This is a genomic window from Pseudomonas batumici (genome assembly GCF_000820515.1).
Classification (GTDB): Bacteria; Pseudomonadota; Gammaproteobacteria; order Pseudomonadales; family Pseudomonadaceae; genus Aquipseudomonas; species Aquipseudomonas batumici.
In genome coordinates this window covers 57672-115342 of record NZ_JXDG01000011.1, presented here as the reverse complement: position 1 = coordinate 115342, position 57671 = coordinate 57672, and the positions used below count along the sequence as shown (strand labels likewise).

Below are 57671 nucleotides of genomic sequence, written 5' to 3'. Positions count from 1 at the left end.
GCACCCTGGGCCGGGACGAGGCCCTGAACGTCCAGAGGAACAGCATGAAACCGACAATGCTTCGCGCCTTTGCCATGATGACCTTTTCCCTCGCTGGATGAACCTGTCCCGCCTGGACGAACCGCTTCAGACGTCCCCTAAGCGTAGGAACAGTCCGAAGCAGGCTAAGAACATTTCGAAATTTCCAGCAAGATAATTCAAATTATCCGAGCAAGCCCCGTCAACGGGGGCCTGCTGCTCTGTTATTCATAGCGAACCACCTCAAACCCTTCCTCCACAGCCGGCGCTTCGAAATAACGGGAAATCACTTCGAACTCGGCCTCGCTGGTCTTGAACGGGTGATCCCCCGCTTCGTTGCGGACCTTCAGGCGGGCCTTGCACAGGTCATCGCCCACATCGAGGAAATGCAGCCGATGGGCCACCCCTGCGTTTTCGAAGACCGACCGGGCCCAACGCCGGCTGGCCACGGTATTGGACGGGAAATCGAGAACCACCGAGATCCCCGCTTTCAATAGCGCCACGACATGCTCGGCCAAGGCCGCCCGCAAGCGACCGGCACAACGCACGTAGTCCGCTATCTCGGTGATCTCGCCCGGATACAGGTGGGCGAGCCAAACGTCCTCGCTGATCAGCACCGTCGAGGGTGTCGTCGCCAGGCGTTGCGCCAGCGTCGATTTGCCTGAGCCGATCTTTCCACAGACCAGGTGCAGGGTCGGAACGTATTGGCCAGTACCACAGGTTTCAGGTTGCGACATTTCAATCTCCTTTTGATGTCCAGTCCCCACGAAGCGGCCAGAAAAAACCCGCCTCGGTGGGCGGGTTTCGGGTGTTTTCAGAACACGCGTCAGCCCACCCTCGTATAGAGGGTGGGAATAATCGAGGCGTTCAAGTGTGAGTTCATGAGTCCGACCTTATTCTCTCAAGCGTCTTGCAGCAAGAGTTAGCCCTTCACTCACGCAAATCCGACTCGTGAATCGGCTGCTCGCGATGGGTCGCGCGCTGATACTGCGCCGGCCAGATGGCCTTGCGTCCACCCAGGTCATCGTCCGCGTGCAACGGCCAGTAAGGGTCGCGCAACAACTCGCGGGCCAGCAGGATCACATCCGCCTGACCGGTGCGCAGGATGTGCTCGGCCTGGGCCGGCTCGGTAATCAGGCCGACAGTACCGGTGGCGATGTCGGACTCCTTGCGCACGCGCTCGGCGAAACGGGTCTGATAACCGGGGCCAGTAGGAATTTCCGCATTGGCGGCGGTGCCACCCGAGGACACATCGATCAGGTCGACGCCCAAGGCTCTCAGACGTCGTGCCAACTCCACCGTCTCATCAGGGTTCCAGCCATCCTCCACCCAGTCGGTGGCCGAAACACGGACAAACAGCGGTAACGCTTCGGGCCAGACCGCACGCACCGCCTCGGTCACCTGCAACACCAGGCGGATGCGATTTTCGAAGGAGCCACCGTATTGGTCGCGGCGCTGGTTGCTCAATGGCGACAGGAACTGGTGCAACAGATAACCATGGGCCGCATGTACTTCGACCACTTTGAAACCGGCCTCCAGCGCCCGTTTGGCCGAGGCGACAAAAGCTGCGATCACCTCGGCGATCTGACTTTCACTCAGTGGTACCGGCGACGTGTGCTGCGGATCGAAGGCAATCGGCGACGGACCGACCGGTGTCCAGCCGCCCTCCTCCGGCTTGACACTGCCATGCTTGCCCAGCCAGGGCCGATGGGTGCTGGCCTTGCGTCCGGCATGGGCCAGCTGGATCCCCGCCACCGCGCCCTGGGCGGTGATGAAGCGGGTGATGCGTCGCAGCGGTTCGATCTGTTCGTCGTTCCACAGGCCCAGGTCCTGGGCGGTGATCCGGCCCTCGGCGGTGACGGCGGTGGCTTCGGTGAAAACCAGCCCGGCCCCGCCCACCGCCCGGCTGCCCAGGTGGACGAGGTGCCAATCATTGGCCAGGCCGTCGACGCTGGAGTATTGGCACATGGGCGAGACCGCGATGCGGTTGAGCAGGGTCAATTGACGAAGGGTATAGGGTTCAAGCAGCAGACTCATGGGGCACCTCTCAAATCAAGTGGGCTGGCTCCAGGGTTCTGTTAGAACGTCGGCAAGTGACAAGAGTGGTGGATAACCCGCCCCCCGGCGGGTAAAAAACAGGACGACGTCACAAGACCATTCAGACAGTGCTTACAGCCTAGTCGACAACGGCGCCGCCGGGAGGATTTAGCGCGGCTCGATATGGGCAATCATCAGCTGCACGCTTTCCTTGCCGCGAAACTCGTTGAGGTCGAGCTTGTAGGCCAGTTCCACCCAGTCGACCCGCGCATTGGTCCACAGCTCCGGGTCGATGCCGAAGGCAATGCCATCGAGCTTCAGCGAACCGCACTCGCTTTTCAACACCACCTTCAGGTGTCGTTCGCCGACGATGCGTTTTTCCACCAGTTGGAACACGCCATGGAACAGCGGCTCGGGGAAATGCTGGCCCCAGGGGCCGGCATTGCGCAGCGCCCGGGCCAGTTCCAGGTTGAACTCCTCCAGGGCCAGCGAACCATCGGTCTGCAAGCGTCCGGTCAGGTCGTCTTCCGACAGTTGACGACGCACTTCAGCATCGAAGGCTTCGGCGAACAGCGGGAGGTTTTCCTGCGCCAGGCTCAGGCCCGCCGCCATGGCATGACCACCGTACTTGCCCATCAGGTCCGGGTGCTGCGCCGCCACCACGCTCAAGGCATCGCGAATATGGAAACCCGCGACCGAACGACCGGAGCCCTTGAGCATGCCGTCGCCGGCATCGGCAAAGGCGATGGTCGGACGGTGGTAACGGTCCTTCATGCGTGAAGCGAGGATACCGATCACCCCCTGGTGCCAGTCCGGCTCGAACAGGCACAGGCCGAACGGCATCGACTCCAGCGGCAGATCCTTGAGCTGGGCCAGCGCTTCGCGCTGCATGCCCAGTTCGATGGACTTGCGGTCCTTGTTCAGGTCATCGAGCTGGGTCGCCATTTCCAGGGCCAGGGCCGGGTCTTCGCAGAGCAGGCATTCGATCCCCAGGCTCATGTCGTCCAGGCGCCCCGCCGCATTCAGCCGCGGGCCGAGGATAAAGCCCAGGTCGGTGGAAGTCAGGCGCGAATGATCACGCTTGGCCACTTCCAGGATCGCCTTGAGCCCCGGCCGGGCACGCCCCGCGCGAATCCTCTCCAGGCCCTGGTGCACCAGGATGCGGTTGTTGGCATCCAGCGGCACCACGTCGGCGACGCTGCCCAGTGCCACCAGGTCGAGCAGTTCGCCGATGTTCGGCTGCGGCCTGCTGGCGTAATGGCCCAGGCTGCGCAGGCGCGCGCGCAAGGCCATCAACACGTAGAAAATCACCCCGACGCCGGCCAGGGCCTTGCTCGGAAACTCGCAGCCCGGCTGGTTCGGGTTGACGATGGCATCGGCCGCCGGCAATTCGCTGCCGGGCAAGTGGTGGTCGGTGACCAGCACCTTGAGCCCCGCCGCCTTCGCCGCCAGCACCCCGTCGATGCTGGAAATGCCGTTGTCCACGGTGATCAGCAACTGCGGCTCGCGCTGCAGGGCCACGGCGACGATTTCCGGGGTCAGGCCATAGCCGTATTCAAAGCGGTTCGGCACCAGGTAGTCGACATGCGCCGCGCCCAGCAGGCGCAGGCCCAACACCCCGACGGTGCTGGCGGTGGCACCGTCGGCATCGAAGTCGCCGACGATCAGGATCCGCTGACGCTGCTCCAACGCCGTCACCAGCAAGTCCACCGCCGCGTCGATGCCCTTGAGTTGCTGGAAGGGAATCAGCCGCGCCAGGCTCTTGTCCAGCTCGTCCTGGGAAACCACGCCGCGAGCGGCGTAGAGGCGGGTCAACAACGGCGGCAGGTCACCGAGAAACGGCAGTGTGGCGGGCAGCGGGCGGGGTTCGATACGCATGGGAATAATTAACCGCGCTCGCCCATCAGCCATTCCAGCTGGACTTCATGCTGGCCACGATCGTCGGTGACGAAGAGCGTACCTTCGCTGATCATCACGTCCCACTTGATCACCCGCGGCATGTCCTTGGCCAGGGTTTCCAGCACTTCTTGCGGCACCGCGGCGATGTTGACGTTCTTCAGGTTCTTGACCGCGTCGACCACCTTGGTCTGCCAGACCCGCAGGCTGCCGTAGGCCAGCAGACTGGTGCGCTCGGTGCGACGGGAACACCAGGTCAGGCGGTCGGCGTCCGGTTGACCGACTTCGATCCAGTGCAGGACGCGATCGTCCAGACTCTTTTCCCACAGCGCCGGCTCATCCACTTCCGACAGGCCCCGACCAAAAGCCAGCAGTTCGTTGTACCAGAAGGCGTAGGCCAGCAGGCGCACGGTCATGCGCTCCTCGGTCTCCGACGGGTGGCGGGCGATGGTCTGGTTGACGCTCTCGTAAACCCCGCGATCCAGGTCGGTGAGGTTCAGGTTGAATTTGTAGGTGGTGGACGGCTGGGCCATGAACAGGGCTTCTAAGGACAAGGAAAGGCGGCCAGTCTAACCGATACGCAGGACAAGCAACGACTGCTCGCGGTTATGCTGATGCGTCCAGCCATGATAAAAGGCTCCATTACCTCCGTCTTGTTCTACAGGATTTGCCATGCCGCTCACCGCCAAACCCCTTTCCGGCCTGAAGGTCATTGAGCTCGGTACCCTGATCGCCGGTCCTTTCGCCTCACGGATCTGTGCCGAATTCGGCGCGCAGGTGATCAAGGTGGAATCGCCGGACGGCGGCGACCCGCTGCGCAAATGGCGCAAGCTGTACGAAGGCACGTCGCTGTGGTGGTTTGTCCAGGCGCGCAACAAGCAATCGCTGACCCTGAACCTGAAACACCCCGAGGGCCTGGCCATCCTCAAGCAGTTGCTCGGCGAAGCAGACATCCTGATCGAGAATTTCCGTCCCGGCGTGCTGGAAAAACTCGGCCTGGGCTGGGAGACCCTGCACGCCCTGAACCCCAGGCTGGTGATGGTGCGCCTGTCGGGCTTCGGCCAGACCGGGCCGATGAAGGATCAGCCCGGCTTCGGCGCGGTCGGCGAGTCCATGGGCGGCTTGCGTTACATCACCGGTTTCGAGGATCGCCCACCGGTGCGCACCGGCATTTCCATCGGCGACTCGATTGCCGCGCTCTGGGGGGTGATCGGCGCGCTCATGGCCCTGCGTCATCGCGAAGTCAACGGCGGCAGCGGCCAGGTGGTGGACGTGGCCTTGTATGAGGCGATCTTCGCCATGATGGAAAGCATGGTGCCGGAGTTCGACGTATTCGGCTTTATCCGCGAGCGGACCGGCAACATCATGCCGGGCATCACCCCCTCCTCGATCCACACCAGCGCCGACGGCAGGCATGTGCAGATCGGTGCCAATGGCGATGCGATCTTCAAACGCTTCATGCAGGCCATCGGCCGCGACGACCTGGCGAACGACCCGGCACTGGCCAGCAATGATGGCCGCGACAGCCGGCGCGACGAACTCTATGGCGTGATCGATCGCTGGGTAAACAGCCTGCCACTGGACTCGGTGCTCGCCACCCTGAACCAGGCCGAGGTGCCCGCCAGCCGGATCTACAGCGCCGAGGACATGTTCAACGACCCGCAGTTTCTCGCCCGGGAAATGTTCATCCAGGCCAAGCTGCCCGATGGCAAGGCCTTCAAGATGCCGGGGATTGTGCCGAAATTATCGGAGACGCCCGGCTCCAGCGAATGGGTCGGGCCTGAACTGGGCGAGCATAACCACGAGGTGCTGGGGAACCTTGGCTATGACGCCGCACAGATTGCCCGCTTGCATGAAAGTGGCGCTATCTAGCGTGCGATGGTGGCAAGACCCTGGCCTGACTGCACGAAAGGTATGGACCTCATGAGTCCTCGTTTTTTCTGGCAACACCGTCGCTGTCGACGACCGACCCTCGCCCTGCTGGCCGCGCTGGCCTGTGCCCTGCCGAACGCTGCCCAGGCCAAGGACACGCTGATCTGGCTGCTGCGGGACCTGCCACCGCTGACCATCTTCGATGGTCCGCAAAAAGGCCAGGGGGTCGTCGATCAGCTACGGCCGCTGTTGGTGGCCGCCATGCCCGAGTACGAGCATACGGCCCTGCGGGTCAACCGGGCGCGGGCCATGCAGATGCTCGCCGAGCCTTCGTTTACCTGCGATCCGATGCTGCTCTGGACAGCCGAGCGGACGAAAAAGATGGTCTTCTCGATTCCCAGCTTCGGCCAGGCCAGCAACGGGCTGGTGGTGCGCCAGGCGGACCGCCAACTGATCGAGCCGTTTGTGCGCAATGGCCAGGTCGACCTCGCCGCCCTGCTGGCCAGCGATCGCCTCAAACTGGGTATTGTCGCCGAACGCAGCTACGGCCCGCTGGTCGACGATCTGTTACGGCAGACGCCCGCGGCGCGCCTGGCACCGCATTATGGCAACGATGCCCTGGGCAGCCTGTTGCAGATGCAGCGGCTGGGACGCCTGACCGCGCTGCTGGGCTACTGGCCGGAAACCCGCTACCTGGCCCAACAACAAGGCATCGCCCCCCAGGACCTGGCGTTCTATCCGATCAAGGGCCTCGCCAAATACCAGTTCATCCGCGTCGGTTGCTCCGACACGGAACAAGGGCGCGCGGCCATCGCCCATATCAACCGGATCCTGCGCACGGTGCGCCAGCACCAGTTGCTCGACTTCTATGTGCAATGGCTCGACCCGCAGCAGCGGGATGCCTATCTGGAGGACGCCAGGCAGTTTTTCCTGGCCCCCGAGGATCAGTGATAAACACCAGGCAAAAGAAACCCCGAGAAGTGGGGAGACAACTCGGGGTTAAACGAGGCCTACAAAGACCAGTCAAACAAGCTACAAGCACCGGAGCACAATGCTTGCTCCTGCCGATATAAGTCCGACAACCTTTTCGAAAAAAAGGTTCCCGAAAACCGCTACACCCCCGCCGAACGGAACATTTTGTCCTGCGCGGCGTGACGCAGGGCCGCGATGACACAGGGCTCCAGGCGCCCTTCGGCAATGCGCAGATCGCGGTGCAGCCCGTCGACCACATCGGTCAACAAGCGCTTGTCGTTCAGTTGCGCGTGGCTGACCTCACGGGCCAGCAGGGTCAGGCCCGCGCTATTCTTCACCGTCAGCAGGCATTCACCCTGATGCCCCGATGGCGTCAGAATGACGGGATAAGGACTCAATGCTTCATTCAGCAACAGACTGATACTTTCCATCTCGATCACCACTCAATAGTCAGAACCCGACAGGCCAAAGACAAAGGGACTGTGCCAATGACCGCCAGTCAGAGAAGAAAGTTCGTCAAGCCAGCTAACCTGATACCGGTAGGCGCCGAGCATCAGGCGGCTGCGCCTAGCGTTCCATTGCGAGCATGAACCAGAAAGATGACAGAGAGAAAACAGCGAAATCCGTCGCCCCACCCGCCCTTGCGAATCGTCCTCGCGGACGATCATCCGATTTTTCTCATCGGCCTGCGCGCCGTCCTCGAACGTGCCCCCGGGCTGAGCGTCGTCGGCGAGGCCAGCACCCCACAGGAACTGCTCGAGCTTCTGCAAAAGGGTGCCTGCGACGTACTGGTCACGGACTTCATGATGCCGGTCGAACAGCAGAACGACGGTCTGCGCATGCTGGAAAGCGTGACGCGGCAACACCCGCACCTGCCGATCGTGGTGGTCACCATGCTCAACAACGCCGGGCTGTTCCGGTCGATCCTCGATCTCGGCGTCATGGGGCTCCTGAGCAAGGCCAGCCTGGCCGCCGAGCTGCCGGCGGCCATCGCCCAGGTACAACGCCGACGGTCCTACGTGGCCAACTCCGTTCGGCAGATCCTGGCGCTGGCCGGCGAGGTCGGGGAACACCGCCTGGGCGACCAGGAACAGCTTTCACCCCGGGAGCTGGAGGTGACACGCCTGCTGGCGGCCGGGCGTACCGTCGGTGAAATCGCCACTCTATTGTGCCGGAGCAAGCAAACGGTGAGTGCCCAGAAGGTCAGCGCCATGCGCAAGCTCGGCCTGTCCAACGACGCGGCGTTGTTTCTCTACCTTCAGGAACATGGCCTGGCCTGAAACAACCCCGCTGAGCACCACTTGCAAGTTCATGCCCCGCACCATGCGCAAGGCGCCGGCGACCGTCGTTGATAGGTCGCCAGTAAGCCCGCCAGGCGCGCGACCGACGCCGGCTTGCGCAGGCAGCCCAGGACGTGCAACCCCTGCTGGCGGGCCATATGGGCCGCGCCCTCGAGCACCTCCGGCTCGGCACTGCTGAGGATGATCAGGGCCTGTGCCTCCCGCCCTTCGGCCAGGGAACGAATCAGTTCCAGGCCATCGCCCTCCTCCAGGTGCAGATCGCAGATGGCCACGTCGATCGGCCCACGGTTGGCCAGGGATTGCCGGGCGCTCTCGACAGTTTCCGCCGTCAGCACATCAAAGACCCCGGTGGCATTGAGCATCTGGTGCAGGGCCATCAGCTGAAAGGCGTTGTCTTCAAGAATCAGGACTTTGAGTGCGCGCATCGAGGGTCTCCGCAAAATGAGGCGGCCGTGGTCCGCAATGACCCTCGACTTTAATCAACCCCACCCCCGATATCCCATAGGACAAGTCCTAAAGTGCCGGAACCTGCGCCTGCAGGTGCGGCTCGATATCGTCCAGCACACGCTCGATGGCCTGCTTGAGGGCCTGCCAGTACGCAGCCATCCGCTCGTCGGACTTGAGCCGCACACAGACGTCCAGGTCGGCACAGGCCCGCGCCAGGGCGACGGCATCGATCAGGCAGGCGATCCCCTTGAGCCGATGGACCGCCACCGCCAGGCCGTCCCAGTTCCCCGAGCCGACCGCAACCTCCAACGCCCCGCGCTCCTGTTCGAGGTTCTTGCGCAGCTCCAGCAGCATGCGCCGCATGACCTCGGCGTTGGCACAGGTCATGGCGTTCAGGGCCTGAATATCAAAGGAACGTTCGGGTACGATGCTCACCAGCAGCTGGGTCAGATCGTCCAGGGAAACCGGCTTGACCAGCAGTTCGGTCATCCCCGCCTGCAGGCAACGCTGGCGTTCGTCACTCATGGCATTGGCCGTGCAACCGACTACCGGGCATGGCGGACGCTGCTCCCGGGCCTCGAACCGACGGATCGCCTCGGCCAGGGCATAGCCGCTCATGCCAGGCATGTTGCAATCGCTGATCACCAGGTCGAACGGTTCCTGCTGCAAGGCTTGCAGCGCCGCCTCGCCACTCTGGCAGGCAACGACCTGCTGGCCGAGAAAGCGCAGCTGCTGGTCGAGCACCAGGCAGTTGGCGGACAGGTCGTCGACAATCAGCACCTTGAGGGAGGCCAGCCGAGGCCTCGCCGCCTCCACCGCGGGAGGCAAGGCCGGAGCCGGTTCCACGTGCCTGAGCGTCAGTTCGATACGCACCCGCGTCCCGGCCCCCGGTTGGCTGAGCAAGACGATGGTGCCGCCCATCAACTCCACCAATTGCTTGCAGATGCTCAAGCCCAGGCCGGTTCCGCCATATTCTTCATCGGCTTGACCCCGGGCCTGGACAAAGGGTGCGAAGAGCGTCTTCTGCTGCTCCAGCCCGATCCCCCTGCCGCTGTCTTCGATCAGGATGCACAAGGTTTCCAGGTCCGCCGTGGACGACACACCGCGCACACGGATGCGCACATAGCCCTCGGCGGTGAATTTCAGCGCATTGCCGATCAGGTTGTTCAACACCTGGCGCAAACGCAGCGGATCGAACCAGTGGTAGCCCGCAAGCCCCGGGTCAACCTCCAGGCTCAGTTCGACGCCCTTTTCCCGTGCGACGGCCTCGAACAGTTGCCGCACGCTTTCCAGCACCGCGACCAGGGAACCGGCGCGCAAGGCCAGGTGCATGCCGCCGGCCTCGATCTTGGCCAGGTCCAGGCTATCGCCGATCAAGCCCGTCAGCTCCTGCGCCGACTGATACGCCACCTGCAGCGCCCGGGAGAAGCCCTGGCCCTTGGCACGGGCCTGCTCGCGCTCGAGTTCGAGCAGGCCGATGATGGCCACCATGGGGGTGCGAATTTCATGGCTCATGGTGGCCAGGAACGCACTCTTGGCCTGGTTGGCCTGCTCCGCCTGCTGGCGCGCCTCCATCAGTTGGGCTTCGAGCTGCTTGCGTTCGGTAATGTCGATCCAGCCCCCCAACAGCCCCTGCAACTGCGCCTCCGCCGAATAGAACGGCACCATCCACTGGTAGATGTCGATCCTGCCGCTGGCGAAGTCGAGTTGCCGGTCCTGGAACAGCGGCTGCTGGGTCTCGAACAGCCGGATGAACTCGGCATGCAGTTGCTCCGCGGTGGCCTGGGGCAGAATGTCCACTTCGGTGATCCGTCGGCCCTGGACTTGTTCCAGCGTGGTGGCAAAGCGCTCCTCGTAACTGCGGTTGCAGGTCATCAAGCGGCCGTCCAGGTCACGGACGAAGATCGGATTGGGGATACCGTCCAGCAGGGCGCGCTGGAAAGCCAGTTGATCGCTGAGTTCCTGTTCGGCCCGGCGGCGTTGGCGAATCTGGATGTTCAGGCGACGGTTCCAGGCCAGGGAGACACCGCCCAGCAGGATCATCACCGCCGTCAAGCCGTAGACCCAGCGCGGCACGCGCTCCCAGACCGGGCGCATCGGCGCCAGGCCGATCGCGCCATGCCATTTGATCCGCAACGCGCGCAGTTCGGCCACCGGGAATGCCTCCAGGGCCTTGTTCAGGATGCTGAGCAGCTCCGGCTCGGTCTTGACCACCGAGAAACTGTCGGCCGACCAGAGCCCTTCGACGCTGCGCCCGACCTTCAAGCGTCCGGGCGGATACAGGTAGGCCCGGGTATCGCTCTGGATCGTCGCGGTCGCCTCGCCGCGCTCGACCATCGCCCTGGCCTCCTCGGGGGTCTTGACCGTGCGCAGGTCGATGTCCGGATAATCCCTGCGGATCATCGGCTCCAAGGCGTGTTTCTCCGGCAGCACCAGCACCCGACCGGACAGTTGCGAGAGCGAGCCGAGGGGCGAATCGTGCACCCGCACCACGAACACCCAGGCGCTGCCGCCAAAGGCATAGGTGAAATTCAGGAAAGTCTTGCGCTCGACACTCTCGGCCAGCGTCGTGCTCATGAGCGCCTTGCCGTCGTGGAGCAGGTCGACGCTCTCGGCGGTGGAGCCGGTCTCGCGGAAATCGAACTGCAGGCCGGTCATGCGGGAGATGCGTGACAGCAGGTCCGGGTTGAGACCGACCCAGCGGTTGTGACCATCCTTGTAGATATGCGGCGGGTACGGCTGGGCCACCACCGTGACCCGCGGATTGCGCTCGATCCACGCCAGCTCGGCGGCGGTGAGGCTGATGCGCTGCTGGGCGATATCCGAGCCGAAGCCGGTGGTCCAGCGGGCGAGGATCTCCCGCCGCGTGGCGTTGTCGGTGTTGTCCAGCACGCGCTCCACCAGGGCACTGAGCACGTGATCGGACTGGCGCGTGGCAAAGGCGAAACCGATCGGCGGCAAGTCGCTCTTGTCCTTGATGTGCACGCCCATGTAGGGCCGCAGGCTCTTGTAGGCGCGGACAATCACCTCGTTGCCGATAAAGGCCTCGACCTCGCCCTGGGACAGCGCTTCCAGGGCACTGTAGAGGGTCGGGGCAAGGATGATCTCGCTCTGCGGGTAGGTGGCGTGTACCACCTGGGCATCGGCGTAGCCATCGAGCAGCACCACCTTCTTGCCCTTGAGATCGTGAAAGCCGTGGCCGCCGGCGCGGCCGACGATCACCGAGCGGTCCGGCATGTAGTCGCTGGAGAAGCTCAGCCCGGGCACGCCGCGCTCATAGCCGTTGGCGCTGGTGAGAATATCGATCTGCCCGCTGCGCAGGGCCTCGACAGCCTGGTCGCGCTCGCCGAACCCGAGCACCTGGACCTGCACCCCCAGGCGATCGCGGATCAGCCCCACGTAGTCGGCGCTGATGCCCTGGTAGCGGTTGCGGTCATTGGTGATATCCACGGGTTCATAGTCGGCGACCGAAATCCCCACCCGCAAGGTCCGCTCCGGCCCCAGCCATTGCTCCTCCTCCGGGCTCAGGGGCAGGCGCTCGACCTCGACGAACGAGGGCGGCAGGCTGAACGGCAGGCCCTGGGCCGCCATCGAGCTCGCGGGCAGGCACAGCAGCACCCACCACAACAGCCTGGCCAGAACGGATTGTATGGAACGACCCCAAAACACCATGACGAACTACCTGCCCTCTTCGGTCCATTTCAAGAAATGGCAAAAAACAGGGCAAGTTTGACATGCGAAAACGATAAAGCCCGCCAAGGGGCGGGCTTTAATGTGTGACCTTTCTAGTCTGTCAGAGCGGCTTACCGCGGTTGCCATGCTGGCTGACAAAGGCTTGCACGGCTTTCAAGTCGTTGGCCAATACGGTGCAACGCTCATCTCGCTCAAACAAATCTGAAAGATGTGCAGGTAGTTCAAGGGCTTTTCCTACGCCCGCCTTCTCCACTGCCTCAGGGAACTTGACCGGATGCGCGGTCCCCAGCACCACCATCGGGGTGTCCAGGCTGCGCCGGCACTCGCGGGCCGCCCGCACACCGATGGCGGTATGCGGATCGAGGACTTCACCGCTCTGGGCGAAGACTTCGGCGATGGTCTCGCAGGTCTGCGCATCGTCCACGGCCAGGGAGTCGAACAGCTTGCGCGCTTCGCTCCAGCGGTCCTGGTCGACACTGAAACCGCCACCTTGCTTGAAGGTGTCCATCAGGCCGGCGATGGCCGCGCCGTTGCGCCCGTGCAGGTCGAACAGCAGGCGTTCGAAGTTCGACGACACCATGATGTCCATGGACGGCGACAGGGTCGCGTGCAGGGTTTCCTTGACGTACTGGTTGCCGCTCATGAAGCGGTGCAGGATATCGTTGCGGTTGGTGGCGACGATCAGTTGGCTGATCGGCAGGCCCATGTTGCGTGCCAGGTAGCCGGCGAAGATGTCGCCGAAGTTGCCGGTTGGCACCGAGAAGGCCACCGAACGGGCCGGACCGCCCAACTGCAGGGCCGCGTGGAAGTAGTAGACGATCTGGGCCATGATCCGCGCCCAGTTGATCGAGTTCACCGCCACCAGGCGCGTGCCCTTGAGGAAGCTCTGGTCGGCGAAGCTGTTCTTGACCATTTCCTGGCAGTCGTCGAAGTTGCCTTCGATGGCGATGTTGTGGATGTTGTCGCCGAACAGGGTGGTCATCTGCCGACGCTGCACCTCGGACACCCGGTTGTGCGGGTGGAGGATGAAGATGTCGACGTTCTCGCAGTGCTTGCAGCCTTCGATGGCGGCCGAACCGGTGTCACCGGAGGTGGCGCCGATGATCACCACGCGCTCGCCACGTTTTGCCAGCACGTAGTCGAGCAGGCGACCGAGCAGTTGCAGGGCGAAGTCCTTGAACGCCAGGGTCGGGCCGTGGAACAGCTCCAGCACCCATTCGTTGCCGTTCAGTTGGCGCAGCGGCGCCACGGCGTTATGGGCGAAGGCACCGTAGGTTTCCTCAAGGATCTTTTTGAAGTCGGCGTCCGGAATGCTACCGGTGACGAACGGGCGCATGACCCGGAACGCCAGCTCGTGATACGGCAGGCCGGCCCAGGAAGCGATTTCCTCCTGGGTGAAGCGCGGCAGGTTTTCCGGCACGTACAGGCCGCCGTCGCTGGCCAGGCCGGCCAGCAGTACGTCTTCGAAGTTCAGGGCCGGTGCCTGGCCGCGGGTACTGATGTAACGCATGAAGAATTCCTCCAGATCGGCAGCGCCGGCTTAGTTCAAGTGCTCGACGCGGATCCGCACGACAGGACCGACCACCCCTTGCAGGGCTTCCAGCGCCGCGATGGCCTCGTTGATATGTTGCTCGCGCACGCGGTGGGTCAGCAGGATCATCGGCACCAGGCCGTCGTGTTCCTCGACTTCCTTCTGCATGATCGATTCGATGTTGATGCCGCGTTCCGACAGGATGCTCGCCACCTGGGCCAGCACGCCCGGATGGTCCTTGGCCTGGATCCGCAGGTAGTAGGCACTTTCGCAGGCTTCGATCGGCAGGATCGGGTGGGCCGACAGCGAGTCCGGCTGGAAGGCCAGGTGCGGTACGCGGTTTTCCGGATCGCTGGTCATGGCGCGAACCACGTCCACCAGGTCGGCGACCACCGACGAGGCGGTCGGCTCCATGCCGGCACCGGCACCGTAGAACAGGGTGGAACCGGAAGCATCGCCATTGACCATGACCGCGTTCATCACGCCGTTGACATTGGCGATCAGGCGATCGGCCGGGATCAGCGTCGGGTGCACCCGCAGCTCGATACCGGCGGCGGTGCTGCGTGCCACGCCCAGGTGCTTGATGCGATAGCCCAGCGCCTCGGCGTAGTTGACGTCGGCGGTGGTCAGCTTGGTGATGCCTTCGGTGTAGGCCTTGTCGAATTGCAGCGGGATGCCGAAGGCGATGGAGGCCAGGATCGTCAGCTTGTGCGCGGCATCGATGCCCTCGACGTCGAAGGTCGGGTCGGCTTCGGCGTAGCCCAGGGCCTGGGCCTCGGCCAGCACGTCTTCGAAGGTACGGCCCTTCTCGCGCATTTCGGTGAGGATGAAGTTGCCGGTGCCGTTGATGATGCCCGCGACCCAGTTGATGCGGTTGGCCGAGAGACCTTCGCGAATCGCCTTGATCACCGGGATACCGCCGGCCACGGCGGCTTCGAACGCGACGATCACGCCCTTCTCGCGGGCCTTGGCGAAGATTTCGTTGCCGTGCACGGCGATCAGCGCCTTGTTGGCGGTGACCACGTGCTTGCCGTGCTCGATGGCACTGAGCACCAGCTCACGGGCCACGGTGTAGCCGCCCATCAGCTCGATGACGATATCGATTTCAGGGTTGCTCGCCACTTCGAAGACATCGTGGGTAATAGCAATACCGGCGGTCTGGAACTGAGGCTTTGGCGTACGCATGGCAATTTGAGCCACTTCGATTCCACGCCCGGCACGGCGGGCAATCTCCTCGGCGTTACGCTGAAGTACGTTGAAGGTGCCGCCACCGACGGTACCTAACCCACAGATGCCTACTTTGACCGGTTTCACTCTGAACTCCCCATGAAACGGCCGACACGAGGTCGGCCGTGGAAAACAGCCGCTGGACCGCCAGCGGCTCGCTATTGATGGCCCGGGAACCCGTCCCCTGGGCCATGCTCGTCACAGGTTGAGCGTGACGAGGCTGGATTACTTGGCGGACAGTGCCAGTTTGGCAACTTGTGCCGCCGGCTGGTAGCCCGGAATTACCTGACCATCGGCCAAAATAATCGCCGGCGTGCCGTTGACACCGATCGATTGACCCAGGGCGAACTGCTTGGACACCGGGTTGGCGCACTTGGCGGCCTTGATTTCCTGGCCGTCGACCATCTTGTCCATGGCCGCCTTCTTGTCGGTCGAGCACCAGACCGCCTGCAACTGCTCGTCACCCGGCGAGCCGAGGCCCTGGCGCGGGAACGCGACGTAGCGCACTTCGATGCCCATCTTGTTCAGTGCCGGCACTTCGGCATGCAGCTTGTGGCAGTACGGACAGGTGGTGTCGGTGAACACGGTGATGTGCGACTTGGTCTCGCCGATGGCCGGGTAGACCACGGTCTCGGCCACCGGGATACCGTTGATCAGCTTGGCGACGCCCAGCCGCTCGGTTTTCTCGGTGAGGTTGACCGGCTTGCCGTCCTTGAGCTGGAACAGGTAGCCCTGCATGACGAACTGGCCGTCGGCGCTGGCATAGAGCACGCGACTGCCCTTGAGCTTGACTTCATACAGGCCGGCCAGGGGACTGGCACTGATGCTCTCCACCGGGGTGTCCAGTTGGAGACTGTCGAGGCTCTTGCGAATCGCCTGCTCGGCGGCGTCATCGGCCAGGGCCAGGGTGCTGACCAGAGCGAGGGCAGCGGCGGCGAAAATCTGGGTCAAGCGCATGGGAACTCCTGAAGACGGGCAAAGGGGGTCGAGGCTGATACGACCACGGGGAAACGGATCGGTTTCAAGCGCCCGCTTTGCGAACCGATAGAGCCTATCACATAAGCCCGGCGGGGCCGAACCCTGTGTGGCTCAGCCGCGCGGATGGTGTTTGGCGTGCAGATCCTGCAATCGCGCCCGGGCTACATGAGTGTAGATCTGCGTGGTGGAGAGGTCGCTGTGCCCCAGCAACATCTGCACCACCCGCAGGTCGGCACCGTGGTTGAGCAGGTGCGTGGCGAAGGCATGGCGCAAGGTGTGCGGCGACAGCGATTTACCGATCCCCGCGACCTTGGCCTGGTGCTTGATCCGGTGCCAGAAGGTCTGGCGGGTCATCTGCTCGCCGCGCTGGCTGGGAAACAGCACATCGCTGGGACGCCCGCCGAGCAGGTCGACGCGGGCATCGCGCAGATAACGCTCGACCCAGACGATCGCCTCTTCACCCATGGGCACCAGGCGCTCCTTGCTGCCCTTGCCCATGACCCGCAACACGCCCTGGCGCAGATTGACCTGCTCCAGGGTCAGGCTGATCAGCTCGGTGACCCGCAGCCCGCAGGCGTAGAGCACCTCGAGCATGGCGCGGTCGCGCTGGCCGATGGCTTCGCTCAGGTCCGGGGCAGCCAACAGCGCTTCCACATCCGCCTCGGACAAGGATTTGGGCAACGGCCTGCCCAACTGCGGCATCTCGACCTGCAAGGTCGGGTCGACGGCAATCAGCTTTTCCCGCAGCAGGTAGCGATAGAAACCCCGCACGCCGGAGAGAAAGCGCGCGGTGGAGCGCGGTTTGTAGGCCTGCTCCAGGCGCCAGGCCAGGTGATCGAGGATCAGCTCGCGACCGGCGGCGGCCAATTCCAGGCCTTTTTCCTGCAACCAGCCGTTGAACAGCGCCAGGTCGCTGCGATAAGCGTCCCGGGTGTTGTCGGACAAACCTTTTTCCAACCACAGGGCGTCGAGAAACTGGTCGATAAGCGGGTGATCGATGGCGGGCATAAGGGCTCGAAAAGCAACAGGCGATAAGCGGTCCCACTGTGACAGCGCGCCACGGTTTTTTCAAAACCCGAAATGCAAAAAAGCAGCCCGTAGGCTGCTTTTTTCTGCATCGGAAGCTGGACTTAAGCCAGTTTTTCCTTGATGCGAGCTGCTTTACCCGACAGGTCGCGCAGGTAGTACAGCTTGGCTTTACGTACGTCACCGCGGCGCTTGACAGCCATGCTGTCGATTTGCGGGCTGTAGGTCTGGAAAGTACGCTCTACGCCAACACCGTTGGAGATCTTACGTACGGTGAACGCGCTGTTCACACCGCGGTTACGCTTGGCAATTACCACGCCTTCGAACGCTTGCAGACGCGAACGGTCGCCTTCCTTCACTTTCACCTGAACGACAATGGTGTCGCCCGGGGCAAAGGCAGGGATCTCTTTGGTCATCTGCTCGGCTTCGAGTTGCAGAATGATTTTGTTGGTCATGCTGTGCTCCTAAGGTAAATCGTCTGATCTACCATCGATACGTTGTTAACTATCGTCCCGCTCGCGGATGTATTCCTCGAGCAGCTTCTTCTCTTCTCCAGAAAGCGAGCGGCTTTCCAGAAGATCGGCGCGTCGTTCCGAGGTCCTGCCAAGGGACTGCTTCAGACGCCAACGCCGGATGTGTGCGTGGTTGCCACTGAGCAACACGTCGGGAACACGCTGATCCGCATACACCTCCGGACGGGTGTAGTGCGGGCAATCCAGCAGGCCATCCGTGAAGGAATCTTCCTCCGCGGAGTCCGCATGCCCTAAAGCTCCGGGCAGCAGCCGTGTAACCGCATCTATCAGGACCATCGCCGGCAGCTCGCCACCGGAGAGAACATAGTCCCCAATCGACCACTCTTCATCGACATGAGCGTCTATAAAGCGCTCGTCAATGCCTTCATAACGACCTGCAATGAGGATCAAGGCTTCCTCGTTCGCCAGGTCGCGTACCGCCAACTGATTCAGTTGCCGGCCTTGGGGCGACAGGTAAATCACCTTCGCCGCCTCCCCTGCTGCTGCCTTGGCCTGAACCAGGGCGTCCTCAAGGGGCTTGATCTTCATCACCATGCCCGGACCACCGCCAAATGGGCGATCATCCACAGTGTGATGACGATCGGTCGTGTAGTCCCGCGGGTTCCAACAGGTCAACTGCAAGAGCCCCTGTTTCACCGCACGACTGGTGATGCCGTAGTCGCTGATGGCGGAAAACATCTCGGGAAACAAACTGATCACTTCTACGCGCAGGCTAGCCATCGCTTAGAAGTCCGCGTCCCAATCCACCTTCATCTCGCCAGCGGCAAGGTCGACGGCCAACACGCATTGCTCCGTATAGGGCAACAGGCGTTCGCGATCATCCAGGCTGCCCGGACAAGGCTTGACCACCATGACATCGTTCGAGCCGGTCTCGAGCAGGTGATCGATTTTCCCGAACAGCTGTCCGAGGGTGTCGATGACCTTGAGACCTTCCAGCTGGTACCAGTAGTACTCGCCGTCGGTCAGTTCAGGGAACAGGTTGCGCGGCACGCAGATCTCATAACCGGCCAGAAGACGCGCTTCTTCACGATCATCGAGACCCTTGAGCTTTGCGACCAGGAACTTTTCGTTCCCGCGTCCGCTGACCAGCTCTACCTGTTTCACGCTGCCTTCGCGCTTGAGCGTCCAGGTTTTGTAGTCCAACAGGTTTTTGATCGGATCCGTAAAGGAATAAACCTTCACTTCGCCGCGAACGCCATGAACAGAATAGATCTTGCCGATAACGATCAGATCATCGGTAGAAGCCGGCGTCGCGTTCATATGGCTCAGGCCGCAGCCTTAGCGTTTTCCTTCAGCAACTGAGCAACACGCTCAGAAGGTTGTGCACCCACGCTCAGCCAGTAGGCTACGCGCTCTTGGTTCACGGACAGACGAACTTCCTGACCACGAGCAACCGGGTTGAAGAAACCCACTTGTTCTTTGTGCGAACCGTCACGAGCGTTGCGGCTGTCGGTTACGGTCAGGTGGTAAAACGGGCGCTTTTTGGAGCCGCCAAGGGCAAGACGGATTGTTAGCATGTGAACATCGTTCCTGTAGTCGGTGCTGCAAATCTAAATGCACAGCGGGCATGGGTGCCCGAAAGGCCGCATATTCTAAGGAATATACGGACTTTTGCAAATGACTTTTTCCGGCGCCCGGCGCCGTGCAATCAGGATTTGCCATGGAGCCGTCGTCAAGACGGCAGGTCAGCTCCCGCTGAATGCGGGTTTACTGGCGATCCCCCACATCCCTGCGGGGGCAGCGCCGGCCATCAGGCCGACGCGAATTCCTTACATTTTCGGCATGCCGCCGCCGGGCAACATACCGCCCATGCCGCGCATCATCTTGGCCATGCCGCCTTTGGCAGAGAATTTCTTCATCATCTTCTGCATCTGCTTGTGCTGCTTGATCAAGCGACCGATGTCCTGCACCTGGGTGCCGGAGCCCATGGCGATCCGGCGCTTGCGCGAACCGCTGATCAACTCGGGGTCGCGGCGCTCGGCCGGGGTCATGGAGTTGATGATGGCTTCCATCTGCTTGAACTGCTTCTCGGCCGCGCCCTGGGCATTGCCCATCTGCGCCAGGTTGACCCCGCCGATGTTCGGCAGCTTGTCCATCAGGCCGCCGAGGCCGCCCATGTTCTTCATCTGTTGCAGCTGGTCGCGGAAGTCTTCGAGGTCGAAGCCCTTGCCTTTCTTCAGCTTCTTGGCCAGCTTGTCGGCCTTTTCCTTGTCGAGGGTCTGTTCGGCCTTCTCGATCAGGCTGAGCACGTCGCCCATGCCGAGGATGCGCGAGGCGATCCGCTCCGGATGGAAGGGCTCGAGCGCTTCGCTCTTCTCGCCCATACCGATGAACTTGATCGGCTTGCCGGTGATGGACCGCACCGACAGCGCGGCACCACCACGGGCGTCGCCGTCGACCTTGGTCAGGATCACGCCGGTCAGCGGCAGCGCATCGCCAAACGCCTTGGCGGTATTGGCGGCGTCCTGGCCGGTCATGGCGTCGACCACGAACAGCGTTTCCACCGGCTTGACCGCCGCGTGCAGCTGCTTGATCTCGTCCATCATCTCGTCGTCGATGTGCAGACGACCGGCGGTGTCGACGATGACCACGTCGATGAACTTGAGCTTGGCTTCTTTAATAGCCGCTTCGGCGATGGCCACCGGCTTCTGGCTGAGATCGGACGGGAAGAAGGTCACGCCGATGTCGCCCGCCAGGGTTTCCAGCTGCTTGATGGCTGCCGGACGATAGACGTCGGCCGAGACCACCATCACGCTCTTCTTCTTGCGCTCCTTGAGGAAGCGCGCCAGCTTGCCGGCGGTGGTGGTTTTACCCGCGCCCTGCAGACCGGCCATCAGCACCACCGCAGGCGGCACGGCCGCGAGGTTCAAGTCTTCGTTGGCGGCGCCCATCAGGCTTTCGAGCTCGGCCTGGACGATCTTCACGAACGCCTGGCCCGGGGTCAGGCTGCGCGACACTTCGGTGCCGACCGCGCGCTCCTTGACCGCGTTGACGAAGTCCTTCACCACCGGCAGGGCGACGTCGGCTTCGAGCAACGCCATGCGCACTTCACGCAGGGTGTCTTTGATGTTGTCCTCGGTCAGCTTGGCCTTGCCGGTGACATGGCGCAGCGTCTGCGAGAGACGGTCGGTCAGGTTTTCAAACATGCGCGATCCTTTGAGGCCCTCATGGAGACCGAAGTGATGGCTGCCGGACAAGGAAAAAAAGCGCCTGGCGAGCCTGCGGCGTGGGCAGGTCGCGGATTATAGCGGAGAGTGCATGCGGCGCACTAGCGCCACGGTCTTTCGTGGACCGGGGGTTCTATGCCAAACTCAGCGCTTTTCGGGCTTGCCTAACAGGATTTATGCTCCCCTTGTCACCCAGTTTGCTGACCAGCCTCGTCGCCGCCTGCCTCTATGCCGCTGCGACCCTCTATCAAGGCACCCGCCTGCGCCAGGGCGCCAAGGCGAACAAACGCCTGCTGGTGGGGCTCGGCGTGATCGCCGTGATCGCCCATGCCATCAGCCTGCTCACCCACCTGATGACGCCCATCGGCCTGGGCCTGGATTTTTTCAATGCCGCCAGCCTGATCGCCGTCGCGGTGATCGCCCTGACCCTGGCGGCCTGCTCGCGCATCCCCGTGGAAAACCTGCTGATCCTGCTCTTCCCGCTGGGCCTGCTGACCGTGGTGCTGGCACAGTTCACGCCCGCGGGCACGGTGCAGATCATCGACGAGGAACCGGGCATCCTCGCGCATATCCTGCTGTCGATCCTGGCCTACGGCATGTTCACCATCGCGGTGTTCCAGGCCCTGCTGCTGTTGCTGCAGGACCACCAGCTCAAGCACAAGCACCCCTCCGGGCTGATCCGCAACTTCCCGCCGTTGCAGACCATGGAAAGCCTGCTGTTCGGCTTCCTCTGGGCCGGCTGGAGCCTGCTGTCGCTGTCGCTGATCTCCGGCTGGCTGTTCGTCGAGAACCTGTTCGCCCAGCACCTGGTGCACAAGACCCTGCTGGCCTGCCTGGCCTGGGTGGTGTTCAGCGTGCTGCTGTGGGGGCGCAATCGTCTCGGCTGGCGCGGGCACAAGGCCATCCGCTGGACCCTGGCCGGTTTCTGCCTGCTGATGCTGGCCTATTTCGGCAGCAAGCTGGTCCGCGAATACATCCTGCACATCTGACGGGCCTTCGAAACCATGGACAATTTGCCCGCCGGGCCGATGCTCGCTGTACTGGCCCTGCTGATTCTCTGGTCGGCGCTGTTCACCGCCGTTGAAGTCGCGCAACAACTGCTCGCCGCCCTGCGCCCCGCCTCGCGCTCGGGTGACAAACCGACGCCCAGGCTGAAATTCCCCCGTGACAGCCTGATCCTGTGCAACACCCTGTGCCGGATCGTGGTGGTGGTGATCGGCACCCTGCTGTCGATTCTCCTGTGGGGCAAGCACGGCCCCTGGCTGGCCTGCCTCGGCGCCACTGTCCTGCTGCTGGTGTTCGCCGACTACCTGCCGCGCCTGCTCGCCGCCCGCTATCCCGAATCGATCCTGGCCACCGGCAACGCCTTGCTGGGGATTCCGCTGAAGATCATCTACCCGGTGGCCTGGTTGCTGAGCGGTATCGCCCAGTTGCTGCTGCGCCCGTTCATCAGCAAGGCCAGCGCGGTCAAGCAGAGCGATGAGGACCAACCGCCCCTCGATCCGGAAGACGAACCGGAGCCCCCGGCGCGCAACCCGTCGCTGTCCAGCATCCATGCGCTGCACAACATCACGGTCAACGACATCCTGGTGCCGCGCAGCGAAGTGGAGGGGGTCAACCTCGACGACTCCATCGAGGAAATCATCGCCCAGTTGCTGAAGAACCGACGCACCCGCCTGCCGGTGTTCCACAGCGATATCAACCAGGTCGAGGCGGTGCTCAATACCCGCCAGATTCTTCATCAACTGTTCGATGCCAGCCTGACCAAGGCCGACCTGCTCGCCGCCTGCCGTGAGCCCTACTTCGTCCCGGAAAGCACGCCGCTGCAACTGCAACTGCTGAATTTCCACAAGCAGCAACGGCGCCTGGGCATGGTGGTGGACGAATACGGTGAGGTGCTGGGCATCGTCACCCTGGAAGACATTCTTGAAGAGATCGTCGGCGAATTCGAAAGCGAACACAGCCTCGATAACCCGCATGTCCACCCCCAGCCCGATGGCCGACTGGTGATCGAGGGCGCCGCATCGATTCGCGAACTGAACAAGAGCCTGGGCTGGCACCTGCCCAGCGACGGCCCGAAAACCCTCAATGGCCTGGTGACCGAGGCGCTGGAGACCATCCCGGAAAGCGCCGTGTGCCTGAAGATCGGCCGTTACCGCCTGGAAATCCTCGAGACCGAGGACAATCGGGTCAGCCGGGTGCTGGTCTGGCACACCACGTCGGCTGCCGTTGCACGCTGACACGGCCGCCCCCTTGTTTGATCGATAGACGCATTCCTATAATCGGGCGGGCTTATCCAGCCCCGCCGGAACGCCTGCTTACCCGCACCCAGCCCCCTCCGGCCAGCAACGCCTTGCCATGACCCGTCGCCGACACTCACAACCTGTCGCGTGGGAACCAGCCCTTATCCCTGGGCGCTCCATACTAATAATTCGCACGCGCAAGACTTTCAGGGACGCCCGCAATGACCTCCAGCACCACCTTTGCAGATGCCACGCCGAACAAGCCGCTGAACTCGACCTCACGAGTAGCGACCGCCAGTTTTATCGGTACGGCCATCGAGTTCTACGACTTCTATGTCTATGCCACCGCCGCCGCGCTGGTGATCGGACCGGTGTTTTTCCCACAGACCGACAGCACCGCGCAGATGCTCTCGGCCTTCCTGACCTTCGGCATCGCCTTCCTCGCCCGCCCGCTGGGTTCGATCCTGTTCGGCCATTTCGGCGATCGCATCGGGCGCAAATCGACGCTGGTCGCTTCGTTGCTGATGATGGGGATCTGCACCACGCTGATCGGCGTGCTGCCCGGCTACGCGAGCATTGGCGCCTGGGCTCCGATCCTGCTGTGCCTGTTGCGCTTCGGCCAGGGGCTGGGACTCGGCGGGGAATGGGGCGGGGCCGCGCTGCTGGCGACCGAAAACGCCCCCGAAGGCAAGCGCGCCTGGTTCGGCATGTTCCCGCAACTGGGTCCGTCGATCGGCTTCCTGGCCGCGAACGGCCTGTTCCTGATCCTCGCCATGACCTTGAGCGACGAACAGTTCCGCTCCTGGGGCTGGCGCATTCCGTTCCTGCTCAGCGCCGCGCTGGTGATGGTCGGCCTGTATGTGCGCCTCAAGCTGGAGGAAACGCCGATCTTCGCCAACGCCGTGGCCCGTCAGGAACGGGTGAAGATGCCCCTGGTCGAGCTGTTCAGCCGCTATTGGGCCCCGGTGCTGCTCGGCTCGCTGGCGATGGTGGTGTGTTACGCGCTGTTCTATATCTCGGCGGTGTTTTCGCTGAGCTACGGGGTCGCCAACCTCGGCTACAGTCGCGAGACCTTCCTCGGGCTGTTGTGTTTTGCCGTGCTGTTCATGGCGGCCGCCACGCCACTGGCGGCCTGGGCCAGCGACCGTTTCGGGCGCAAGCCGGTATTGCTGCTCGGCGGCGTGCTGGCGCTGCTGTCCGGCTTCACCATGGAACCGCTGTTGGGCCATGGCTCGACCGCAGGCGTCGCGCTGTTCCTGTGCCTTGAGCTGTTCCTGATGGGCATTACCTTCGCGCCGATGGGCGCCCTGCTGCCGGAGCTGTTTCCCACCCATGTGCGCTATACCGGCGCATCGGCGGCCTATAACCTGGGCGGCATCGTCGGCGCCTCGGCCGCACCGTTCTTTGCGCAGAAACTGGTGGCGATGGGCGGTTTGAGTTGGGTCGGCGGGTATGTATCGGCGGCGGCGGCGTTGAGCCTGATCGCGATCTTCTGCTTGAAGGAGACGCGCCACAACGATCTGAACAAGGTCGCCTGAAGATCAGCGAGTGAATGGCCGCCTGCGGCGGATCGCGAGCAAGCTTGCTCCTACAGAATCGTGCGTACGACACAAAACCTGTGGGAGCCGGCTTGCCGGCGATGGCGTCCGCAAGATCGATGCAAGGCTTTCGGGCCTCATCGCTGCGATGCGGCGTCCCGACAAGCCAGCGCCTACAATAGAGTCGCGAACGCAGATTAATCTGCGTTCGCGATAGCGCTTACAGCTCGACCTTGACCGCCTGGGCGGCACGGGTCGCCTTGGCCCGCGCGGCGTCGATCGACTCGTCCCGCGCCAGGGCCACGCCCATGCGGCGCTGGCCGTTGACTTCCGGCTTGCCGAACAGGCGCAAGGCCGTATCCGGTTCGCTCAACGCCGCACCGAGGTTGGCGAACACGGTCTGGGTCGACTGCCCTTCCACCAGGATCACCGCCGACGCCGACGGACCGAACTGACGGATCAACGGGATCGGCAAGCCGAGAATCGCCCGGGCATGCAGGGCGAACTGCGACAGGTCCTGGGAAATCATGGTCACCATGCCGGTGTCATGGGGACGCGGCGACACTTCGCTGAACCACACCTGGTCGCCCTTGATGAACAGCTCGACACCAAACATGCCGCGCCCACCCAGGGCCTCGGTCACCGCCTTGGCGACCCGCTCCGACTCGGCCAGGGCCAGCGGACTCATGGCCTGGGGCTGCCAGGACTCCTGGTAATCGCCCTTCTCCTGACGGTGGCCGACCGGTGCGCAGAAGGTGGTGCCGCCGACATGACGAACGGTCAGCAAGGTGATTTCGTAGTCGAAGTCGATAAAGCCCTCGATGATCACCCGGCCCTTGCCCGCACGCCCGCCTTCCTGGGCGTAGTCCCAGGCTTTGCGCACATCGTCGGCGCTGCGCAGCAGGCTCTGGCCCTTGCCCGAAGAACTCATCACCGGCTTGACCACGCACGGGAAACCCAGGTCCTCGACCGCCTTGCTATAGGCCTCGAAGGTGTCGGCGAAGTGGTATGGCGAGGTCGGCAGCTTCAGCTCTTCGGCGGCCAGGCGACGGATGCCTTCACGGTTCATGGTCAGTTGCGCGGCACGGGCCGTCGGCACCACGGTGAAGCCTTCGGCTTCCAGTTCCACCAGGGTGGCGGTGGCGATGGCTTCGATTTCCGGCACGATGAAGTGCGGCTTCTCGGCTTCGATCACTGCCCGCAGGGCCGCGCCGTCGAGCATGTTGATCACGTGGCTGCGATGGGCCACCTGCATGGCCGGCGCGTCGGCGTAGCGGTCAACGGCAATCACTTCGACGCCCAGGCGTTGCAGCTCGATCACCACTTCCTTGCCCAGCTCACCACAGCCACAGAGCAATACGCGAGTCGCGGTCGGCGACAGTGGAGTTCCGATACGGGTCATTTCAGGTCCTCGAGGAAGCAGATCATCGACGGCACCTGGACAATCAGGCACCTGCCGGGAAGAAAGGCCGGCATTTTACATGAACCGAGGCCGACATGAACCGAACAGGTGTGACTTCAGGTGGAAAGGACCGTCTTGCGCGAACGCCAGGCCATGGCCAACCAGACACAGGTCACGCCGGCGAATTTCGAGCCCAGGGCGGTGAGGATCACCCCCGGGGTCAGCGCGCCGATCAGGCCGAAGAAGATGAAGGTGTCCAACGGGATGCTCAGCGCCGAACTTATCCACAGGCGGTCGTGCAGCGGGCGCCTGGTGATGCTGAAGACCAGCCAGTCGATGCATTCGGAGATGGCGAAGGCGGTGGCGCTCGCCAGGGCGATGGCCGGTTCGGAGGTGAAGTAGGACAACAGCAACGCCGCGACCATCGCGACAAGCGCACCGTGGCCGAAACGGGTCTGCACCATGTCGCGCAGGATGAACACCAGCCCGCCCCAGGCCGACCAGATGATGTCCAGGTGCGGCGCGGCGGAGAAGGCGAAGTTGATCAGCACGACGCTGGCGATGTAGGCGATGAGAAAGAGCATGGGCGGCAGACTACCTTGTCTATTTAGCCGTACAGGTTACCCCAAAGTAGCGGAGCCGCTGAAGCCTGACGCGCTCCTGTGGCGAGCCGGGCCTGCAGCGGCTTTCATGCCCGGCTGATTGTCAGGTCCTTGCGCCCGACATGAACAGCAGCCCAGCGGACTTGGCCCGCTCATGACAACGTCCGAGCACCTCGCGACGCTCGGCATTATCCATGCGACCCCAGCGGGTGATCTCCTCGACCGTGCGCTGGCAACCGATGCAGATGTCCTGCTCATCCAGCGCGCAGATGCTCACGCAAGGCGACGCCAGCGGACGTTCGGGCGTATTCATGCTTCGTCGACCGCCAGGTCGCGGGCATAACGCTGGGCGTTGTGCACATAGTGGGCGGCACTGGCTTCGAGCATTTTCTTCTGCGCCTCGGTCAACTCGCGGACCACCTTGCCCGGCGAGCCCATTACCAGCGAGCCGTCGGGAATCTCCTTGTTCTCGCCGATCAAGGCATTGGCGCCGATGATGCAATGCTTGCCGATCTTCGCGCCGTTGAGGATCACCGCGTTGATGCCGATCAGGCTGTAGTCGTCCACCGTGCAGCCGTGGAGCATCGCATTATGGCCGATGGTCACCCCGGTGCCGATGGTCAGCGGATAACCCATGTCGGTATGCATCACCGTGCCATCCTGCACATTGCTGTTGCGACCGATCAGGATCAGCTCGTTGTCACCGCGCAACACCGCGTTGAACCAGACACTGGCCCCCTCCTCCAGCCGGACCCTGCCGACCAGGGTCGCATTGGGGGCTACCCAACTCTGCGGATGCGTCTCGACCCGGGCGTCGCCCAAACGGTATTTCATAGGGTGTCCTCAAGGCTTGCGACCACCTGACCGGCGGCTCTAGATGTTGATAAAGCGTTCCGGGGGATTGTGCAGGCTGATCCGGGCGTCATACAACAGGTTGACCAGCTCGACGATCATGATCGCCGTCAGCCCCCAGATCTTGTATTCGCCAAAGCGGTAGCTGGGCACATACCAGCTGCGGCCCTGATAGTCGATACGATGGGTATGCTCGCGCGGGTCCTGGCGGAAAAACGCCAGCGGCACGTTGAACACCGCGGCGATCTCGGCGTCATTGGCCCGATAGTCGACAAAGTCCGGCACCACCCCGACATAGGGCGTGACCTTGAGCCCGTACAGCGAGATCACCGGACTGAGCGGTCCGATGACTTCCACCAGCCCCGGCGCCAGACCGATTTCCTCTTCGGCTTCGCGCAGGGCGGTGAAGATCAGGTCCGGATCATCCGGGTCGCGGCGCCCACCGGGAAAGGCCACCTCGCCGCCGTGGGTCGACAAGCCGCTGGCGCGCAGGGTCAGCACCAGCTCCGGTTCGTCACTGCGGGTGATCGGCACCAGTACCGCCGCCTCGGGAAAACGACGGTCCGTTTCCAGGGGGCGGGGCGTATGGCTGCTTACACGTCGAAGTAACTCGTCCAGCATGGCTGATCTCGATTTGCGGCTTACCTGGCATCATGCACCAAAAGCGGCGCAGCGCCCAACCCCCCGGACAGTGGCATGTCGCGAAAGCACAACTTGCCGACAACCCGCCGCCCACGCGAAGATAGGCGCATTGCCAAGAGAATCCAGCATGAAGTTCTGCAGCCAGTGCGGCAAACCGGTGAGTCAACGCATACCCGAGGGCGACACACGCCTGCGCTACGTCTGCGACCACTGCGACACCATTCATTACCAGAACCCCAATATCGTCGCCGGCTGTCTGCCGGTCTGGGGCAGCCAGGTCCTGCTCTGCCGCCGCGCCATCGAGCCGCGCCGCGGCTACTGGACCCTACCCGCGGGCTTCATGGAAAATGGCGAGACCGTGGAGCAGGCCGCCCGCCGGGAAACCCTGGAAGAAGCTTGCGCGCGGGTGCGTAACCTGAGCATCTATACGCTGATCGACGTGCCGCACATCAACCAGGTACACGTGTTCTATCGTGCCGAACTGGTGGACCTGGAATTTGCCGCCGGCGCGGAAAGCCTGGAAGTACGGCTGTTCGAAGAACACGAGATCCCTTGGTCCGAGCTGGCTTTCAGGACAGTCGGACGGACCCTGGAGTGCTTCTTCGCCGACCGCCCGACCGAACAATACCCGGTTCGCAGTGAAGCCGTGCCACCCATGGCCTCCCGTACCCAACCCAATCATCAATAACCCCTCACCTTCAGGGATACCGTTTCAATGCGCTGGTTGCTCGTAGTGTTCTGCCTGTCGTTCGCCACTCTGTCCCAGGCCTCTGTCGCCGACCCACTGGGTGGTAGAACCGTCGAGAAGATCCTGATCCTCAAGTCCGCCCATCAACTGCAGCTGATCAATGACGGCAAGCCGCTGAAGACCTACCGCATCTCCCTGGGTAAACACCCCACCGGCCAGAAACTGATGGCTGGCGACCGGCGCACGCCCGAGGGTTTCTATTGGGTGGACTGGCGCAAGCCCAGCGACAAATACAACCTGTCGCTGCACCTGTCCTACCCCAATATCAGCGACTCGGCCCGCGCCCGTCGCGAAGGGGTGGACCCTGGCAGCATGATCATGATCCACGGCACGCCGGACTCCGAGGACTACCCGGAACAGTTGTTCCACACCCTCGACTGGACCGACGGTTGCGTGGCCATGCGCAATGTCGACATGCGCGAGGTCTGGGAACTGGTCAAGGACGGCACCATGGTGGAAATCCGCCCCTGAGCCGACCACGCCATCCTGATACCACTGACTCATCCGACGCCCGTCATGCTCCCCATGACGGGCGTTTTCATTGCACTCGCACAAAACCACTGGTATTGACATGGTATTAAAGTGGTACTAACTTCATCACCACTGTCCGAGTGCAAAACCTCTAACAAACGCACAGGAAAAATCCCACATGAACGACATCCTCGCCCTGCGACCCGATGAGTCCCAGCCGACACCGCTGTACCTGCAACTGGCGCGCAACCTGGAAGCCGCCATCCACGCCGGCCAGTGGAAAGCCGAACAGGCACTGCCCTCGGAGCGCAACCTGAGCGAGCTGTTGAGCATTTCCCGGGTGACCGCGCGCAAGGCCCTGGAAGTCCTGCTGGAACAAGGCCTGATCCGTCGCAGCCAAGGCTCCGGGACCTTTATCACCCCGCGCCTGGAGCAACCGCTGTCACGCCTGTCGAGTTTCAGCGAACGGTTGCGGGCCAAGGGCTTCGTGCCCGGTTCCCGCTGGCTGGAGCGCGAGATCGCCCTGCCGAGCCATGAGGAACTGATCCGCCTGGCCTTGTCGCCCCGTGACCAGGTCGCCCGGCTCAAGCGCCTGCGCACCGCCGACGACACCGTCATGGCCATCGAGATGAGCACCCTGCCCGCCGCCCTGCTGCCCGACCCCGAGGCCGTCGGCGACTCGCTCTACGCCTACCTCGACAGTATCGGCCGCCCGGTGGTGCGGGCCCTGCAACACATTCGCGCGATCAACGCCTCGACCGAATTCGCCGCGCTGGTGGGCATCGAGCCCGGCACCGCGATGCTGCTGATGACCCGTGTCGGCTACCTCGAGGACAACACCCCCATCGAGCTGACCGACACCTACTGCCGTAACGATTACTACGACTTCGTCGCCGAACTGCGGCGTTAGCCTGTTCAGAGAGCCTGCCATGTCCGAAGACAACATCCTCACCCCGCAAGGCTGGATTCGCGGTCGCCTGCTGCACCAGCATGGCAAGGTCACGCAGATCGAGGGCACGCCCTGCGATCCGGGCGAAAACGACCTGCCGTATCTGCTGCCCGGCTTCATCGACCTGCACGTCCACGGCGGCGGCGGCCAGGACATCATGCAGGGTGGCGACGCCTTCGAGACCATCGCCCGCACCCACCTGCGCTTCGGCACCACCTCGCTGCTGGCCACCACCATGACCGCGCCGCCCGAGGAAATCAGCGCCATCCTCGGCCAACTCGGGGTCTATTGCGAACAGCGCCGACCGGGCACCGCCCGTGTCCTCGGCGTGCATCTGGAAGGCCCGTTCATCAACCCCGGCAAGCTGGGGGCGCAACCGAACTTCGCCCACACCGCGATCAGTGCCGAAGTCGAGGACTACCTGCACCTGGCACCCATCCGGGTGATCACCATCGCCCCGGAAATCGCCGGCCACGCGGCGTTGATCCGCGACCTCAGCGCTCGTGGCATCCGCATGCAGATCGGCCATACCCTGGGCAGCTACGAAGAGGGGGTCGCCGCCCTCGAGGCCGGGGTCACCAGCTTCACCCACCTGTACAACGCCATGAGCCCGCTGCATCACCGCGAGCCCGGCATCGTCGGCGCCGCCCTCGCCCACGCCCGCTACGCCGAACTGATCCCGGACCTGTTGCATGTGCATCCCGGCGCCATGCGCGTGGCCCTGCGCTCGATTCCCTGCCTCTATTGCGTCACCGACTCCACGGCCGCCGCCGGCATGCCAGATGGCGAGTACAAGCTGGGCAGCCACACCGTGACCAAATGCCTGGGCGGCGTACGGTTGCCCGACGGCACCCTGGCCGGCAGCACCCTGACCATGGACCAGGCCCTGCGCAATCTGGTGAAGATCGGCCTGCCGCTGGCCGAAGCCTCGCAACGCCTGTCGCAATTCCCCGCCGACTACCTCGGCCTGCCCGAGCGCGGACGCCTGCAACCCGGCAGTTGGGCCGACTGCGTGCGCCTGGACCGCTCACTGACACTGACCTCGATCATGGTCGAAGGAGAAGCCGTTGACTTCCAGAATGCTTGAAGAGGCACTGTCGGCCCACGAGGCGGTCAGCCGCCAGTTGCAGCAGCTCGATGAGAGACTGCTGGCCCTGGGCGCACGGCTGCGCGAGCAACCACCGCAGGTGGTGATGACCGTCGCCCGCGGCAGCTCCGACCACGCCGCCAGCTACTTCGCCTATATCGCCATGCAACAGACCGGGGTTCCGGTGGCCTCGCTGCCGATGTCGGTGGTGACCCTGCAGCACTCGCCGCTGCAGGTCAGCGGCCAGGCGGTGCTGGCCTTTTCCCAATCCGGCCAGAGCCCCGACCTGGTGGACAGCCTGCGCCTGCTGCGCGAGCGCGGCGCCTTGACGGTGGCCATGGTCAACGCCGCGGACTCGCCGCTGGAGGCCGCCTGCGAATATGCGATCCCACTGCTGGCCGGGCCGGAACAAAGCGTGGCCGCGACCAAGAGTTTTATCGCCACCCTCAGCGCCAGTGCCCGGCTGCTCGGCCACTGGCACCAGGACCCGGCTTTGCTGGCCGCAGGACAAACCCTGCCCGAAGGCCTGCGACAAGCCGCGACCCGGGACTGGAGCCAGGCCATCGAGACCCTGCGCGACTGCGAGCGGCTGATGGTGATCGGCCGTGGCGCCGGTTTCGCCATCGCCCAGGAAGCGGCGCTGAAATTCAAGGAAACCTCGGCGATCCAGGCCGAAGCCTTCAGCAGCGCGGAAGTCCGTCACGGCCCCATGGCCCTGATCGACGCCGGCTATCCGTTGCTGGTCTTCGCCCCACGCGGGGCCGAGCAGGCCGGGCTGCTCAAGCTCGCCGCCGAGATGCGCCAGCGCGGTGCCCGGGTGCTGCTGGCGGCGCCGCCGGACGTGGCCGAACGCGACCTGGACCTGTGCTGCGCAGAACACCCGGCCCTCGACCCGATCCTGGCCATCCAGAGTTTCTACGTGATGGCCGCCCAGCTGGCCGTGGCCCGCGGCATGGACCCCGACCAACCGCGCCATCTGAGTAAAGTCACCCGTACCCACTGACGAGTACAGCGCCATGCACAACAAGAACAACATCACCCTCAGCGCACCGCTGAGCGGTCCCGTGTTCCCGCTTGCCGACGTCGACGATGCCGTATTCGCCAGCGGCACCATGGGACCGGGGCTGGCCATCGACCCGCTCAACGATTGCCTGCATGCACCCTGCGCCGGCGAAATCATTCATATCGCCCGCACCCGGCACGCCCTGACCCTGCGCACCGACAACGGCGCCGAACTGCTGCTGCACCTGGGCCTGGACACCGTCGAGCTGCAAGGCGAAGGCTTTGCGCTGCTGATCGAGGAAGGCGCCCGGGTGCATGACGGCCAGGCCTTGCTGCGGGTCGACCTGGACCGGGTGGCCCGCCACTGCAAGAGCCTGGTGAGCCTGGTGGTCCTGACCAATGGCGAGCATTACCACCTGCAGCCCGTGGCCCGGACCCAGGTCAAGGTCGGCGAACCCTTGCTGCGTATCGTGCCGCGCTTGCCCGACGAACAGCATGCGGCCGCCTCGACGACCGACACCGACGAAGTCCGCGGCAGCGCCCGGGTCGCCCATCACGGCGGCCTGCATGCGCGCCCGGCAGCCTTGCTGCGCCAGACCGCGCAGGGCTTCAGTTGCACCGCCCGCCTGCATCTGGACGATCGATCCGCGCCCCTCGACAGCCTGATCGGCATCATGGGGCTCAGCGTCGGCGAACAGCAGGAAGTGCAGATCAGTTGCCGTGGCCCGGACCGCGAAGCGGCGTTGCAGGCCCTGCTCGACGTGCTGCGCACACCGCTGAGCGATACCGGCCACGCGGCCCCACCGCCCGCCAAGGCGATCCCGCCCCGACCGAGCGAAGACGGCGTCCTCCAGGGGGTGTGCGCCGCCCCCGGCCTGGTCTGTGGTCCGCTGGCACACCTGAGCGGCATCACGCTGGCGCCCGACACCGGCCATCACATCGCCGATGAACAGCTGCAAGCGCTGGACGGCGCCCTGGAAAAGGTCCGTTCGGACATCCACGCCATGCTGTTGCGCGCCCGCCAGCGCAAAGACAGCGAAGAGGAAGCGATCTTCAACGCCCACCTCGCCCTGCTCGAAGACCCTGTGCTACTGGATGCCGCCAGCCAGGCCATCAAAGCGGGTCAAGCAGCCACCCATGCCTGGGACCGCTCGATCGAGGCACAATGCCAGGTCCTGCTCAATCTCGGCAATCCGCTGCTGGCCGAACGCGCCAACGACCTGCGCGACCTCCGGCAGCAGGTACTGCGGGCCCTGCTGGGCGAAGCCGCGAACTACAAGCTGCCCCCCGGCGCCATCGTCGCTGCGCACGAGCTGACGCCCTCGGACCTGCTGCAGCTCAGCCAGCAACAGGTCGCCGGGCTGTGCATGGCCGCGGGCGGTGCGACCTCCCACGTGGCGATCCTCGCCCGGAGCAAGGGCCTGCCCTGCCTGGTGGCGCTGGGTGCCGGCCTGCTGGACATCGTCCCCGGCCAGGTGGTGGTCCTCGACGCCGATCATGGCCGCCTCGAATTGAGCCCCGATGAAGCCCGGCGCGAGGGCGTCGCCCTGGCCCACTGGCAACAGCAATTGCGACGCCAGCACCAGGACGCCCAGGCCCGGTTGCCGGCCAACACCCGCGATGGCCTGCATATCGAGGTGGCGGCCAATGTCGCTTCCGCCGCTGATGCCCGCGAGGCGCACCTGCACGGCGCCGACGGCGTGGGCCTGCTGCGCACCGAATTCCTTTTCGTCGAGCGTCGCAGCGCGCCGAATGAAGAGGAACAACGCAGCGCTTATCAAGCTGTACTGGACGCCATGGGCGACCGGCCGGTGATCATCCGCACCATCGATGTCGGCGGCGACAAGCAACTCGATTACCTGCCACTGCCAGTGGAAGCTAACCCGGTGCTGGGCCTGCGCGGCATTCGCCTGGGCCAGGCCCGACCGGACCTGCTCGACCAGCAACTGCGCGCCCTGTTGCAGCTCAACCCGTTGCAACGCTGCCGGATCCTGCTGCCGATGGTCAGCGAAGTCGACGAGCTGCTGCAGGTGCGACGGCGCCTGGATGAGTTGGCCGGCGAACTGGGGATCCGGCTGCGCCCGGAACTGGGGGTGATGATCGAAGTGCCTTCGGCGGCCCTGCTGGCCGAACAACTGGCCGAGCACGCGGACTTCCTGTCCATCGGTACCAACGACCTGTCGCAGTACACCCTGGCCATGGACCGCGACCACGCCGGCCTCGCCGCCCGGGTCGATGCCCTGCACCCGGCCCTGCTACGACTGATGGCCCAGACCTGCGCCGGTGCCGCCGTGCATCGGCGTTGGGTCGGGGTCTGCGGCGCGCTGGCCTCCGATCCGCTGGCGACCCCGGTGCTGATCGGCCTGGGGGTGACCGAGCTGTCCGTGAGCACGCCGCAAATTGGCGAAATCAAGGCGCGGGTACGCAGCCTGGATGCCGCCGAATGTCGACGGATCGTCCCGTCGCTGCTGCAACTGGGCAGCGCTGCGAAAGTCCGTGAAGCCTGTCGCCAACACTGGCCCCTGGGCTGATTCACCCAAGGCTGGAAAACAACAAGAAGGAGACACGCCATGTACCAGTTCTTCATCGAAGGTCTGCAACGCCTGGGGCGGGCGTTGATGCTCCCCATCGCCATCCTGCCGATTGCCGGCCTGTTGCTGCGCCTGGGCGATACCGACCTGCTGAACATCGCCATCGTCCATGATGCCGGCAACACCATCTTCGCCAACCTGGCGCTGATCTTCGCCATCGGCATTGCCGTCGGTTTCGCCCGGGACAACAACGGCACCGCCGGCCTGGCCGGGGCCATCGGTTACCTGGTGCTGATCGCCACCCTCAAGGTGCTCGATGCGAGCATCAACATGGGCATGCTCGCCGGGATCATCAGCGGCCTGCTGGGCGGTGCGCTGTACAACCGCTTCAAGGACATCAAGCTGCCGGAATACCTGGCGTTCTTCGGCGGGCGACGCTTCGTGCCGATTGTCACCGGGTTCTCGGCGGTGGGCCTGGGGGTGCTGTTCGGCCTTATCTGGCCGCCGATCCAGAACGGCATCAACAGCCTCGGCCTGCTGATGGTCGAGAGCGGCAGCCTCGGCGCCTTCATCTTCGGCGTCCTCAACCGGCTGCTGATCGTCACCGGCTTGCACCACATCCTCAACAACATGATGTGGTTCGTGTTCGGCAGCTACACCTCACCCGAGACCGGGTTGGCGGTGACCGGTGACCTGGCGCGCTACTTCGCCGGCGATCCGAAGGGCGGACAGTTCATGACCGGCATGTTCCCGGTGATGGTCTTCGGCTTGCCGGCAGCGTGCCTGGCGATGTACCGCAATGCCCTGCCGGAACGGCGCAAGCTGATGGGCGGCCTCCTGCTGTCGATGGCCCTGACCTCGTTCCTGACCGGGGTGACCGAGCCGGTGGAATTCGCCTTCATGTTCCTCGCGCCGCTGTTGTATGTGCTGCACGCCTTGCTCACAGGGTTGTCGATGGCGGTGACCAATGCCTTGAACATCCACCTGGGCTTTACCTTCTCCGGCGGCGCGATCGACATGGCCCTGGGCTGGGGCAAGTCCACCAACGGCTGGCGAGTGATTCCAGTAGGGTTGGCCTATGCGCTGATCTACTACTTCGTCTTTGATTTCTGCATCCGCCGTTTCGATCTGAAGACCCCGGGGCGAGAGAGTCTCGCCAGTGCCACCGCCACCCGGATACTCAGCGAAAACCAGCGGGCAGCCGCTTATATCCAGGCCCTGGGCGGGGCCACCAACCTGGTGACAGTCGGTGCCTGCACCACGCGCCTGCGGGTGGAACTGCGGGACCGGGACAAGGCCGTGGACGCCGAGCTGAAAAGCCTTGGGGCAATGGCCGTGGTGCGGCCAGGCCACGGCGGCAGCCTGCAAGTGGTGGTCGGGCCGCTGGCGGACAGCATTGCCGATGAGATTCGCTCGGCGTTGCCAGTGACCGGCTCGATCGACAGGACGGTGAGCGAGCCAGTGCCTGTCGAAGCGACGGCGATCAACCCGCAACAGCTCCAACAATGGCTGGACGCACTGGGCGGGAAAGACAATGTGCTGGCACTCGAATGCGTCGCCCAGACGCGACTGCGGGTGCTGCTCGAGGACGGCCGGCGGCTATCGGAAGCGGATCTGAACACCCTGGGCTGCCAAGGCGTCAGCCAGGTGGAAGGCGGAGCCTGGCATGTGTTGGTGGGGGGGCGGGCCAGCGGCATGAGTGAAGCGCTGAGCGCGCTATTGAACCGCAGGGAAGCCTGTACAGCGCCACTCTAGCGCCGCCACTTGAGGTAGCGGATCTGATCCGTTACCTCAAACTGCCCGACTCCCCGTGAATGCCCTCGATGATGATCCAGCCACTCCCCAGCGCCAGGACAAGAAGCGTTACAAGTCTGGGAGCCCGAAGGCCGCTGCCGCACCAACGCTAATCTACACTCAGAATTCACGCTGTGGATCGAGGCTCAGCTCAGTGGGTCCTTTTCCCACAGCATGCGTGGTGAAAAGTGTCGCGTCGAAGAATGTGTAGTCATGACGTATGTGATTCGACATGGCTGGACAATTCTGGATGAGGCATAGAGTCATGAAAAGAGATGGCAGTTTTCTGCGGGCGGCAGCTGTCGCGGCGGTAGTGTTGGCGGGCGTGTGGCAAGCGGACAGTGCCGCATGGGCGGCAGGAGCGACCCAGGGAGAAGAGGAATCTTGGTATCAAGCCTGGCTTCAGGTTGCGGCGGATACGAGCGTACCGATCCGCAACACCAGGCCGTCCTTGATCTGGCGCACCGACATGGACACCCTTTATCGGGGCGACACCACGGACCAGGGGCTCGAGGCGTTCGAGGACGGGCTGTTGCCCAAAGCCGCAGCCTTCCCGGAGAACGAGTGGATGTACGACTGGTTCGGCCACGGGGCTGGGGCAGGGAAGTCGGTCTACAGCAGTGCAACGCGTAGTCTGCGCATCGCCCAGAGCTTCGCCAAGGAATGGGTGTTCGAGTTCAAAGCCCCGCATGGAGTCGATCAACAGCAATCGGGGGGCCCCATGGGCGGCAGTGAGGCTGAGGTCAGCTTCCCGGGCGGAGTCAAGGGGCACTTTATCAAGCAGGCTTGCAAGAAAAACAATCACGATGATTGCGTAACAAACCCGAATTACCGCGAACCAACCGGCGGCGAGACCATACAGGAGGTTGCTGCGATGCCTATCGACTGGAACCGGATGACACCTCCAGTCGGTCTGGCGTGGATAAAGAGCAAGGAATCTTACTGGGCGGTCAGTTCAGCGGTGATCAACCCGGTACAGGGGGCGGATGTGCTTGCTCATGGGCTGCAGACCAATATTTCGTCGGCACCTAATTTGAGGTTCGTGACCAATCCGGAATCCATCGTCAGTCGCACTTCGGTCATTTTGGCGTTTCGCGACTATAGCGACGCCAAGATCTGGGCAGTCACGGAAGCGCAGAACGGCGGCTGGGTGTATGAAGTCAGACCCAACAGCGTGGCAGTGGATCTGTCAGGGCGCTACACCGGCGGGCGTGAAGGCGCCGTCGCGTTCATCGGCGGTATCAAGAGCGGACTATTGATGAATGCACGCAGGTTCGAGAAGGGTGTGAGCGAACCGGTCGAATGCATCGGCATAGAAAAAGAAGCTTGCCGCCTCGATAACAGGCATCAATAGTTTTCCAACCAATGTCAGCCGCGGCGATGCGCCGGAAACGGTCTATTTGCAGACAAACAAAACCCGCCGAGGCGGCGGGTTTTGTGAGGGTGGCGAAACGACCCACAGGCAGGGAGCCGGTCAGAAATCCGCGAGACGCCAGACTTCATAAGCCGGTGTTTCGTAGGGATGGCTCTGCTTCAGAGCCAGCACCACCGCCTTGATCAAGGCGTCCGCCACCACCAGCTCAACCTTCCATTCGTCCACCCGCTCGACCACTCCGGTCTGCCCGAGAAACGGCTGGCTGCCGTCCAACGGGCGAAACTGACCCTGGCCGAGCACCTGCCACGCGCACTGGTCGTAAGCACCGACCCGCCCGCCTCCGGCGGCGAATACGGCACTCTTGACCTGTTCCACATGGCTCGGTGGCACGAAAAAGCTGAGCTTGTACATGGCCGCTTAGTTAACCCAAACCCGGGCGTTGCGGAACATGCGCATCCATGGCGCGTCTTCGTTCCAGTCTTCCGAGCGCCAGGAGTTCTGCACGGCACGGAAGACCCGCTCAGGGTGCGGCATCATGATGGTGACGCGACCGTCGCGGCTGGTCAGCCCGGTGATCCCGCGCGGCGAGCCGTTCGGGTTGGCCGGGTAGGTCTGGGTGACCTTGCCGTGGTTGTCGACGAAGCGCATGGCCACGCAACCCGACAGGTCGGCTTGCAACAGGGCTTCCTCGCTTTCGAACTCGGCATGACCTTCGCCGTGGGCGATGGCGATCGGCATGCGCGAACCGGCCATGCCCTGCAGGAAGATCGAATTCGACTCCTGGATCTGCACCATCGCCACCCGCGCTTCGAACTGCTCGGAGCGGTTGCGCACGAAGTGCGGCCAGAATTCGCTGCCCGGGATCAGCTCATGCAGGTTGGACATCATCTGGCAACCGTTGCACACGCCCAGGGTGAAACTGTCGGTGCGCTCGAAGAAGCCCTGGAAGGCATCACGGGCACGGGCGTTGAACAGCGCCGACTTGGCCCAGCCTTCACCGGCGCCCAGTACGTCGCCGTAGGAGAAGCCACCGCAGGCGACCAGGCCCTTGAAGTCGTTCAGGTCGACGCGACCGGCGAGGATATCGCTCATGTGCACGTCGATGGCATTGAAGCCGGCACGGTCGAACGCCGCGGCCATTTCCACCTGGCCGTTGACGCCCTGCTCACGCAGCACCGCGACCTGTGGACGAATGCCTTTCTTGATGTACGGCGCGGCGATGTCCTGGTTCACATCGAAGCTGGTCTTGTAGCTCAGGCCCGGGTTGCTCTCGTCCAGCAGGACATCGAACTCCTGGTCGGCGCACTCGGCGTTGTCACGCAGGCGCTGGATGCGGTAGCTGGTTTCCGCCCACTGGCGTTGCAACAGACGACGCTCGCCGGTGAAGACCGTGTCGCCGTCGAAGGTGATGCTGACTTCGCCGTTGTTCAGCGGCTGGCCGATCACCGACACACAGTCGCCCAGGCCCGCGGCACTGAACTGCGCCAGCACATCCGGGGTGGAGTCCTGGCGAACCTGGATCACTGCGCCCAGTTCTTCGTTGAACAGGATGGCCGCGAGGTCGGCGGAGGTTTCCGCCACGCCGTCGAGGTTCAGGTTCAGGCCGCAGTGACCGGCAAAGGCCATTTCCAGCACGGTGGTCAGCAGACCGCCGTCGGAACGGTCGTGGTAGGCCAGCAGGTGACCGTCGGCGTTGAGGCCCTGGATCACTGCGAAGAAGGCCTTCAGGTCTTCGGCGTCGTCGACGTCCGGGGCCTGCTTGCCGAGCTTGCCGTAGACCTGGGCGAGGATCGAGGCGCCCATGCGGTTCTGGCCGCGACCGAGGTCGATCAGGATCAGGTCGGTGGTGCCCTTGTCCATGCGCAGTTGCGGGGTCAGGGTCTGGCGGATATCGGTGACCGGGGCGAAGCCGGTGACGATCAGCGACAGCGGCGAGGTCACGCTCTTGTCGGTGCCTTCGTCTTTCCAGCGGGTGGCCATGGACATGGAGTCCTTGCCCACCGGAATGGTCAGGCCCAGTTCAGGGCACAGTTCCATGCCGACCGCCTTGACGGTGTCGTACAGGCGCGCGTCTTCGCCCGGATGACCGGCAGCGGACATCCAGTTGGCCGACAGCTTGATGTCGGACAGCTTGCCGATCCGCGAAGCGGCGATGTTGGTCAGGACCTCACCGATCGCCATGCGACCGGAAGCCGGGGCGTCCAGCAGGGCCAGCGGCGTACGCTCGCCCATGGCCATGGCTTCACCGGTGTAGACGTCGAAGCTGGTGGCGGTCACGGCCACGTCAGCCACCGGCACCTGCCACGGGCCGACCATCTGGTCGCGGGAGACCAGGCCGGTGATGGTGCGGTCGCCGATGGTGATCAGGAAGCTCTTGCTCGCCACGGCCGGGTGATGCAGGACGCGCTCCACGCACTCGGCCAGCGCCAGGCTGCCCGGGTTGAAGTCGTCGCCCAGTTCGGCTTCACGCACCGCCGAACGGTGCATGCGCGGGGCCTTGCCCAGCAGCACTTCCAGCGGCATGTCCACCGGGCTGTTGCCGAAGTGGCTGTCGGTGACCGTCAGTTGCGGCTCGGCAGTGGCTTCGCCGACCACGGCGAACGGGCAGCGCTCGCGCTCGCAGATCGCCTTGAAGCGTTCAAAGTCCGCCGCGCCGACCGCCAGGACATAACGCTCCTGGGATTCGTTCGACCAGATTTCGTGCGGGGCCATGCCCGGCTCGTCATTGGGAACGTTGCGCAGTTCGAAACGACCGCCGCGGTTACCGTCGTTGACCAGCTCCGGGAAGGCGTTGGACAGACCGCCCGCCCCTACGTCGTGGATGAAGCTGATGGGGTTCTTGTCACCCAGTTGCCAGCAACGGTCGATGACTTCCTGGCAACGACGCTCCATTTCCGGGTTTTCGCGCTGTACCGAAGCGAAATCCAGATCTGCCGAGCTGGTGCCGGTGGCCATCGAGGAAGCCGCGCCGCCGCCCAGGCCGATCAGCATCGCCGGGCCGCCGAGCACGATCAGCTTGGAACCGACGGTGATCTCGCCCTTCTGCACGTGTTCGGCACGGATGTTACCCATGCCGCCGGCCAGCATGATCGGCTTGTGGTAGCCGCGCACTTCGTCGCCACGCGGGGTGGTGATGGATTGTTCGAAGGTACGGAAGTAGCCGGTCAGGGCTGGACGACCGAATTCGTTGTTGAACGCGGCGCCGCCCAGCGGGCCTTCGATCATGATGTCCAGCGCGGTGACGATGCGCTCGGGCTTGCCATAAGGCACTTCCCAAGGCTGCTCGAAACCGGGGATCTGCAGGTTGGACACGGTGAAACCGGTGAGACCGGCTTTCGGCTTGGCGCCGCGACCGGTGGCACCTTCGTCGCGGATCTCGCCGCCGGAACCGGTGGAGGCCCCCGGGAACGGCGCGATGGCGGTCGGGTGGTTGTGGGTCTCGACCTTCATCAGGATGTGCACTGGCTCCTGCACCGCGCCGTACTGGCGGGTTTCAGGATTCGGGAAGAAGCGCCCGGCGACATTGCCGACGATCACCGAGGCGTTGTCCTTGTAGGCCGACAGAACGCCTTCGCTGTGCATCTGGTAGGTGTTCTTGATCATGCCGAACAGGCTTTTTTCCTGGCTCTGGCCGTCGATGTCCCAACTGGCGTTGAAGATCTTGTGACGGCAGTGCTCGGAGTTCGCCTGGGCGAACATCATCAGTTCGATGTCATGCGGGTTGCGCTTGAGCCCGGTGAAGGCGTTCACCAGGTAGTCGATCTCGTCCTCGGCCAGGGCCAGACCCAGTTCGACGTTGGCTTTCTCCAGCGCGGCGCGACCGCCGCCCAGCAGGTCGATGGCCGTCAGCGGCTTGGGCTCGGCGTGGCTGAACAGACCGGCGGCCTGTTCCAGCTGGCCCAGCACGATCTGGGTCATGCGGTCATGCAGGCTGGCGGCGATCAGTTCGGCTTCGGCCTCGCTGAACTGGCCGGCGACGTAGAAGGCGATACCACGCTCCAGGCGCTGGACCTTGCCCAGGCCGCAGTTACGCGCGATGTCGCTGGCCTTGCTCGACCAGGGCGAAATGGTGCCGAAACGCGGCAACACCAGGAACAGACGACCGGTCGGCTCCTGGACCGGCACACTCGGGCCGTATTTCAGCAGGCGGGCCAGCACTTGCTGTTCGTCGCCAGTCAGCACGCCAGTCACTTCGGCGAAATGGGCGAACTCGGCATACAAGCCACTGACAGCCGGAACCTTTTGGCTCAGTTGCTCGAGCAGTTTGCTGTGGCGAAAGGCGGAAAGGGCAGGAGCACCGCGCAGGATCAACATCTTCGGGACAGCCTCGGGAAGGGGGTGTGCTTTGAGGCCGTGCATTCTAGCCTATAACCGCCCGCGACGGCACCCGAAACGGCACGCTTGCCTCACAGCAAATGCCTCTCAAAGCTAAACAATCTATTCCTACAGATTATTACCACCATTCATCAGCACAATTTTATAAAGTTCATACACGCTCAAAAGCCTATTCCTACAGCCTCCAGCCGTTCGCCGGCATCGCTAGCAGACCGACGCGATTCTGTCGAGATATGGCGGCCGGGGTCCTTTGCGTATACTGCGCAGATGTTCTTCCCAACTGCTTTCCGCCCGCGCTGTGCCAGGTGGCTCATCGCAACCGGAATCCTCCTGATGCTCAGTGCCTGTGTTGATAAACCCAGCACACTCGAGCGTGTAAAGGAGGACGGCGTGCTGCGCGTGATCACCCGCAACAGTCCGGCCACCTATTTCCAGGACCGCAACGGCGAAACCGGCTTCGAGTACGAGCTGGTCAAGCGCTTCGCCGATGACCTGGGGGTCAAGCTGGAGATCGAGACCGCCGACAACCTCGACGATCTGTTCGATCAGCTGGGCAAGCCCAACGGCCCGGTGCTGGCCGCCGCCGGCCTGGTCAGCAGCGACGAGCGCAAGCCGCAGGCACGCTTTTCCCACCCGTATCTTGAAGTCACCCCGCAGATCATCTATCGCAACGGCCAGTCCCGCCCCACCACTCCGGCGGACCTGGTGGGCAAGCGCATCACGGTGCTCAAGGGCAGCACCCATGCCGAACAACTGGCCGAGCTGAAAAAGCAGAATCCCGCGATCGAATATGAAGAGTCCGACGCGGTCGAGGTGGTCGACCTGCTGCGCATGGTCGACGAGGGCCAGATCGACCTGACCCTGGTGGACTCCAACGAAGTGGCGATGAACCAGGTCTACTTCCCCAACGTGCGGGTTGCCTTCGACCTCGGCGATGCGCGCAACCAGCGTTGGGCGGTGGCCCCGGGCGACGACAACAGCCTGCTCAACGAGATCAACGCCTACCTCGACAAGGTGCAGCAGAACGGCACCCTGCAACGCCTGAAGGATCGCTATTACGGGCATGTCGATGTCCTCGGCTATGTCGGCGCCTATACCTTCGCCCAGCATTTGCAGCAACGGCTGCCCAAGTACGAGAAACACTTCCGCGCCTCGGCCAAGGACGAGAAAATCGACTGGCGGTTGCTGGCGGCCATCGGTTACCAGGAGTCGATGTGGCAACCGGCTGTCACCTCCAAGACCGGCGTGCGCGGCCTGATGATGCTGACCCAGAGCACGGCCCAGGCGATGGGCGTGTCCAACCGACTGGATGCCCGGCAGAGCATCAGCGGTGGGGCGAAGTACCTGGTGTACATGAAGGATCAGTTGGACGAGCAGATCGAAGAGCCGGACCGCACCTGGTTTGCGCTGGCGGCGTACAACGTCGGCAGCGGCCACCTGGACGACGCGCGCAAGCTGGCCGAGAAGGAAGGCCTGAATCCGAACAAGTGGTTGGACGTGAAGAAAATGCTGCCGCGCCTGTCGCAGAAGCAGTGGTACAGAAAGACCCGCTACGGTTACGCCCGGGGCGGCGAACCGGTGCATTTCGTCGCCAACATCCGCCGTTACTACGACATCCTCACCTGGGTGACCCAGCCGCAGCTGGAAGGCAGCCAGGTGGCGGACAGCAACCTGCATGTGCCGGGCGTGGACAAGACCAAGCCGACCGAGCAGCCGCCGCAGCTCTGACCCGAAGCTGAACACCGCCCCAACTGATACCGTCCTGAACCTTGCCCGCGACTACCGCCAACACGGCCCCTGCCATCTCGGCCTCAACTCGCAACCACGGCCAACGCGGTCTTTGTAGGAGCCGGCTTGCTGGCGATGGCGGTTTATCAGGCGACAACGATATCGGATGTGAGGTCGCTATCGCCAGCAAGCCGGCTCCTACAGGTTTTGCGTTCAGTCAGGTTGGATAAGGTCGAGCCTCAGGCCTTCGCCGCAGCCGCCAGGATCAGCGCCTTCATCTCCGCCACCGCGCCCTTGAATCCGACGAACAGCGCATGCGCCACCAGCGCATGACCGATGTTCAGCTCGTTGATCCCCGGGATCGCCGCCACCGCCTCGACGTTGTGGTAATGCAGGCCATGCCCGGCATTGACGATCAGCCCCTGGGCCACACCGAACGCCACGCCATCGGCGATGCGCTGCAGCTCTTCGGCGACTTCCGCCGGCGTTTGCGCATCGGCATAACGTCCGGTGTGCAACTCGATGGCCGGCGCCCCGACCCGCTTGGACGCAGCGATCTGACGCTCGTCGGCATCGATGAACAACGACACTTCGCTGCCGATCCTGCTCAGGCGCTCCACCGCCGCCTTGATCCGCGCCTCCTGCCCCGCCACGTCCAGGCCGCCTTCAGTGGTCAGTTCCTGACGGGTTTCCGGCACCAGGCAGATATGCGCCGGACGAATGCGCTCGGCAAAGGCCATCATCTCTTCGGTCACGCCCATCTCGAAGTTCATCCGCGTCTGCAACACATCCTTGAGCAGCAGCACGTCACGCTCCTGGATATGCCGGCGGTCTTCGCGCAGGTGCACGGTGATGCCGTCGGCGCCCGCCTCTTCGGCATCCAGCGCAGCCTTGACCGGATCGGGGTAACGGGTGCCCCGGGCCTGACGCAGGGTAGCAACGTGGTCGATGTTCACGCCGAGAAGGATACGAGTGCTGGTGCTCACGGAAAGACTCCTGAAGAGTGGAAGATTCGACGCACAGCATACACGTCGGCCGCGGCCTTTACGGCCCGTTCTGTGAGTCGATTGCGGATGCCAGGGGGCCATGCCCCGCCGCTCAGGGCTTGCGAAACAACTCGCGACTGACCAGCGGCTTGCCGCCCAGGTGCACCGCCAGGGCCTGGCGCATCAGGCGCTTGGCCGCCGCCAGGGCGCCCGCCGCCGTCCAGTCGGCCTGCGCCATGGCCAGCAGCTCGGTGCCCTGGAACAGTCCCGGTTGCAACAGGTAGACCCGCTCCAGGCCGGCATCGACCTGCAGGCGGTACAACCCGTCCGCCGCCACGGGCTCGCCGTGAATGTCCTGGTCCAGGGAAAAGCCGTAGCCGAGGTCGTCCAGCAGCCGCCATTCGAAGGCGCGCAACAGCGGTTCGAGCGGCCGGCCCTCGGCCAGGGCCAGCAAGGTCGCGGCGTAGTGGTCGAAGAGCGCGGGGTGCGGGTCTTCGGCGGGAAGCAGGCGGATCAGCAGCTCGTTGAGGTAGAGGCCACTGAACAGCGCCTCGCCGTTGAGCCAGGTGGAGACCCCGGCGCTTTCCATCCGGCCGACATTCTTCAGCTCGCCGCGACCGCGAAACTCCACCTCGAGGGGAACGAAGGGCCGCGCCAGGGTCCCGGCCTTGCCTCGCGCACTGCGCAGCACGGCGCGCAGCCGGCCTTGCGGCGTGATGAAGTCCACCAGGGCACTGCTTTCACGGTAGGCGCGGGAGTGGAGGACGTAGGCGGGTTGGCTGGGAGGGGGCTGGGTGGACATCGGCGTATGAATGTCTCTGAAGGCTATTGCTTGTGTGGCAAGAGGCCGGAGGCCTCTCGCCACAGGGGGCCGCGTTACAGGTCGCCGTAACCCAACGAACGCAGGGCACGCTCATCATCGGACCAGCCACCCTTCACCTTGACCCAGAGGTTGAGCATGATCTTCGAATCGAACAGCAGCTCCATGTCCTTGCGCGCCTCGCTGCCGATACGCTTGATGCGCTCGCCCTTGTCGCCAATGATGATCTTCTTCTGGCCGTCACGTTCGACGAGGATCAACGCATGAATATGCAGGGTCTTGCCCTGCTGCTTGAACTCTTCGATTTCCACGGTGATCTGGTAAGGCAGCTCGGCCCCCAGCTGACGCATGATTTTCTCGCGCACCAGTTCCGCCGCGAGGAAACGACTGCTGCGGTCGGTGATCTGGTCTTCCGGGAAAAAGTGCTCGTTTTCCGGCAGGTGCCCACCGATCAGGCCTTCCAGGACATCAAGGTTGTGCCCCTGCTGCGCCGAGATCGGCACGATCTGCGCCTTGGGCAACTGTTCCTGCAACCAGGTCAGGTGCGGCATCAGCTCGGCCTTGTCGTCGATCCGGTCGGTCTTGTTCAGCGCCACGATGACCGGGCCTTCGACGTACTGGATGCGTTCCAGGACCATCTGGTCCTCTTCGGTCCAGCGGGTACGGTCGACCACGAAGATCACCACGTCGACGTCTTTCAACGCCGCCGAGGCGGTCTTGTTCATGTAGCGGTTCAGGGCCTTCTCGCCGCCCTTGTGCATGCCGGGGGTATCCACGTAGATCGCCTGCACGGCGCCCTCGGTCTTGATCCCGAGCATGTTGTGGCGAGTGGTCTGGGGCTTGCGCGAGGTGATCGCCAGTTTCTGCCCGAGGATATGGTTCAGCAGCGTGGACTTGCCCACGTTCGGCCGGCCGACGATGGCGACGTAGCCGCAGCGGGTTGCCGTTGAATCAGTCATTGCCATTCTCCACGCCCAGGGCGATCAGTGCCGATGCCGCCGCTACCTGTTCGGCAATACGACGGCTCACGCCCTGGCCTCGGCTTTTTTCATTCAAGAGGGTGATCTCGCACTCGACGAAGAACGTCCGGCAGTGCGGCTCACCCTGGATATCCACCACTTCGTAACGCGGCAGCTCGCAGGCCCGGGACTGCAGAAACTCCTGCAACCGGGTCTTGGGATCCTTGTTGGTGTCCACCAGCGTCAGGCTGTCGAACTCCGAGGTCAGCCAGGCCAACACCCGGTCCCGTGCGGTTTCCATACCGGCATCCAGGTAAATGGCGCCAATCAGGGCTTCCAGGGCATCGGCGAGAATCGATTCACGGCGAAAACCACCGCTTTTCAACTCGCCGGAGCCCAGGCGCAGGTATTCGCCCAACTCGAAACCACGGGCCAGGACCGCCAGTGTTTCACCTTTCACCAGGCGTGCGCGCAAACGCGACAACTGGCCTTCGCGGGCCTGGGGGAAGCGCTCGAACAGCGCTTCGCCGGCGACGAAGTTGAGAATGGCATCACCGAGGAATTCCAGGCGCTCGTTGTTGCGCCCGGCAAAACTGCGGTGGGTCAGGGCCAGGAGCATCAGCTCCGGGTCCTTGAAGGTATAGCCGAGCTGACGCTCGAGACGGCTTAAAGACACGCTCACGGTTTACCCACGCTGAATTCGTGGTCGAACTTGACCACCAGATCGATGTTCTGGATCAGCGGATCACGCTGCTCATATTTCAAGTGGGCAAGGAACCGGTTGTTCTCCAACGTCACGCTTAACGCCTTGTTCAAATCCACATCCTGAATGCTGTTGACCTGCATGCCGCGGGCAACATGGGTATAAAAGTCGGTGACGGTGGTGATATCCGCCGCCTTGTCGGTTTCCACCGACATGATGATTCTCTTCATCGACATATAGTCGAGGTAATGCGGGACCACCTTCAACGCGGCGCTGGCCGCAAAGGCAACCACCGCCAGGGTCAGCAACCAGCCGAAAAACGACAGGCCTTTTTGCGAGTGAGCAGATGTCATCTTCATGGTCCTGCGGCACCTGAAAAAGCACTCGGCGCTGTGTTCACAGCGCCGGGTTTGGTTACTTGATCAGACCGACCCGGGAAAAATTCGGGAAACGGCTGAGTTTCGGCTCGGGCCAGCTCATCCAGACCGCGAAGGCCTTGCCGACGATGTTCTCGTCGGGAACCATGCCCAGCAGCTCCTTGGGAATAGTGGGGTCGTCCCAGTAGCGGCTGTCGTTGGAGTTGTCGCGGTTGTCGCCCATCATGAAGTAATGGCCGGCCGGGACCTTCCACTCGTGATCAGGCGGCGCGCGATAGCGGCCCATTTCCTTGCGGATATAGTGCTCGACGGCGCCCAGTTGCTCCTTGTAGAGCTCGGCGCTGCCCAACATGCCTGGCTCCGCGCCCATCAGCTGTTCGGCCACCGACTGGCCATTGACGAACAGCCGCTTGTCACTGGTATAGCGCACCACGTCGCCCGGCAAGCCCACTACACGCTTGATGTAGTTGACATTGGGGTCGCTCGGGTAACGGAACACCATCACATCGCCGCGCTGCGGATCACCGACCGGGATGACTTTCTTGTCGATCACCGGCAAGCGAATCCCATAGGAAAACTTGTTCACCAGGATGAAGTCGCCGACATCCAGGGTCGGTTTCATCGAGCCGGAAGGGATCTGGAACGGTTCCACCAGGAACGAACGCAGCACCAACACGATGAACAGCACCGGGAAGAAGGATTTGCCGTATTCAACCAGCAAAGGCTCCTTGTTCAGCTTTTCGACCACCTCCCCATCGGGCTGCGTCACGCTGCCCTGATAGGCAGAGATGGCGGCACGCCGACGAGGCGCCAGAAAGACCAGATCGAGCAACGCCAACACACCGCAGACGGCGACGGCGATGACCAGCAACAGCGGGAAATTTAGTGACATAGGACCTAACTATCCAACCTGAGCACTGCAAGGAAGGCTTCTTGTGGAATCTCCACGCTACCCACTTGCTTCATGCGTTTCTTACCGGCCTTCTGCTTTTCCAACAGCTTGCGCTTACGGCTGACGTCACCGCCGTAGCATTTGGCCAGTACGTTCTTTCTGAGCGCCTTGACGGTTGTCCGCGCCACGATCTGCCCGCCAATGGCGGCCTGGATGGCAACGTCGAACATCTGACGAGGAATCAGTTCTTTCATCTTCTCGGTCAACGCACGACCTTTGTAATGCGCATTGTCACGATGCACGATCAACGCCAGGGCGTCGACCTTTTCACCGTTGATCAGTACATCCAGCTTGACCAGGTTGGCCGACTGGTAACGATCAAAATGATAGTCCAGCGAAGCATAGCCGCGACTGGTGGATTTGAGACGGTCAAAGAAGTCCAGGACCACTTCGTTCATCGGCAAATCGTAGGTCACTTGCACCTGGGTGCCGAGGAACAGCATGTCATGCTGGATCCCGCGCTTCTCGATGCACAGGGTAATGACGTTGCCCAGGTGCTCCTGCGGTACAAGAATATTGGCCCGCACGATCGGTTCCCGCATGTCTTCGATGGCGGACAGGTCCGGCAGCTTGGACGGGTTGTCGACGTAAACGGTTTCGCCGTTCTTGAGCAGCAGCTCGAAGATTACCGTCGGCGCTGTGGTGATCAGGTCCAGGTCGTACTCGCGCTCCAGGCGCTCCTGGATGATCTCCATGTGCAGCATGCCGAGGAACCCGCAACGGAAGCCGAAGCCCAGGGCGTCGGAGCTTTCCGGGGTGTATTGCAGCGAGGAGTCGTTCAGCGTCAGCTTTTGCAGGGCTTCGCGGAAGTCCTCGAAATCGTCCGAACTGACCGGAAACAGGCCGGCGTAGACCTGCGGCTGGATACGCTTGAAGCCCGGCAGCACGTCGACATCGGGGGTCGAGCTCAGGGTCAGGGTGTCACCCACCGGCGCACCGTGGATGTCCTTGATACCGGCGATGATGAAGCCCACTTCACCGGCCTTGAGATCGGCGGTGGCGGTGTGTTTCGGGTTGAAGACGCCGACGCTGTCCACCAGGTGGATCTTGCCGGTGGACTTGACCAGGATCTTGTCGCCCTTCTTCACGCGGCCGTGGCGCACGCGCACCAGGGATACGACGCCCAGGTAGTTGTCGAACCAGGAGTCGATGATCAACGCTTGCAGCGGATCTTCGATATTGCCGGTCGGCGCGGGAATGGTGGTCACCAGGCGCTCGAGCACTTCGTCGACACCCAGACCGGTCTTGGCGCTGCAGGTGACGGCGTCGGTGGCGTCGATACCGATGATCTTCTCGATCTCTTCCTTCACACGGTCCGGTTCGGCCTGGGGCAGGTCGATCTTGTTCAGCACCGGCATGACTTCCAGGCCCTGCTCGATGGCCGTGTAGCAGTTGGCGACGGACTGGGCTTCGACGCCCTGGCCGGCGTCCACCACCAGCAATGCACCCTCACAGGCCGCCAGGGAACGGCTGACTTCGTAGGTGAAGTCGACGTGGCCGGGGGTGTCGATGAAGTTCAACTGATAGGTGATGCCGTCGCGGGCCTTGTAGTACAGGGTAACGCTGTGGGCCTTGATGGTGATCCCGCGCTCGCGCTCGAGGTCCATGGAATCCAGCACCTGCGCTTCCATCTCGCGCTCGGCCAGGCCGCCGCAGATCTGGATGAAGCGATCGGCCAGAGTCGACTTGCCATGGTCAATGTGGGCGATGATGGAGAAATTGCGGATATGACTCAAATCACTCACGGGTCAACACTCAAAAAGGTTGCAGGCAGACTGCCCGCCGAAAAATAGCCGGGAATTGTACCTGATGCGCGGCCAAGGCGTCACGTGAACAGGCCGGACGGCAGAGACAAAAAAGCCTCTGTCACTGGACAGAGGCTTTTTCCTGGATCATTTGCCGCTCGATCGCCGCATCATCCTGCCCGGCGCAACAGCCAGACACCGGCCACCGCGCAGATCGCCGCCGGCACCACCACCGCCAGCAGCGGCGGGAAGCCGAACACCAGGCTCGACGGCCCCAGCAGGTCCTGGGCGATACGGAAGGTGAAGCCCACCAGCACGCCGGTGAACACCCGCTGCCCCAGGGTCACCGAACGCAACGGGCCGAAAATGAAGGAAATCGCCATCAAGACCAGCGCCGCGGTCACCAGCGGCTGCAAGACCTTGACCCAGAACGCCAGCCAGTAGCGGCCGTTCGCCAGCCCCTGGTCCGCCAGGTAGTGGATGTAACTCCACAGGCCGCTGATCGACAGCGCCTCGGGCACCATCACCACGGTACTCAGCAGGTTCGGGCTCAAGGCCACGTCCCAGCCCTCTTCCGGCACATTGATCACTTCGGTGTGGTCGCCACGGAAATAGGTGGTGGTGACGTCCGTCAGCTGCCACTTGTCCTTGTCGAAGTTCGCCCGCTTGGCAAAGCTCGACGACAGCATGTGGCGCTCGCTGTCGAAGTGATAGCGGGTCACCCCGTACAGCACGCCGTTGGGCTGCACGGCGTTGATATGAATGAACTCGTCACCCTGGCGATGCCACAGGCCGTTGCGGGAACTCTGGGCATCCCCCGAACCCTGGGCCAGGGCCTTGGCCGCCTGGGCCTTGCTCTCGGTCGCCGGGGCGACGTACTCGCCGACCAGCACACCGATCAGCATCAGCAACAGCATCGGCTTCATCACCGCCCAGACGATACGCCCGATGGACACCCCCGCCGCGCGCATGATGGTCAGTTCGCTGCTGCTGGCCAGGCTGCCCAGGCCGATCAGGCAACCGATCAGGCCGGCCATCGGCAACATGTCGTAGACCCGGCGCGGCGCCGTGAGCACGACAAAGCTCAGCACATCCCTCCAGGTGTAGGTATCGGAGAGGCTGCCCATCTCATCGATGAAGGCAAACAGCGAGGCCAGCCCGAGGATGATCCCCAGTACCGCGAGGATCGCCATGAACACACTGCTACCGATGTAGCGATCGAGCTTAACCACGAGCCATCTCCTTCACAGTGCGACGACTCGCCAGTTTCAAACGCAGGGGTTCCCAATACAGCAGCCCCAGGCCGATGGCCAGGAACAGGCCGTGCACCCACCACATGCCCAATGCCGGCGACAGATTGCCCTTCTCCAGCGAGCCGCGGGCCGAAATCAGCATGGTCAGGTAGGCCATATAAAGGAGGATCGCCGGCAGCAGCTTGAGGAAACGGCCCTGACGCGGGTTGACCCGCGACAGCGGCACGGCCATCAGGGTCACGATAAACACCAGCAGGGGCAGCGAGAGACGCCATTGCAACTCGGCGACCGCCTTCAGCTCCGGGTTACCGAACAGGCTGGACGTGGTCATTGCATCACGGTCGGTGACCTCTTCGCTGATCTCGGGCTTGGGCAGCATGACGCCGTAGGTGTCGTACTTGATCGCCCGATAATCGGCCATCCCCGGACTGCCGTCATAGCGATAGCCGTTTTCGAGGATCAGGAAGCGATTACCGTCCTTTTGCACTTCCTGGCGGCCCTTCTCGGCCACCAGCACGGAAATGCCACGGTCCTTCTTGTTCACGCCGAAGCGTTTTTCCGAGATGAACACACCGCCCAGGTTCGCCCGGTCATCGGACAACTGCTCGGTGTAGGTGACCCGTGAGCCATCGTTCAGCTCCTGGAAGCGGCCCGGCACCAAGGTGTCGAACTCGGTCATCGCGTCCTGCTGGTTGAGCAGCAGCTGGAATTGCAGGGCGCCCTTGGGCGCCAGGCTCAGGCTGATCCAGGCGACGAGCAGCGCCACCAGCAGCGCCGGCACCATGGTCATGCCCAGCAGGCGTTGCTGGCTCATGCCGGTAGCGGACAGCACGGTCATTTCGCTTTCGAGATAGAGCCGTCCATAGGCCAGCAGAATCCCGAGGAACAAGCCCAGCGGCAGGATCAGTTGCAGGAAACCGGGCAGGCGAAAGCCCATGATCAGGAACAGCGAGCCCGGGTCCAATTGACCCGAGGCGGCCTGGGCCAGGAACTTGACGAAGCGCCCGCTCATGGTGATGACCAGCAGCACGGCGCTGACGGCGCTCAAGGTGACCAGGACTTCGCGGGACAGATAACGAAAAACAATCAAACCAGACACTCCAGGGTTGTCAGGCTAAGGTGGCCGAACAAGCAAGCATAGGCACTGCCAGAAGGCCCGCGGCGGCGAGCCGTTCAAAAAGAGGCGCATTATCCTGTGATTGCTCCCGGCTGTCACTGCGCACTTGCCTACCCTTCTCCTTTATTGGGACTTGCCCCCAGCCAGCGGCGAGGTTCAAACTGCCGCCTTTGCCGAAGGCCACGCCATTGCGTCGCCCTGCTCCGGCGCAGAGCCGTCTCTGCGCCCTTTGACCTATATTCAGAGACCCGGACATGGAACTGGTTGTAAAAAGCGTCAGCCCAGAAACGTTGAAAACCGCCACCCTGGTACTCGCCGTCGGCGAAAGCCGCACACTCGGCGCGACCGCCAGCAAAGTCGATGAACTCAGCGGTGGCGCCATCAGCGCCCTCCTCAAGCGCGGCGACCTGGCCGGCAAGGTCGGCCAGACCCTGCTGCTGCACAGCCTGCCCAACCTCAAGGCCGAGCGCGTGCTGCTGGTGGGCGTGGGCAAGGACGCCGAACTCGGCGACCGCCCGTTCCGCAAGGCCGTTGCCGCGATCCTCGCCACCCTCAAGGGCCTGGGCGGCAGCGATGCCGTGCTCGCTCTTGACGACCTGGTGGTCAAGGGCCGCGACAGCTACGGCAAGACCCGCCTGCTGGCCGAAAGCCTGCTGGACGGTGAATACAGCTTCGAGCAGTTCAAGAGCCAGAAGTCCGAACCCCGCGCCCTGAAGAAAATCACCCTGGTGACCATCAAGGCCGCGCAAGCCGAAGTCGAACGCGCCATCAGCCACGCCCGCGCCATCGCCGGCGGCATGGCTTTCACCCGCGACCTGGGCAACCTGCCACCGAACATCTGCCACCCGAGCTACCTCGCCGAACAGGCGAAGAACCTCGGCAAGGCGAACAAGGGCCTGAAGGTCGAGATCTTTGACGAGAAGAAGATCAAGGAAATGGGCATGGGCTCGTTCTACGCCGTGGGCCAGGGCAGCGACCAGCCGCCCCGCCTGATCGTCATGCAGTACAACGGTGGCAAGAAATCCGAGAAGCCGTACGCCCTGGTCGGCAAGGGCATCACCTTCGACACCGGTGGCATCAGCCTCAAGCCGGGCGCGGGCATGGACGAGATGAAGTACGACATGGGCGGTTCCGCCAGCGTGTTCGGCACCCTGCACGCCGTGCTCGCCCTGCAACTGCCGATCAACCTGGTGTGCATCCTGGCCTGTGCCGAGAACATGCCGAGCGGCGGCGCGAGCCGTCCGGGCGACATCGTCACCACCCTCAGCGGCCAGACCGTGGAAATCCTCAACACCGACGCCGAAGGCCGCCTGGTGCTGTGCGATGCCCTGACCTACGCCGAACGCTTCAAGCCCCAGGCGGTGATCGATATCGCCACCCTGACCGGTGCCTGCGTGGTGGCCCTCGGCGCCCACACTTCGGGCCTGCTGGGCAACAACGACGAACTGATCGAGCAACTGCTGAGCGCCGGCCGGCAAGCCGACGACCGTGCCTGGCAACTGCCGCTGTTCGATGAATACCAGGAACAGCTGGACAGCCCGTTCGCCGACATGGCCAACATCGGCGGGCCGAAGGCCGGCACCATCACCGCGGCGTGCTTCCTGTCGCGCTTCGCCAAGCAGTTCAACTGGGCGCACCTGGACATCGCCGGCACCGCCTGGACCAGTGGCGGCAAGGACAAGGGCGCCACCGGCCGTCCGGTCCCCCTGCTGACCCAGTACCTGCTGGACCGCGCCAAGGCCTGACCCTGAGCCTGCCGGGCGGCGTGCGCCAATGACGCCGCCCGGAATCCGGAAATCCCTATGACCCAAGTCGACTTCTATATCCTTCCCAGCGCGGATCCTTCGGCACGCCTGGACTTTGCCTGCAAGCTGACCGAAAAAGCCTGGCGCCTGGGGCACAAGGTCTACCTGCATTGCAGCGACAGCGCCCAGCGCGATGAGCTGGACGCGCGCCTGTGGCGGTTCAAGGGTGAAAGTTTCGTGCCCCACGGCCCGGCGGAAAGCGAGCCGGAAGGCTGCGTGGTGCTGGGGCTGGGCGAAAATCCGGGCACTCACCAGGACCTGCTGGTGAACCTCGACATGAAGGTACCACCCTTTGCCTCGCGCTTTGCCCGCGTGGCGGAAGTGGTGGTGGAAGACCCGGTGATTCGCCAAGCGGCGCGGGACAGTTTCCGCTTCTACCGCGAACAGGGCTATCCTCTGCAAGATCACCGTCTACAGCGACTTTGAGCACCCCGATGGACACTCCAAAACAACCACAAAAAGCCGCGCCCCTGCTGGACGAGCTCGAATCGATCCGCAAGCTGCTGGGCGACGACACCCTGCAACCGCCGCTGCTGACCGAAACCGTCGCCAGCGAAGGGCAGATCCCCCTGTTGTTCGACATGGTGGGCAACAAGGCCAAGGTCAAGGTGCAGCCCGAGGCTGTTGCCGAGCCTGAACCGGCACCTGTACCAACACCCGCCCCCGTGAGCGCCGTCGCTGCGGAGCCGCCCAGGAACAAGGGCCAGGACGCCTTGCTGCACCTGGACAGCGAACTGCGTGCCGCCGCGCAATTGATCATGCAGGACGTGATCGATGACTTCGCCCCGCATATCGAGACCGAGATCAAGCGCCGCCTGGACGCCCGCCTGGAACGCCTGCTGAGCCAGTACCCCTCCTGAAATAACCCGCCCTCCTTGTAGAAGCAGGGCCTACCCGCTGGCGCCGGCGGGCATATTTGTGCCACGAGCGTTCACCTCGCTCTACGCCCCGCGCCATATCCCCGTTATACTTGCCGGCTTTCCTGAATTAATGCCTAAGGGTCCCGCCGCGCATGGATAAGACCTACCAGCCGCACGCCATTGAAACTTCCTGGTACCAGACCTGGGAGTCCGAGAATTATTTCGCCCCGCAAGGCGCCGGCGACTCCTACACCATCATGATCCCGCCGCCGAACGTCACCGGCAGCCTGCACATGGGCCACGGTTTCAACAACGCGATCATGGACGCCCTGATCCGTTTCCGCCGCATGCAGGGTCGCAACACCCTGTGGCAGCCGGGCACCGACCACGCCGGGATCGCCACCCAGATGCTGGTGGAGCGCCAACTCGAAGCCCAGGGCCAGAGCCGCCACGACCTGGGCCGCGAGAAATTCCTCGAAAAGGTCTGGGAATGGAAGGATCAGTCCGGCGGCAATATCAGCCGGCAGATCCGTCGCCTGGGCTCGTCCGTGGACTGGAGCCGCGAGCGCTTCACCATGGACGACGGCCTGTCGGAAGCGGTGAAGGAAGCCTTCGTGCGCCTGCACGAGGACGGCCTGATCTATCGCGGCAAGCGCCTGGTCAACTGGGACACCAAGCTGCACACGGCGATTTCCGACCTTGAAGTGGAAAACCACGACGAGAAAGGCTTCCTGTGGAACCTGCGCTACCCGCTGGCTGACGGTGCCAAGACCGCCGAAGGCCTGGACCACCTGATCGTCGCCACCACCCGTCCGGAAACCATGCTCGGCGACGCCGCCGTGGCCGTTAACCCGAACGACGAGCGCTACAAAGCCCTGATTGGCAAATTTGTCGAGCTGCCACTGGTCGGCCGCCGCATCCCGATCATCGCCGACGACTACTGCGACCCTGAATTCGGCACCGGCTGCGTGAAGATCACCCCGGCCCACGATTTCAACGACTACGAAGTCGGCAAGCGCCACAACCTGCCGCTGCTGAACATCTTCGACAAGAACGCCGAGGTGCTGGCGGCGGCCCAGGTATTCAACCTCGACGGCAGCGTCAACGAAGCGATCGACGGCACACTGCCCGCCGAATACGCCGGCCTCAACCGTTTCCAGGCCCGCAAGGAAATCGTTGCCGCGTTCGAAGCGGCCGGCCTGCTGGTCAGCGTCGACGATCATGCCCTGAAAGTGCCGAAAGGCGACCGCTCCGGCACCGTCATCGAGCCATGGCTGACCGACCAGTGGTATGTCTCCACCAAGCCGCTGGCCGAACCGGCCATTGCCGCCGTGGAAGACGGCCGCATCGCCTTCGTGCCCAAGCAGTACGAAAACATGTACTTCTCCTGGATGCGCGATATCCAGGACTGGTGCATCAGCCGCCAGCTGTGGTGGGGCCACCGGATTCCGGCCTGGTACGACGAGTCGGGCAAGGTCTATGTCGGTCGCGACGAAGCCGAAGTGCGCGCCAAGCACAACCTGGGGCCGGACGTTGCGCTGCAACAGGACAACGACGTCCTCGACACCTGGTTCAGTTCGGGCCTGTGGACCTTCTCCACCCTGGGCTGGCCGGAGCAGACCGACTTCCTCAAGACCTTCCACCCCACCGACGTGCTGGTGACCGGTTTCGACATCATTTTCTTCTGGGTCGCCCGGATGATCATGCTGACCATGCACCTGGTGAAGAACGCGGACGGCACGGCGCAAGTACCGTTCAAGACCGTCTACGTCCACGGCCTGGTGCGTGACGGCCAGGGCCAGAAGATGTCCAAGTCCAAGGGCAACGTCCTCGACCCGCTGGATATCATCGACGGCATCGAGCTCGAAGCCCTGGTGGAGAAACGCACCACCGGCCTGATGCAACCCAAGTTGCAGAAAGCCATCGAGAAGCAGACCCGCGTCGAGTTCGCCGAAGGCATCGCCAGCTACGGCACCGACGCCCTGCGCTTCACTTTCTGTTCGCTGGCCTCCACCGGTCGCGACATCAAGTTCGACATGGGCCGAGTCGAAGGCTACCGCAACTTCTGCAACAAGATCTGGAACGCCGCGCGCTACG

Annotated in this window: 51 protein-coding genes and 1 pseudogene (2 of these 52 cut by a window edge); 19 read left to right on the top strand and 33 right to left on the bottom strand. The window is 63.4% G+C overall.

The window, feature by feature from the left end:
* The 5 genes from UCMB321_RS05720 to UCMB321_RS05700 all read right to left on the bottom strand — a co-directional run.
* A protein-coding gene (locus UCMB321_RS05720; protein ID WP_040064541.1) for a hypothetical protein crosses the window boundary here: on the bottom strand, positions 1 to 76 show its start. The gene continues 116 nt to the left of window position 1, outside the view; the window shows 76 of its 192 coding nt (coding positions 1-76); its start codon is at positions 74 to 76; the stop codon falls past the left edge of the window.
* Between the two features lie 166 nt (positions 77 to 242).
* Complete coding sequence (locus UCMB321_RS05715; protein WP_052451077.1) at positions 243 to 755, bottom strand: P-loop nucleotide/nucleoside kinase family protein; 513 nt, start codon at positions 753 to 755, stop codon at positions 243 to 245.
* A gap of 193 nt (positions 756 to 948) precedes the next feature.
* The gene (locus tag UCMB321_RS05710; RefSeq protein WP_040064539.1) at positions 949 to 2055 is read right to left on the bottom strand and encodes an NADH:flavin oxidoreductase/NADH oxidase; all 1107 of its coding nucleotides are present in this window, start codon (positions 2053 to 2055) and stop codon (positions 949 to 951) included.
* A gap of 168 nt (positions 2056 to 2223) precedes the next feature.
* Positions 2224 to 3933 carry a single-stranded-DNA-specific exonuclease RecJ gene (recJ, locus tag UCMB321_RS05705; protein ID WP_040064536.1) on the bottom strand — a complete coding sequence of 570 codons (1710 nt, stop codon included), beginning with the start codon at positions 3931 to 3933 and terminating at the stop codon, positions 2224 to 2226.
* Between the two features lie 8 nt (positions 3934 to 3941).
* Positions 3942 to 4484, bottom strand: a complete 543-nt coding sequence (locus tag UCMB321_RS05700; protein WP_040064534.1) for a YaeQ family protein — start codon at positions 4482 to 4484, stop codon at positions 3942 to 3944.
* A gap of 139 nt (positions 4485 to 4623) precedes the next feature.
* Between UCMB321_RS05700 and UCMB321_RS05695 the strand changes: the two genes are divergently transcribed.
* Positions 4624 to 5823, top strand: a complete 1200-nt coding sequence (locus UCMB321_RS05695) for a CaiB/BaiF CoA transferase family protein (RefSeq protein WP_040064532.1) — start codon at positions 4624 to 4626, stop codon at positions 5821 to 5823.
* A 51-nt stretch (positions 5824 to 5874) separates the two neighbouring features.
* Positions 5875 to 6774 carry a TIGR02285 family protein gene (locus UCMB321_RS05690; RefSeq protein ID WP_040064574.1) on the top strand — a complete coding sequence of 300 codons (900 nt, stop codon included), beginning with the start codon at positions 5875 to 5877 and terminating at the stop codon, positions 6772 to 6774.
* Positions 6775 to 6935: 161 nt separating this feature from the next.
* Here UCMB321_RS05690 and UCMB321_RS05685 read toward each other — a convergent pair whose 3' ends face one another.
* On the bottom strand, positions 6936 to 7226 hold the full coding sequence (locus UCMB321_RS05685) for a DUF3509 domain-containing protein (protein WP_040064529.1): 291 nt from the start codon (positions 7224 to 7226) through the stop codon (positions 6936 to 6938).
* 168 nt (positions 7227 to 7394) lie between these two features.
* Between UCMB321_RS05685 and UCMB321_RS05680 the strand changes: the two genes are divergently transcribed.
* Positions 7395 to 8075 carry a response regulator gene (locus UCMB321_RS05680; RefSeq protein ID WP_040064528.1) on the top strand — a complete coding sequence of 227 codons (681 nt, stop codon included), beginning with the start codon at positions 7395 to 7397 and terminating at the stop codon, positions 8073 to 8075.
* Between the two features lie 65 nt (positions 8076 to 8140).
* Here the strand turns inward: UCMB321_RS05680 and UCMB321_RS05675 are convergent.
* The 11 genes and pseudogenes from UCMB321_RS05675 to ffh form a co-directional block, all read right to left on the bottom strand.
* Positions 8141 to 8521: pseudogene (locus tag UCMB321_RS05675) on the bottom strand (response regulator); the annotation flags it as partial.
* A gap of 88 nt (positions 8522 to 8609) precedes the next feature.
* Positions 8610 to 12215, bottom strand: a complete 3606-nt coding sequence (locus UCMB321_RS05670; protein ID WP_040064526.1) for an ATP-binding protein — start codon at positions 12213 to 12215, stop codon at positions 8610 to 8612.
* A gap of 121 nt (positions 12216 to 12336) precedes the next feature.
* Positions 12337 to 13746, bottom strand: a complete 1410-nt coding sequence (thrC, locus tag UCMB321_RS05665) for a threonine synthase (protein WP_040064525.1) — start codon at positions 13744 to 13746, stop codon at positions 12337 to 12339.
* 30 nt (positions 13747 to 13776) lie between these two features.
* Positions 13777 to 15081, bottom strand: coding sequence for a homoserine dehydrogenase (locus UCMB321_RS05660; protein WP_040064524.1), 1305 nt, complete (start codon positions 15079 to 15081; stop codon positions 13777 to 13779).
* A gap of 138 nt (positions 15082 to 15219) precedes the next feature.
* On the bottom strand, positions 15220 to 15951 hold the full coding sequence (locus UCMB321_RS05655; protein ID WP_040064523.1) for a thioredoxin fold domain-containing protein: 732 nt from the start codon (positions 15949 to 15951) through the stop codon (positions 15220 to 15222).
* 132 nt (positions 15952 to 16083) lie between these two features.
* Complete coding sequence (gene xerD / locus UCMB321_RS05650) at positions 16084 to 16980, bottom strand: site-specific tyrosine recombinase XerD (protein WP_040064521.1); 897 nt, start codon at positions 16978 to 16980, stop codon at positions 16084 to 16086.
* A 122-nt stretch (positions 16981 to 17102) separates the two neighbouring features.
* Complete coding sequence (rplS, locus tag UCMB321_RS05645; RefSeq protein WP_017904968.1) at positions 17103 to 17453, bottom strand: 50S ribosomal protein L19; 351 nt, start codon at positions 17451 to 17453, stop codon at positions 17103 to 17105.
* A gap of 45 nt (positions 17454 to 17498) precedes the next feature.
* On the bottom strand, positions 17499 to 18251 hold the full coding sequence (gene trmD, locus UCMB321_RS05640; RefSeq protein ID WP_040064517.1) for a tRNA (guanosine(37)-N1)-methyltransferase TrmD: 753 nt from the start codon (positions 18249 to 18251) through the stop codon (positions 17499 to 17501).
* A 3-nt stretch (positions 18252 to 18254) separates the two neighbouring features.
* Positions 18255 to 18791: a ribosome maturation factor RimM gene (rimM, locus tag UCMB321_RS05635; protein WP_040064516.1), complete on the bottom strand. Its 537-nt coding sequence runs from the start codon at positions 18789 to 18791 to the stop codon at positions 18255 to 18257.
* Positions 18792 to 18796: 5 nt separating this feature from the next.
* Positions 18797 to 19048, bottom strand: coding sequence for a 30S ribosomal protein S16 (gene rpsP, locus UCMB321_RS05630; protein ID WP_040064515.1), 252 nt, complete (start codon positions 19046 to 19048; stop codon positions 18797 to 18799).
* A gap of 252 nt (positions 19049 to 19300) precedes the next feature.
* Positions 19301 to 20677, bottom strand: coding sequence for a signal recognition particle protein (ffh, locus tag UCMB321_RS05625; protein WP_040064513.1), 1377 nt, complete (start codon positions 20675 to 20677; stop codon positions 19301 to 19303).
* A 197-nt stretch (positions 20678 to 20874) separates the two neighbouring features.
* On the opposite strand from ffh, the gene UCMB321_RS05620 reads away from it, so the two are divergent.
* The 3 genes from UCMB321_RS05620 (at position 20875) to UCMB321_RS05610 (ending at position 24479) form a co-directional block, all read left to right on the top strand.
* Positions 20875 to 21687, top strand: coding sequence for a cytochrome C assembly family protein (locus UCMB321_RS05620; protein ID WP_040064512.1), 813 nt, complete (start codon positions 20875 to 20877; stop codon positions 21685 to 21687).
* A gap of 15 nt (positions 21688 to 21702) precedes the next feature.
* A complete protein-coding gene (locus UCMB321_RS05615) occupies positions 21703 to 22938 on the top strand; it encodes an HlyC/CorC family transporter (protein ID WP_040064511.1) in 1236 nt (411 codons plus the stop codon).
* Between the two features lie 224 nt (positions 22939 to 23162).
* Positions 23163 to 24479: an MFS transporter gene (locus UCMB321_RS05610; RefSeq protein WP_040064510.1), complete on the top strand. Its 1317-nt coding sequence runs from the start codon at positions 23163 to 23165 to the stop codon at positions 24477 to 24479.
* 220 nt (positions 24480 to 24699) lie between these two features.
* On the opposite strand, the gene purT is transcribed toward UCMB321_RS05610, so the two are convergent.
* The 5 genes from purT to UCMB321_RS05585 form a co-directional block, all read right to left on the bottom strand.
* On the bottom strand, positions 24700 to 25881 hold the full coding sequence (purT, locus tag UCMB321_RS05605; protein ID WP_040064509.1) for a formate-dependent phosphoribosylglycinamide formyltransferase: 1182 nt from the start codon (positions 25879 to 25881) through the stop codon (positions 24700 to 24702).
* 116 nt (positions 25882 to 25997) lie between these two features.
* Positions 25998 to 26465: a VUT family protein gene (locus UCMB321_RS05600; protein WP_040064507.1), complete on the bottom strand. Its 468-nt coding sequence runs from the start codon at positions 26463 to 26465 to the stop codon at positions 25998 to 26000.
* Positions 26466 to 26586: 121 nt separating this feature from the next.
* The gene (locus tag UCMB321_RS05595; RefSeq protein WP_040064506.1) at positions 26587 to 26796 is read right to left on the bottom strand and encodes a DUF1289 domain-containing protein; all 210 of its coding nucleotides are present in this window, start codon (positions 26794 to 26796) and stop codon (positions 26587 to 26589) included.
* The gene (locus UCMB321_RS05590; protein WP_040064505.1) at positions 26793 to 27317 is read right to left on the bottom strand and encodes a gamma carbonic anhydrase family protein; all 525 of its coding nucleotides are present in this window, start codon (positions 27315 to 27317) and stop codon (positions 26793 to 26795) included. Before UCMB321_RS05590 ends, UCMB321_RS05595 begins: the two co-directional genes overlap by 4 nt.
* 39 nt (positions 27318 to 27356) lie before the next feature.
* Positions 27357 to 27956 (bottom strand): CoA pyrophosphatase, encoded by a 600-nt coding sequence (locus UCMB321_RS05585; RefSeq protein WP_040064504.1) that lies wholly within the window; start codon positions 27954 to 27956, stop codon positions 27357 to 27359.
* Between the two features lie 148 nt (positions 27957 to 28104).
* On the opposite strand from UCMB321_RS05585, the gene UCMB321_RS05580 reads away from it, so the two are divergent.
* The 8 genes from UCMB321_RS05580 to UCMB321_RS05545 all read left to right on the top strand — a co-directional run bounded on the left by UCMB321_RS05580 (position 28105) and on the right by UCMB321_RS05545 (position 37913).
* Positions 28105 to 28665 carry an NUDIX hydrolase gene (locus UCMB321_RS05580; protein ID WP_040064503.1) on the top strand — a complete coding sequence of 187 codons (561 nt, stop codon included), beginning with the start codon at positions 28105 to 28107 and terminating at the stop codon, positions 28663 to 28665.
* Positions 28666 to 28692: 27 nt separating this feature from the next.
* Entirely contained in the window at positions 28693 to 29196 is a 504-nt protein-coding gene (locus UCMB321_RS05575) for a L,D-transpeptidase family protein (protein WP_040064502.1), read from the top strand.
* 178 nt (positions 29197 to 29374) lie between these two features.
* Complete coding sequence (locus tag UCMB321_RS05570) at positions 29375 to 30106, top strand: GntR family transcriptional regulator (protein WP_040064501.1); 732 nt, start codon at positions 29375 to 29377, stop codon at positions 30104 to 30106.
* Between the two features lie 19 nt (positions 30107 to 30125).
* Entirely contained in the window at positions 30126 to 31232 is a 1107-nt protein-coding gene (nagA, locus tag UCMB321_RS05565) for an N-acetylglucosamine-6-phosphate deacetylase (protein WP_040064500.1), read from the top strand.
* Positions 31213 to 32235, top strand: a complete 1023-nt coding sequence (locus tag UCMB321_RS05560; RefSeq protein WP_157015853.1) for an SIS domain-containing protein — start codon at positions 31213 to 31215, stop codon at positions 32233 to 32235. Before nagA ends, UCMB321_RS05560 begins: the two co-directional genes overlap by 20 nt.
* 13 nt (positions 32236 to 32248) lie before the next feature.
* Positions 32249 to 34765 (top strand): phosphoenolpyruvate--protein phosphotransferase, encoded by a 2517-nt coding sequence (gene ptsP, locus UCMB321_RS05555; RefSeq protein ID WP_040064498.1) that lies wholly within the window; start codon positions 32249 to 32251, stop codon positions 34763 to 34765.
* A 39-nt stretch (positions 34766 to 34804) separates the two neighbouring features.
* The gene (gene nagE, locus UCMB321_RS05550) at positions 34805 to 36520 is read left to right on the top strand and encodes an N-acetylglucosamine-specific PTS transporter subunit IIBC (protein WP_040064497.1); all 1716 of its coding nucleotides are present in this window, start codon (positions 34805 to 34807) and stop codon (positions 36518 to 36520) included.
* Positions 36521 to 36824: 304 nt separating this feature from the next.
* The gene (locus UCMB321_RS05545; RefSeq protein WP_157015852.1) at positions 36825 to 37913 is read left to right on the top strand and encodes a scabin-related ADP-ribosyltransferase; all 1089 of its coding nucleotides are present in this window, start codon (positions 36825 to 36827) and stop codon (positions 37911 to 37913) included.
* A gap of 120 nt (positions 37914 to 38033) precedes the next feature.
* Here UCMB321_RS05545 and UCMB321_RS05540 read toward each other — a convergent pair whose 3' ends face one another.
* Both UCMB321_RS05540 and purL read right to left on the bottom strand, forming a co-directional pair.
* On the bottom strand, positions 38034 to 38345 hold the full coding sequence (locus tag UCMB321_RS05540) for a YqfO family protein (RefSeq protein ID WP_040064494.1): 312 nt from the start codon (positions 38343 to 38345) through the stop codon (positions 38034 to 38036).
* 6 nt (positions 38346 to 38351) lie between these two features.
* Positions 38352 to 42248 (bottom strand): phosphoribosylformylglycinamidine synthase, encoded by a 3897-nt coding sequence (purL, locus tag UCMB321_RS05535; protein ID WP_040064493.1) that lies wholly within the window; start codon positions 42246 to 42248, stop codon positions 38352 to 38354.
* Between the two features lie 288 nt (positions 42249 to 42536).
* Here purL and mltF point away from each other — a divergent pair, with 288 nt between their 5' ends.
* Positions 42537 to 43997 (top strand): membrane-bound lytic murein transglycosylase MltF, encoded by a 1461-nt coding sequence (gene mltF / locus UCMB321_RS05530; RefSeq protein ID WP_040064492.1) that lies wholly within the window; start codon positions 42537 to 42539, stop codon positions 43995 to 43997.
* 239 nt (positions 43998 to 44236) lie between these two features.
* Here the strand turns inward: mltF and pdxJ are convergent, their stop codons facing one another.
* The 9 genes from pdxJ to lptF form a co-directional block, all read right to left on the bottom strand.
* Entirely contained in the window at positions 44237 to 44983 is a 747-nt protein-coding gene (pdxJ, locus tag UCMB321_RS05525) for a pyridoxine 5'-phosphate synthase (RefSeq protein WP_040064491.1), read from the bottom strand.
* Positions 44984 to 45095: 112 nt separating this feature from the next.
* Entirely contained in the window at positions 45096 to 45785 is a 690-nt protein-coding gene (recO, locus tag UCMB321_RS05520; protein WP_040064490.1) for a DNA repair protein RecO, read from the bottom strand.
* Positions 45786 to 45859: 74 nt separating this feature from the next.
* Positions 45860 to 46762 (bottom strand): GTPase Era, encoded by a 903-nt coding sequence (gene era / locus UCMB321_RS05515; RefSeq protein WP_040064489.1) that lies wholly within the window; start codon positions 46760 to 46762, stop codon positions 45860 to 45862.
* Complete coding sequence (gene rnc, locus UCMB321_RS05510; RefSeq protein ID WP_040064488.1) at positions 46755 to 47444, bottom strand: ribonuclease III; 690 nt, start codon at positions 47442 to 47444, stop codon at positions 46755 to 46757. Before rnc ends, era begins: the two co-directional genes overlap by 8 nt.
* Positions 47441 to 47818, bottom strand: coding sequence for a DUF4845 domain-containing protein (locus UCMB321_RS05505; RefSeq protein ID WP_040064487.1), 378 nt, complete (start codon positions 47816 to 47818; stop codon positions 47441 to 47443). Before UCMB321_RS05505 ends, rnc begins: the two co-directional genes overlap by 4 nt.
* Before the next feature lie 61 nt (positions 47819 to 47879).
* Entirely contained in the window at positions 47880 to 48734 is an 855-nt protein-coding gene (lepB, locus tag UCMB321_RS05500) for a signal peptidase I (protein WP_040064486.1), read from the bottom strand.
* A 5-nt stretch (positions 48735 to 48739) separates the two neighbouring features.
* On the bottom strand, positions 48740 to 50539 hold the full coding sequence (gene lepA / locus UCMB321_RS05495; protein ID WP_040064485.1) for a translation elongation factor 4: 1800 nt from the start codon (positions 50537 to 50539) through the stop codon (positions 48740 to 48742).
* Positions 50540 to 50709: 170 nt separating this feature from the next.
* The gene (lptG, locus tag UCMB321_RS05490; RefSeq protein ID WP_040064484.1) at positions 50710 to 51771 is read right to left on the bottom strand and encodes an LPS export ABC transporter permease LptG; all 1062 of its coding nucleotides are present in this window, start codon (positions 51769 to 51771) and stop codon (positions 50710 to 50712) included.
* Positions 51764 to 52882 carry an LPS export ABC transporter permease LptF gene (gene lptF, locus UCMB321_RS05485; protein WP_040064483.1) on the bottom strand — a complete coding sequence of 373 codons (1119 nt, stop codon included), beginning with the start codon at positions 52880 to 52882 and terminating at the stop codon, positions 51764 to 51766. The genes lptG and lptF overlap by 8 nt, the downstream gene beginning before the upstream one ends.
* Before the next feature lie 281 nt (positions 52883 to 53163).
* Between lptF and UCMB321_RS05480 the strand changes: the two genes are divergently transcribed.
* The 4 genes from UCMB321_RS05480 to UCMB321_RS05465 all read left to right on the top strand — a co-directional run.
* Complete coding sequence (locus UCMB321_RS05480) at positions 53164 to 54654, top strand: leucyl aminopeptidase (RefSeq protein WP_040064482.1); 1491 nt, start codon at positions 53164 to 53166, stop codon at positions 54652 to 54654.
* 57 nt (positions 54655 to 54711) lie between these two features.
* Positions 54712 to 55140 (top strand): DNA polymerase III subunit chi, encoded by a 429-nt coding sequence (locus UCMB321_RS05475; RefSeq protein ID WP_040064481.1) that lies wholly within the window; start codon positions 54712 to 54714, stop codon positions 55138 to 55140.
* 8 nt (positions 55141 to 55148) lie between these two features.
* Positions 55149 to 55574, top strand: a complete 426-nt coding sequence (locus tag UCMB321_RS05470; RefSeq protein ID WP_040064480.1) for a hypothetical protein — start codon at positions 55149 to 55151, stop codon at positions 55572 to 55574.
* A 152-nt stretch (positions 55575 to 55726) separates the two neighbouring features.
* Positions 55727 to 57671: the 5' portion of a valine--tRNA ligase gene (locus UCMB321_RS05465; protein WP_040064479.1), read on the top strand. It continues 902 nt past the right edge of the window; only the first 1945 of its 2847 coding nucleotides appear in the window; its start codon is at positions 55727 to 55729; the stop codon falls past the right edge of the window.

Excerpts from the sequence above, each read along its gene's own strand:
- UCMB321_RS05715 (WP_052451077.1), bottom strand. The coding sequence starts at position 755 with ATGTCGCAACCTGAAACCTGTGGTACTGGCCAATACGTTCCGACCCTG.
- UCMB321_RS05710 (WP_040064539.1), bottom strand. The coding sequence starts at position 2,055 with ATGAGTCTGCTGCTTGAACCCTATACCCTTCGTCAATTGACCCTGCTC.
- recJ (WP_040064536.1), bottom strand. The coding sequence starts at position 3,933 with ATGCGTATCGAACCCCGCCCGCTGCCCGCCACACTGCCGTTTCTCGGT.
- UCMB321_RS05700 (WP_040064534.1), bottom strand. The coding sequence starts at position 4,484 with ATGGCCCAGCCGTCCACCACCTACAAATTCAACCTGAACCTCACCGAC.
- UCMB321_RS05695 (WP_040064532.1), top strand. The coding sequence starts at position 4,624 with ATGCCGCTCACCGCCAAACCCCTTTCCGGCCTGAAGGTCATTGAGCTC.
- UCMB321_RS05690 (WP_040064574.1), top strand. The coding sequence starts at position 5,875 with ATGAGTCCTCGTTTTTTCTGGCAACACCGTCGCTGTCGACGACCGACC.
- UCMB321_RS05685 (WP_040064529.1), bottom strand. The coding sequence starts at position 7,226 with ATGGAAAGTATCAGTCTGTTGCTGAATGAAGCATTGAGTCCTTATCCC.
- UCMB321_RS05680 (WP_040064528.1), top strand. The coding sequence starts at position 7,395 with ATGACAGAGAGAAAACAGCGAAATCCGTCGCCCCACCCGCCCTTGCGA.
- UCMB321_RS05670 (WP_040064526.1), bottom strand. The coding sequence starts at position 12,215 with ATGGTGTTTTGGGGTCGTTCCATACAATCCGTTCTGGCCAGGCTGTTG.
- thrC (WP_040064525.1), bottom strand. The coding sequence starts at position 13,746 with ATGCGTTACATCAGTACCCGCGGCCAGGCACCGGCCCTGAACTTCGAA.
- UCMB321_RS05655 (WP_040064523.1), bottom strand. The coding sequence starts at position 15,951 with ATGCGCTTGACCCAGATTTTCGCCGCCGCTGCCCTCGCTCTGGTCAGC.
- xerD (WP_040064521.1), bottom strand. The coding sequence starts at position 16,980 with ATGCCCGCCATCGATCACCCGCTTATCGACCAGTTTCTCGACGCCCTG.
- rplS (WP_017904968.1), bottom strand. The coding sequence starts at position 17,453 with ATGACCAACAAAATCATTCTGCAACTCGAAGCCGAGCAGATGACCAAA.
- trmD (WP_040064517.1), bottom strand. The coding sequence starts at position 18,251 with ATGGCTAGCCTGCGCGTAGAAGTGATCAGTTTGTTTCCCGAGATGTTT.
- rimM (WP_040064516.1), bottom strand. The coding sequence starts at position 18,791 with ATGAACGCGACGCCGGCTTCTACCGATGATCTGATCGTTATCGGCAAG.
- rpsP (WP_040064515.1), bottom strand. The coding sequence starts at position 19,048 with ATGCTAACAATCCGTCTTGCCCTTGGCGGCTCCAAAAAGCGCCCGTTT.
- ffh (WP_040064513.1), bottom strand. The coding sequence starts at position 20,677 with ATGTTTGAAAACCTGACCGACCGTCTCTCGCAGACGCTGCGCCATGTC.
- UCMB321_RS05620 (WP_040064512.1), top strand. The coding sequence starts at position 20,875 with ATGCTCCCCTTGTCACCCAGTTTGCTGACCAGCCTCGTCGCCGCCTGC.
- UCMB321_RS05615 (WP_040064511.1), top strand. The coding sequence starts at position 21,703 with ATGGACAATTTGCCCGCCGGGCCGATGCTCGCTGTACTGGCCCTGCTG.
- UCMB321_RS05610 (WP_040064510.1), top strand. The coding sequence starts at position 23,163 with ATGACCTCCAGCACCACCTTTGCAGATGCCACGCCGAACAAGCCGCTG.
- purT (WP_040064509.1), bottom strand. The coding sequence starts at position 25,881 with ATGACCCGTATCGGAACTCCACTGTCGCCGACCGCGACTCGCGTATTG.
- UCMB321_RS05600 (WP_040064507.1), bottom strand. The coding sequence starts at position 26,465 with ATGCTCTTTCTCATCGCCTACATCGCCAGCGTCGTGCTGATCAACTTC.
- UCMB321_RS05595 (WP_040064506.1), bottom strand. The coding sequence starts at position 26,796 with ATGAATACGCCCGAACGTCCGCTGGCGTCGCCTTGCGTGAGCATCTGC.
- UCMB321_RS05590 (WP_040064505.1), bottom strand. The coding sequence starts at position 27,317 with ATGAAATACCGTTTGGGCGACGCCCGGGTCGAGACGCATCCGCAGAGT.
- UCMB321_RS05585 (WP_040064504.1), bottom strand. The coding sequence starts at position 27,956 with ATGCTGGACGAGTTACTTCGACGTGTAAGCAGCCATACGCCCCGCCCC.
- UCMB321_RS05580 (WP_040064503.1), top strand. The coding sequence starts at position 28,105 with ATGAAGTTCTGCAGCCAGTGCGGCAAACCGGTGAGTCAACGCATACCC.
- UCMB321_RS05575 (WP_040064502.1), top strand. The coding sequence starts at position 28,693 with ATGCGCTGGTTGCTCGTAGTGTTCTGCCTGTCGTTCGCCACTCTGTCC.
- UCMB321_RS05570 (WP_040064501.1), top strand. The coding sequence starts at position 29,375 with ATGAACGACATCCTCGCCCTGCGACCCGATGAGTCCCAGCCGACACCG.
- nagA (WP_040064500.1), top strand. The coding sequence starts at position 30,126 with ATGTCCGAAGACAACATCCTCACCCCGCAAGGCTGGATTCGCGGTCGC.
- ptsP (WP_040064498.1), top strand. The coding sequence starts at position 32,249 with ATGCACAACAAGAACAACATCACCCTCAGCGCACCGCTGAGCGGTCCC.
- nagE (WP_040064497.1), top strand. The coding sequence starts at position 34,805 with ATGTACCAGTTCTTCATCGAAGGTCTGCAACGCCTGGGGCGGGCGTTG.
- UCMB321_RS05545 (WP_157015852.1), top strand. The coding sequence starts at position 36,825 with ATGAAAAGAGATGGCAGTTTTCTGCGGGCGGCAGCTGTCGCGGCGGTA.
- UCMB321_RS05540 (WP_040064494.1), bottom strand. The coding sequence starts at position 38,345 with ATGTACAAGCTCAGCTTTTTCGTGCCACCGAGCCATGTGGAACAGGTC.
- purL (WP_040064493.1), bottom strand. The coding sequence starts at position 42,248 with ATGTTGATCCTGCGCGGTGCTCCTGCCCTTTCCGCCTTTCGCCACAGC.
- mltF (WP_040064492.1), top strand. The coding sequence starts at position 42,537 with ATGTTCTTCCCAACTGCTTTCCGCCCGCGCTGTGCCAGGTGGCTCATC.
- recO (WP_040064490.1), bottom strand. The coding sequence starts at position 45,785 with ATGTCCACCCAGCCCCCTCCCAGCCAACCCGCCTACGTCCTCCACTCC.
- era (WP_040064489.1), bottom strand. The coding sequence starts at position 46,762 with ATGACTGATTCAACGGCAACCCGCTGCGGCTACGTCGCCATCGTCGGC.
- UCMB321_RS05505 (WP_040064487.1), bottom strand. The coding sequence starts at position 47,818 with ATGACATCTGCTCACTCGCAAAAAGGCCTGTCGTTTTTCGGCTGGTTG.
- lepB (WP_040064486.1), bottom strand. The coding sequence starts at position 48,734 with ATGTCACTAAATTTCCCGCTGTTGCTGGTCATCGCCGTCGCCGTCTGC.
- UCMB321_RS05480 (WP_040064482.1), top strand. The coding sequence starts at position 53,164 with ATGGAACTGGTTGTAAAAAGCGTCAGCCCAGAAACGTTGAAAACCGCC.
- UCMB321_RS05475 (WP_040064481.1), top strand. The coding sequence starts at position 54,712 with ATGACCCAAGTCGACTTCTATATCCTTCCCAGCGCGGATCCTTCGGCA.
- UCMB321_RS05470 (WP_040064480.1), top strand. The coding sequence starts at position 55,149 with ATGGACACTCCAAAACAACCACAAAAAGCCGCGCCCCTGCTGGACGAG.